Source organism: Nocardiopsis sp. NPDC101807, assembly GCF_044766605.1.
GTDB lineage: Bacteria > Actinomycetota > Actinomycetes > Streptosporangiales > Streptosporangiaceae > Nocardiopsis > Nocardiopsis tropica.
Genome location: NZ_JBIWMK010000001.1, coordinates 758,336 through 815,433, shown reverse-complemented (window position 1 = coordinate 815,433; position 57,098 = coordinate 758,336). Strand labels below are relative to the sequence as shown.

General features: G+C 74.6%; 52 protein-coding genes and 1 riboswitch (1 of these 53 cut by a window edge). Of the genes, 37 read left to right on the top strand and 15 right to left on the bottom strand.

Annotated features, from left to right (window positions below; genetic code table 11):
- The 6 genes from ACIRPH_RS03575 to ACIRPH_RS03550 form a co-directional block, all read left to right on the top strand.
- Positions 1–524 carry the 3' portion of a methionine ABC transporter permease gene (locus tag ACIRPH_RS03575; RefSeq protein ID WP_402908734.1) on the top strand. The gene continues 217 nt to the left of window position 1, outside the view, so 524 of the gene's 741 nt are visible here — the last part of the coding sequence; the start codon falls outside the window, past its left edge; its stop codon occupies positions 522–524.
- Between the two features lie 113 nt (positions 525–637).
- Positions 638–1,507: a MetQ/NlpA family ABC transporter substrate-binding protein gene (locus tag ACIRPH_RS03570; protein WP_402908732.1), complete on the top strand. Its 870-nt coding sequence runs from the start codon at positions 638–640 to the stop codon at positions 1,505–1,507.
- 159 nt (positions 1,508–1,666) lie between these two features.
- Positions 1,667–3,067 (top strand): GH1 family beta-glucosidase, encoded by a 1,401-nt coding sequence (locus ACIRPH_RS03565; protein WP_402908730.1) that lies wholly within the window; start codon positions 1,667–1,669, stop codon positions 3,065–3,067.
- Between the two features lie 178 nt (positions 3,068–3,245).
- The gene (locus ACIRPH_RS03560) at positions 3,246–4,280 is read left to right on the top strand and encodes a LacI family DNA-binding transcriptional regulator (protein WP_402908728.1); all 1,035 of its coding nucleotides are present in this window, start codon (positions 3,246–3,248) and stop codon (positions 4,278–4,280) included.
- Positions 4,281–4,400: 120 nt separating this feature from the next.
- Positions 4,401–4,625: a hypothetical protein gene (locus ACIRPH_RS03555; protein WP_402908726.1), complete on the top strand. Its 225-nt coding sequence runs from the start codon at positions 4,401–4,403 to the stop codon at positions 4,623–4,625.
- A gap of 35 nt (positions 4,626–4,660) precedes the next feature.
- Positions 4,661–5,335, top strand: coding sequence for a hypothetical protein (locus tag ACIRPH_RS03550; protein WP_402908724.1), 675 nt, complete (start codon positions 4,661–4,663; stop codon positions 5,333–5,335).
- A gap of 24 nt (positions 5,336–5,359) precedes the next feature.
- Here the strand turns inward: ACIRPH_RS03550 and ACIRPH_RS03545 are convergent, their stop codons facing one another.
- Positions 5,360–6,415 carry a D-alanyl-D-alanine carboxypeptidase family protein gene (locus ACIRPH_RS03545; RefSeq protein ID WP_402908722.1) on the bottom strand — a complete coding sequence of 352 codons (1,056 nt, stop codon included), beginning with the start codon at positions 6,413–6,415 and terminating at the stop codon, positions 5,360–5,362.
- Between the two features lie 798 nt (positions 6,416–7,213).
- Here ACIRPH_RS03545 and ACIRPH_RS03540 point away from each other — a divergent pair.
- The 13 genes from ACIRPH_RS03540 (at position 7,214) to ACIRPH_RS03480 (ending at position 20,982) form a co-directional block, all read left to right on the top strand.
- Entirely contained in the window at positions 7,214–10,477 is a 3,264-nt protein-coding gene (locus ACIRPH_RS03540; protein WP_402909513.1) for a nitrate- and nitrite sensing domain-containing protein, read from the top strand.
- A 232-nt stretch (positions 10,478–10,709) separates the two neighbouring features.
- On the top strand, positions 10,710–11,111 hold the full coding sequence (locus ACIRPH_RS03535; protein ID WP_014909276.1) for a roadblock/LC7 domain-containing protein: 402 nt from the start codon (positions 10,710–10,712) through the stop codon (positions 11,109–11,111).
- Between the two features lie 107 nt (positions 11,112–11,218).
- Entirely contained in the window at positions 11,219–11,626 is a 408-nt protein-coding gene (locus ACIRPH_RS03530) for a DUF742 domain-containing protein (protein ID WP_402909511.1), read from the top strand.
- A 34-nt stretch (positions 11,627–11,660) separates the two neighbouring features.
- Positions 11,661–12,254: an ATP/GTP-binding protein gene (locus ACIRPH_RS03525; RefSeq protein WP_017565656.1), complete on the top strand. Its 594-nt coding sequence runs from the start codon at positions 11,661–11,663 to the stop codon at positions 12,252–12,254.
- Between the two features lie 100 nt (positions 12,255–12,354).
- Positions 12,355–14,094: a DUF885 domain-containing protein gene (locus ACIRPH_RS03520; RefSeq protein WP_402908719.1), complete on the top strand. Its 1,740-nt coding sequence runs from the start codon at positions 12,355–12,357 to the stop codon at positions 14,092–14,094.
- A 176-nt stretch (positions 14,095–14,270) separates the two neighbouring features.
- The gene (locus ACIRPH_RS03515; protein ID WP_402908717.1) at positions 14,271–14,843 is read left to right on the top strand and encodes an HIT family protein; all 573 of its coding nucleotides are present in this window, start codon (positions 14,271–14,273) and stop codon (positions 14,841–14,843) included.
- 182 nt (positions 14,844–15,025) lie between these two features.
- On the top strand, positions 15,026–15,676 hold the full coding sequence (gene pgsA, locus ACIRPH_RS03510) for a phosphatidylinositol phosphate synthase (RefSeq protein ID WP_402909509.1): 651 nt from the start codon (positions 15,026–15,028) through the stop codon (positions 15,674–15,676).
- A 21-nt stretch (positions 15,677–15,697) separates the two neighbouring features.
- Positions 15,698–16,648 (top strand): phosphatidylinositol mannoside acyltransferase, encoded by a 951-nt coding sequence (locus tag ACIRPH_RS03505; RefSeq protein WP_402908715.1) that lies wholly within the window; start codon positions 15,698–15,700, stop codon positions 16,646–16,648.
- Between the two features lie 7 nt (positions 16,649–16,655).
- Positions 16,656–17,849, top strand: coding sequence for a glycosyltransferase family 4 protein (locus ACIRPH_RS03500; protein WP_402908713.1), 1,194 nt, complete (start codon positions 16,656–16,658; stop codon positions 17,847–17,849).
- 61 nt (positions 17,850–17,910) lie between these two features.
- Positions 17,911–18,444, top strand: coding sequence for a hypothetical protein (locus tag ACIRPH_RS03495; RefSeq protein WP_402908711.1), 534 nt, complete (start codon positions 17,911–17,913; stop codon positions 18,442–18,444).
- A 188-nt stretch (positions 18,445–18,632) separates the two neighbouring features.
- Positions 18,633–19,544 carry a pyridoxal 5'-phosphate synthase lyase subunit PdxS gene (gene pdxS, locus ACIRPH_RS03490; RefSeq protein WP_355011706.1) on the top strand — a complete coding sequence of 304 codons (912 nt, stop codon included), beginning with the start codon at positions 18,633–18,635 and terminating at the stop codon, positions 19,542–19,544.
- 83 nt (positions 19,545–19,627) lie between these two features.
- Positions 19,628–20,236, top strand: coding sequence for a pyridoxal 5'-phosphate synthase glutaminase subunit PdxT (gene pdxT / locus ACIRPH_RS03485; protein WP_402908709.1), 609 nt, complete (start codon positions 19,628–19,630; stop codon positions 20,234–20,236).
- A complete protein-coding gene (locus ACIRPH_RS03480; RefSeq protein ID WP_267945886.1) occupies positions 20,233–20,982 on the top strand; it encodes a YebC/PmpR family DNA-binding transcriptional regulator in 750 nt (249 codons plus the stop codon). Before pdxT ends, ACIRPH_RS03480 begins: the two co-directional genes overlap by 4 nt.
- A gap of 275 nt (positions 20,983–21,257) precedes the next feature.
- Here the strand turns inward: ACIRPH_RS03480 and ACIRPH_RS03475 are convergent, their stop codons facing one another.
- Together ACIRPH_RS03475 and ACIRPH_RS03470 are read right to left on the bottom strand one after the other, a co-directional pair.
- Positions 21,258–22,127 carry an alpha/beta fold hydrolase gene (locus tag ACIRPH_RS03475; protein WP_402908706.1) on the bottom strand — a complete coding sequence of 290 codons (870 nt, stop codon included), beginning with the start codon at positions 22,125–22,127 and terminating at the stop codon, positions 21,258–21,260.
- Between the two features lie 179 nt (positions 22,128–22,306).
- Complete coding sequence (locus tag ACIRPH_RS03470) at positions 22,307–23,584, bottom strand: NAD(P)/FAD-dependent oxidoreductase (RefSeq protein WP_402908704.1); 1,278 nt, start codon at positions 23,582–23,584, stop codon at positions 22,307–22,309.
- 452 nt (positions 23,585–24,036) lie between these two features.
- Between ACIRPH_RS03470 and ACIRPH_RS03465 the strand changes: the two genes are divergently transcribed.
- Positions 24,037–25,602, top strand: coding sequence for an MFS transporter (locus ACIRPH_RS03465; protein WP_402908702.1), 1,566 nt, complete (start codon positions 24,037–24,039; stop codon positions 25,600–25,602).
- Positions 25,592–26,188 (top strand): TetR/AcrR family transcriptional regulator, encoded by a 597-nt coding sequence (locus ACIRPH_RS03460; protein WP_402908700.1) that lies wholly within the window; start codon positions 25,592–25,594, stop codon positions 26,186–26,188. The genes ACIRPH_RS03465 and ACIRPH_RS03460 overlap by 11 nt, the downstream gene beginning before the upstream one ends.
- A 183-nt stretch (positions 26,189–26,371) precedes the next feature.
- Here the strand turns inward: ACIRPH_RS03460 and ACIRPH_RS03455 are convergent, their stop codons facing one another.
- Complete coding sequence (locus ACIRPH_RS03455) at positions 26,372–27,430, bottom strand: tartrate dehydrogenase (protein ID WP_402908698.1); 1,059 nt, start codon at positions 27,428–27,430, stop codon at positions 26,372–26,374.
- A 223-nt stretch (positions 27,431–27,653) separates the two neighbouring features.
- Between ACIRPH_RS03455 and ACIRPH_RS03450 the strand changes: the two genes are divergently transcribed.
- Positions 27,654–28,526: a LysR family transcriptional regulator gene (locus ACIRPH_RS03450; protein WP_402908696.1), complete on the top strand. Its 873-nt coding sequence runs from the start codon at positions 27,654–27,656 to the stop codon at positions 28,524–28,526.
- A 13-nt stretch (positions 28,527–28,539) separates the two neighbouring features.
- Here the strand turns inward: ACIRPH_RS03450 and ACIRPH_RS03445 are convergent, their stop codons facing one another.
- Positions 28,540–28,965 carry a PPOX class F420-dependent oxidoreductase gene (locus tag ACIRPH_RS03445; RefSeq protein ID WP_402908694.1) on the bottom strand — a complete coding sequence of 142 codons (426 nt, stop codon included), beginning with the start codon at positions 28,963–28,965 and terminating at the stop codon, positions 28,540–28,542.
- Between the two features lie 147 nt (positions 28,966–29,112).
- Between ACIRPH_RS03445 and ACIRPH_RS03440 the strand changes: the two genes are divergently transcribed.
- The gene (locus tag ACIRPH_RS03440) at positions 29,113–29,622 is read left to right on the top strand and encodes a hypothetical protein (protein ID WP_402908692.1); all 510 of its coding nucleotides are present in this window, start codon (positions 29,113–29,115) and stop codon (positions 29,620–29,622) included.
- Between the two features lie 136 nt (positions 29,623–29,758).
- On the opposite strand, the gene ACIRPH_RS03435 is transcribed toward ACIRPH_RS03440, so the two are convergent.
- The 5 genes from ACIRPH_RS03435 to ACIRPH_RS03415 all read right to left on the bottom strand — a co-directional run bounded on the left by ACIRPH_RS03435 (position 29,759) and on the right by ACIRPH_RS03415 (position 34,601).
- Entirely contained in the window at positions 29,759–31,156 is a 1,398-nt protein-coding gene (locus ACIRPH_RS03435) for an adenylosuccinate synthetase (protein ID WP_402908690.1), read from the bottom strand.
- Entirely contained in the window at positions 31,153–32,148 is a 996-nt protein-coding gene (locus ACIRPH_RS03430; RefSeq protein ID WP_402908688.1) for a hypothetical protein, read from the bottom strand. The genes ACIRPH_RS03435 and ACIRPH_RS03430 overlap by 4 nt, the downstream gene beginning before the upstream one ends.
- A 64-nt stretch (positions 32,149–32,212) precedes the next feature.
- A complete protein-coding gene (locus ACIRPH_RS03425; protein ID WP_402908686.1) occupies positions 32,213–33,334 on the bottom strand; it encodes a molecular chaperone DnaJ in 1,122 nt (373 codons plus the stop codon).
- Positions 33,335–33,422: 88 nt separating this feature from the next.
- Positions 33,423–34,244, bottom strand: coding sequence for an NUDIX hydrolase (locus ACIRPH_RS03420; RefSeq protein ID WP_402908684.1), 822 nt, complete (start codon positions 34,242–34,244; stop codon positions 33,423–33,425).
- Positions 34,245–34,295: 51 nt separating this feature from the next.
- Positions 34,296–34,601 (bottom strand): hypothetical protein, encoded by a 306-nt coding sequence (locus ACIRPH_RS03415; protein ID WP_402908682.1) that lies wholly within the window; start codon positions 34,599–34,601, stop codon positions 34,296–34,298.
- Position 34,602: 1 nt separating this feature from the next.
- Here ACIRPH_RS03415 and ACIRPH_RS03410 point away from each other — a divergent pair, with 1 nt between their 5' ends.
- The 7 genes from ACIRPH_RS03410 (at position 34,603) to ACIRPH_RS03380 (ending at position 41,341) form a co-directional block, all read left to right on the top strand.
- On the top strand, positions 34,603–34,746 hold the full coding sequence (locus tag ACIRPH_RS03410) for a hypothetical protein (RefSeq protein WP_402908680.1): 144 nt from the start codon (positions 34,603–34,605) through the stop codon (positions 34,744–34,746).
- A gap of 145 nt (positions 34,747–34,891) precedes the next feature.
- On the top strand, positions 34,892–35,440 hold the full coding sequence (gene ruvC / locus ACIRPH_RS03405; RefSeq protein WP_267950462.1) for a crossover junction endodeoxyribonuclease RuvC: 549 nt from the start codon (positions 34,892–34,894) through the stop codon (positions 35,438–35,440).
- Between the two features lie 50 nt (positions 35,441–35,490).
- Positions 35,491–36,105, top strand: coding sequence for a Holliday junction branch migration protein RuvA (ruvA, locus tag ACIRPH_RS03400; RefSeq protein WP_402908677.1), 615 nt, complete (start codon positions 35,491–35,493; stop codon positions 36,103–36,105).
- A 14-nt stretch (positions 36,106–36,119) separates the two neighbouring features.
- Positions 36,120–37,235 carry a Holliday junction branch migration DNA helicase RuvB gene (gene ruvB / locus ACIRPH_RS03395; RefSeq protein ID WP_402908675.1) on the top strand — a complete coding sequence of 372 codons (1,116 nt, stop codon included), beginning with the start codon at positions 36,120–36,122 and terminating at the stop codon, positions 37,233–37,235.
- Positions 37,236–37,583: 348 nt separating this feature from the next.
- Complete coding sequence (yajC, locus tag ACIRPH_RS03390; protein ID WP_402908673.1) at positions 37,584–37,949, top strand: preprotein translocase subunit YajC; 366 nt, start codon at positions 37,584–37,586, stop codon at positions 37,947–37,949.
- Positions 37,950–38,068: 119 nt separating this feature from the next.
- On the top strand, positions 38,069–38,626 hold the full coding sequence (locus ACIRPH_RS03385) for an adenine phosphoribosyltransferase (RefSeq protein WP_402908671.1): 558 nt from the start codon (positions 38,069–38,071) through the stop codon (positions 38,624–38,626).
- A gap of 540 nt (positions 38,627–39,166) precedes the next feature.
- Entirely contained in the window at positions 39,167–41,341 is a 2,175-nt protein-coding gene (locus ACIRPH_RS03380) for a RelA/SpoT family protein (RefSeq protein WP_402908669.1), read from the top strand.
- Positions 41,342–41,457: 116 nt separating this feature from the next.
- On the opposite strand, the gene ACIRPH_RS03375 is transcribed toward ACIRPH_RS03380, so the two are convergent.
- From ACIRPH_RS03375 to ACIRPH_RS03360, 4 genes are all read right to left on the bottom strand, one after another.
- Positions 41,458–41,925 carry a nitroreductase/quinone reductase family protein gene (locus tag ACIRPH_RS03375; protein ID WP_402908667.1) on the bottom strand — a complete coding sequence of 156 codons (468 nt, stop codon included), beginning with the start codon at positions 41,923–41,925 and terminating at the stop codon, positions 41,458–41,460.
- Between the two features lie 153 nt (positions 41,926–42,078).
- Positions 42,079–43,269, bottom strand: coding sequence for an acyl-CoA dehydrogenase family protein (locus ACIRPH_RS03370; protein ID WP_402908665.1), 1,191 nt, complete (start codon positions 43,267–43,269; stop codon positions 42,079–42,081).
- Positions 43,266–44,627 carry a CaiB/BaiF CoA transferase family protein gene (locus ACIRPH_RS03365; RefSeq protein WP_402908663.1) on the bottom strand — a complete coding sequence of 454 codons (1,362 nt, stop codon included), beginning with the start codon at positions 44,625–44,627 and terminating at the stop codon, positions 43,266–43,268. Before ACIRPH_RS03365 ends, ACIRPH_RS03370 begins: the two co-directional genes overlap by 4 nt.
- Positions 44,628–44,634: 7 nt before the next feature.
- Positions 44,635–45,018 (bottom strand): DUF3870 domain-containing protein, encoded by a 384-nt coding sequence (locus ACIRPH_RS03360; RefSeq protein WP_355011719.1) that lies wholly within the window; start codon positions 45,016–45,018, stop codon positions 44,635–44,637.
- Positions 45,019–45,376: 358 nt separating this feature from the next.
- Positions 45,377–45,491: riboswitch (SAM riboswitch) on the top strand.
- A gap of 59 nt (positions 45,492–45,550) precedes the next feature.
- On the opposite strand from ACIRPH_RS03360, the gene ACIRPH_RS03355 reads away from it, so the two are divergent.
- The 5 genes from ACIRPH_RS03355 (at position 45,551) to ACIRPH_RS03335 (ending at position 52,098) form a co-directional block, all read left to right on the top strand.
- Positions 45,551–46,921 (top strand): aminotransferase class V-fold PLP-dependent enzyme, encoded by a 1,371-nt coding sequence (locus ACIRPH_RS03355; RefSeq protein WP_402908661.1) that lies wholly within the window; start codon positions 45,551–45,553, stop codon positions 46,919–46,921.
- A 236-nt stretch (positions 46,922–47,157) separates the two neighbouring features.
- Positions 47,158–47,967 (top strand): ABC transporter ATP-binding protein, encoded by an 810-nt coding sequence (locus ACIRPH_RS03350; protein ID WP_402908659.1) that lies wholly within the window; start codon positions 47,158–47,160, stop codon positions 47,965–47,967.
- Positions 47,964–50,555, top strand: a complete 2,592-nt coding sequence (locus ACIRPH_RS03345; RefSeq protein ID WP_402908657.1) for an FtsX-like permease family protein — start codon at positions 47,964–47,966, stop codon at positions 50,553–50,555. Before ACIRPH_RS03350 ends, ACIRPH_RS03345 begins: the two co-directional genes overlap by 4 nt.
- A gap of 302 nt (positions 50,556–50,857) precedes the next feature.
- Positions 50,858–51,565, top strand: a complete 708-nt coding sequence (locus tag ACIRPH_RS03340; protein WP_402908655.1) for an SAM-dependent methyltransferase — start codon at positions 50,858–50,860, stop codon at positions 51,563–51,565.
- Complete coding sequence (locus ACIRPH_RS03335; RefSeq protein ID WP_402908653.1) at positions 51,556–52,098, top strand: DinB family protein; 543 nt, start codon at positions 51,556–51,558, stop codon at positions 52,096–52,098. Before ACIRPH_RS03340 ends, ACIRPH_RS03335 begins: the two co-directional genes overlap by 10 nt.
- A 39-nt stretch (positions 52,099–52,137) precedes the next feature.
- Here the strand turns inward: ACIRPH_RS03335 and ACIRPH_RS03330 are convergent, their stop codons facing one another.
- On the bottom strand, positions 52,138–54,327 hold the full coding sequence (locus tag ACIRPH_RS03330; RefSeq protein ID WP_402908651.1) for a primosomal protein N': 2,190 nt from the start codon (positions 54,325–54,327) through the stop codon (positions 52,138–52,140).
- Between the two features lie 109 nt (positions 54,328–54,436).
- On the opposite strand from ACIRPH_RS03330, the gene fmt reads away from it, so the two are divergent.
- Both fmt and ACIRPH_RS03320 read left to right on the top strand, forming a co-directional pair.
- Complete coding sequence (fmt, locus tag ACIRPH_RS03325; RefSeq protein ID WP_402908649.1) at positions 54,437–55,372, top strand: methionyl-tRNA formyltransferase; 936 nt, start codon at positions 54,437–54,439, stop codon at positions 55,370–55,372.
- Positions 55,373–55,447: 75 nt separating this feature from the next.
- The gene (locus ACIRPH_RS03320) at positions 55,448–56,917 is read left to right on the top strand and encodes an RsmB/NOP family class I SAM-dependent RNA methyltransferase (RefSeq protein WP_402908647.1); all 1,470 of its coding nucleotides are present in this window, start codon (positions 55,448–55,450) and stop codon (positions 56,915–56,917) included.
- The last annotated feature ends 181 nt before the right edge of the window (positions 56,918–57,098 follow it).

Below are 57,098 nucleotides of genomic sequence, written 5' to 3'. Positions count from 1 at the left end.
GAGGGCTGACCCCGGCGCCGGCCGTGCGCGCCGTCCTCAGCGCGGTCGTCAACGTCGGACGCTCGCTCCCGTTCATCGTCCTGATGGTGGCGGTGCTCTCCCTGACCCGCTTCCTGGTGGGCACCACCCTGGGCCCGACCGCGGCGATCGTGCCCCTGAGCATCGGCGCCATCCCGTTCTTCGCCCGCCTGGTGGAGACCTCCCTGAGGGAGGTCGACCGCGGCGTCGTCGAGGCCGCGCACGCGATGGGCACCCGCCGCTTCACGATCGTGGGCAAGGTGATGCTGCCCGAGGCCCTGCCCGGCCTGATCGCGGGCCTGGTGATGACCGTGGTCGCCCTCATCTCCTACTCCGCCATGGCGGGCGCCATCGGCGGCGGGGGACTGGGCGACCTGGCCATCCGGGAGGGCTACCAGCGGTTCAACGACCACTACCTGTGGGCCACCGTCATCCTGCTGATCGTGATCGTCCAGATCGCCCAGAGCATCGGCGACCTGTTGGTGCGCCGCCTGTCACGGCGCTGACCGGCCCCGCCCGACGGCCGGGAGCCCCGGGGACGGGCCACGAGCCCGCCCCCGGCCCGCACGCCCCCCACCCCACCCCCCGATTTTTCTGTCCGACGAGGAAGGAGACAGCGATGACCGGGAGTACCAGGGCACGAGTGGCGCGGGGGGCCGTCGCCGCGGGGGTGGCCGCGGCCGTGCTGGCGGCCTGCGGCAGCCCAAGCGAGCGGGCCCAGGAGGGCACCGACGCCGAGGGGCTGACGACGCTGAGGATCGGCGCCACGCCGATGCCGCACGCGGAGATCCTGGAGTTCGTCGACGAGAACCTGGCGGCGGACGCGGGCCTGAGCCTGGACGTGGTGGTGTACACCGACTACAACCAGCCCAACGCCGCCCTGTCGGAGGGCGAGCTGGACGTGAACTACTACCAGACGGCGCCCTTCCTGGACGAGTACCTGGAGGGCAACCCCGACGCGGACCTGAGCTACGTGTCGGACGTGCACCTGGAGGCGTTCGGCGTCTACTCGCAGGAGCTCACGGACCTGGCCGACCTGCCCGAGGGCGGAGAGGTGGGCGTCCCCAACGACACCTCGAACATGGGGCGCGCCCTGGAGCTCCTGGCCGCCGAGGACGTGATCACGCTCGCCGACACCGGCGGGCGCGCCCCCTCGGTCGACGACATCGAGGAGAACCCCCTCGACCTCACCGTCACCCCGGTGGAGGCCGCCCAGCTGCCGCGCTCGCTCCAGGACCTGGACGCGGCCGTCGTGAACGGCAACTACGCCCTGGAGGCGGACCTGCCCGCGACGGCCAACGCCCTCGCCTGGGAGGGCACCGAGGACAACCAGTACGCCAACGGCCTGGTCGTACGGTCCGAGGACGCCGGCGCCGAGGACGTGGTCAGGCTCGACGAGCTGCTGCACAGCGACGAGGTGCGCCAGTTCATGGAGGAGCGCTGGGAGGGCATCGTGCTCCCCGTCGGCGGCGGGGCCTCCGAGGACTGAGCCCTGCGGGGGCGCCCGCGCAGCGGCGCCGGCGCCCCCGCGTAACGGTTGGGTTTCGGCCTGTATCCCGTCGATTGACATCGGGGTACTACTCTGTTTGTTTTATGGGAGCGCTCCCACAACGATGTCCCCTCGTCACGGAAGGTGCGTACCGAAGAAGTGAGCAACCGCAAGGATTTCCCCGAGGGCTTCCTCTGGGGGGCGGCGACCGCCTCGTTCCAGATCGAAGGCGCCACCACCGAGGACGGCCGGGGCCGCAGCATCTGGGACACCTTCGCCGAGACACCCGGCAAGGTCCTGGGCGGCGACACCGGTGAACCCGCCGACGACCACTACCACCGCTACGCCGAAGACGTCGCGCTCATGAAGGAGATGAACCTCGGGGCGTACCGCTTCTCCGTGGCCTGGCCGCGGATCGTCCCCGAGGGCTCCGGCGCCGTCAACCAGGCCGGGATCGACTTCTACGACCGCCTCGTCGACTCCCTCCTCGAGGCCGGGGTCCAGCCCTGGGCGACCCTGTACCACTGGGACCTGCCCCAGCCGCTGGAGGACGCCGGCGGCTGGCCCGTGCGCGACACCGCCTACCGCTTCCGCGACTACGCCCAGATCGTCGCCGAGGCCCTCGGCGACCGCGTCGGCCACTGGATGACCATCAACGAGCCCTGGTGCTCGGCCTTCCTCGGCTACCACAACGGCCACCACGCGCCCGGCCACAAGGACGCGGCCCAGGCCGTGGCCGCCACCCACCACCTGCTGCTCGGCCACGGCCTGGCGGTGGAGGCCATCCGCTCCACGGGGCACCCGGCCAAGGTCGGTCTGGCCCACAACCAGGCCGTCATCCGCCCCCACGGTCCCACCGCGGCCGACGCCCGCGCCGCGCGCCGCGCGGACGGGGTGCGCAACCGGATCTTCACCGACCCGCTCTTCAAGGGGCGCTACCCGGCGGACGTCCTGGAGGACCTCGCCGAGATCAGCGACTTCTCCTTCGTCTCCGACGGGGACCTGGAGACCATCTCCGCGCCGCTGGACTTCCTCGGCGTGAACTACTACTCGCCGGAGTTCGTCGCCGCCTCCGCCAAGGGGCTGGACCCCGAGCTGGTCAGCGGCGAGGGCGGGAACGCCTGGCTGGCCTCGGACCCGGAGGAGGTGCACGTCTCCCAGGGGCTCCCCGTCACCCACATGGGATGGGAGATCGACCCCACCGGGCTGTACGACGTGCTCCAGCGCCTGGCCGGGGAGAGCGGCGGCATCGACCTCTACGTCACCGAGAACGGCTGTGCCTTCGAGGACACCGTGACCGAGGACGGGCGGGTCCACGACACCGACCGCACCGACTACTACGAGGGCCACCTGAGGGCCGCGGGGGAGGCCGTCCGCGCCGGGATCCCCCTGCGCGGGTACTTCGCGTGGTCGCTCCTGGACAACTTCGAGTGGGCGTGGGGGTACTCCCGCCGGTTCGGGATCGTGCACGTCGACTACGAGACCCAGCGCAGGACCGTCAAGGACAGCGGGCTCTGGTACGCCACACTTGCTGGGACGGGCCGGTTCCCCGAACGGTAGACGCGGGCGTACAGGCGCCGGCGGCCCGGTGGGCCGCGGACGGCGGTGGGGTGTCCTCCGGGGCGCCCCACACCGTCGTTCCCGGCGGGACGACACCATGAGAGCGTCCGTCTAACACACCGCCGTCCCGGGGCCCGTCCCGGGACGGCGGAACACGAACCCCAGAGGGAGCCTCGAAGTGGCCAAGAGCGGTGGCGGTCGGCAGCGTCCGACCCTGGAGATGGTGGCGGAGCGGGCCGGCGTCGGCCGCGGTACCGTCTCCCGTGTGATCAACGGCTCCGCCCAGGTGAGCCCGCACACCCGGGAGGCCGTGCACAACGCGATCGCCGAACTGGGCTACAGCCCGAACCAGGCCGCGCGCACCCTGGTCACCCGGCGCACGGACACGATCGCGCTGGTCGTCTCCGAACCGCGCGACCGGCTGTTCGCCGACCCCTTCTTCGCCGACATCATCCGCGGCGTCAGCTCGGTCCTGCACGAGCGCGACCTCCAGCTGATGCTGACCACGGCCCGTACCGAGGCCGAGCACAAGCGCGTGGGCGACTACCTCAGCGGGTTCCACGTGGACGGGGCGCTCCTGGTGTCCCAGCACCGCGACGACCCGCTCTCCACGCGCCTGGCCGAGGCGGGCGTGCCGGTCGTGCACGGCGGCCGTCCCCACTCCCCGGACCAGCCCGCCCCGTACTGCGTGGACATCGACAACTACGGCGGCGCCCGCGCGGCCACCCGGTACCTGCTGGACCGCGGTCACCGCAGGGTGGCCACCATCACCGGGTCGCTGGACATGAACGCCGGCCAGGAGCGCCTCCGCGGCTACCACGACGTCATGGCCGAGGCCGGGATCGAGGTGGACGAGCGCCTCGTGGTCCACGGGGACTTCAGCGTGGAGGGGGGAGCCGAGTCCATGGCACGCCTCCTGGACACCGGTCCGGCGCCGGACGCCGTGTTCGCGGGCTCCGACATGATGGCCATCGGCGGCCTGCGCGTGCTGCGCGAGCGCGGGCTGCGGGTGCCCGACGACGTGGCCCTGGTGGGCTACGACGACACGGTCATGGCCCAGCACAGCGACCCGCCGCTCAGCACCATCCACCAGCCCACGGTCCAGATGGGCCGGGAGATGGCGCGACTGCTCGTCGACGTGGCGATCCCCCGCACGGTCGAGGCCGAGACGGTCACCCTCGACACCCACCTGGTGGTGCGCGAGTCCGGCTGACCCGGCGCCGCGACGCCCCGCGAAGCGCCTCTGACCCGGCGGTTCGCCCCCGCCCGGCTGGACTCCCGTACCACCGCTGTGCAAGGCTGGTCGCGATTTCGCTGGAGACGGTGGGAGCGCATGGAGCCGATGCGGGGACCGACACACACCCGGTGCGCGATTTCGTCGTGCGGGTGGTGCGACCAGGACGGCGTCGAGTGCCGGTTCTGTTCCGGAACGGGGTGGTGGCGGCCCGAGCGGCCGCACCGGGACGGGAACGGCGTGATCGTCTGGCACAGGGTCGACGAGCCGTGCCGTGGGTGCGCCGGGACGGGCAAGGAGCACAGCCCTACCGCTGTCCTCTGAGGCGCTTCCGCTCCCGTGTGGAAAAGGAGAGGCGCATGCGCTGGGTGACCTATCTCTCGCCGAGTGGCGGGGGCGAGCGCGTCGGGGTCCTGGAGGACGGGGACGTGCTGGGCAGCCCCGACCCCGGCGGCCTGGCGGAGCTGCTGGCGGCGGGCGGCGACGCCCTGGCCGCGGCCGGCGGGCGGGCCGCCGCCGCGCCGGTCGAGATCATCGTCGAACCGGAGGCGCGCATGTGCGCGCCGGTGACCCCCACGGCCCTGGTGCCCGCCATGGTCGGCGGCGAGGTGTGGGAGATCCACCCGGAGCTCGTACGGGGCTCGGACGACGCGGTCCTGCCCGCCGCGCGGACGGCGCTGGTGGGCGTGGCGGCCGTCGCCGGCGGCGACGGCCCGGCGAGCGCCTACACGCCCGCCTGCCTGTGGCTGGACGAGCGGGGAGCCGCGGTGCAGCTGAGCCTGGGGCCCGTCCTGACCACCGCCGACGAGGTGCCGGGGGCGCCGCTGGAGCTGAGCGCCTCGGTGGACGACAGGGAGGTCGGCCGGGGGATCGCGGACCCGGCCGACGCCTGGCTGGTGTCGGGCCCCTCCGGCGCGGGCCGGATGCGCGTCCTCCTGCCCGTCTCCACCCCGCGCCTGGAGGAGGACGACGAGCTGTTCGTGGACGCGGGCGTCCTGGGGACCTTCGAGGTCCGGGTCGGCTCCCAGGTCTGAGCGGCGCCGGGGAGGGGGCCGCCGTCAGGGGGTGAACTCCCAGTGCCAGGGCTCGAACCCGCCGCGCGCCCAGGGCGGGTTGTCCCAGCCGTACCCGGGGGCGCGGGCCAGCATCCACTCGTGTTCGGGGGACCCCTCCTCGTGCACGCCCCCGCACAGGTCCACGGCCACCCCCAGCCCGTGCCGGCTGGTCCCCGGGCGCGCGGCCATGCCGGGCAGCATCTCGCGGAACAGGCTCACCTGCTCGTGGTAGGGGCGGTAGGAGTCGGTCACGCACATGGGGCGGCCGAACGCCTCGCGGTAGGCGCCGTCGAGCTCGATGAAGGCCTCGGCGGCGTCGGCCCGCAGCCTCTCGCCGGGCTGGGGGAGGGGGCACAGCAACGACTCCGGCATGCGGCCGTTGGCGTGGGCCGCGGCCTCCCCCCGAGCGCACCCCGTGTCCGCGGAGGGCGTTCGCCCCGCTTCCCGGCCGCGGCCGCCGTCCCTGTCGGTCGACGACAGCGCCGCGCGCGCGTCGTGCAGGGCCTCCTCCCGGCGCCGCTCCCGGTCCCCCGGGTCGCCGACCTCCGCGAGCCGGGCCTCCAGGCGGGTCTGCTCCTCCAGGAGCCATACCGTCCGCTCCTCCTGGGCCGTGACGGCCTCCACGGCCTCCTCGCGGGCCGCCGCCGCTGCCTCCACCGCCTCCGCCTGCTCCCGCTCGGCGGCCTCGGCCAGGCCGTCGACGGTCTCGGCCACGACCCGCGCCGCCCCCGCGCGGTCCAGTTCGGCGGCCCTGTGCTCCCCCAGCACGTGCAGGAGGGCTCCGCGCTCGAGCATGCCCGAGGGGCCCTCGGGCCCGCCCCACGCGTGCACCGGCCCCACGTCGGCGCCCATGTAGACGGCCGCCGCCTGGCGGGCGGCGGCGATCCTGGCCTCCTCGCCGCGCTCGCCGGCGGCGCCCGCGCGCTCGGCCGCCTCGGCGCTCCGTTCGGCCAGCTCCTCCAGGCGCCCGCTCTCCTCCTCGTAGCGCTCGATCCTGCCGAGGGCCTCCTGTCGTAGGACCTCCGTGCCCGCGCGCAGTTCGGCCAGCTCGACGCGCACGTCCCCGAGGGTGGCCGCCCCGGTGGTGTCGTCGGCCGCGGCCCCCGGGGCCGCGGCCAGGGAGAGGAGGGTCAGGAGGCCCAGCGGAAGTGCGGCGGTGACCGAAATGGATCGGTTCCGGAAGGCGGGATCCCTTCCGGGGGGCGGACCGTCCGAATGCGTTTTGCTACGCACGGTAGTCGCACGGGGGCAAGGCGATGCACGCATCTCCGCTTCCTCCTCAGGACCTGCGTATACGTCTTGTCACGATGTCATGTCGGGGGAGTCTTGGTGGGGAAGCTGGTGGTGTGTCCAAAAAGTTACCTGGCCACTTGAGTGGGTTTCGGTCGCTATGTCTGACCTGGGGGATTAGCCATAATGCCGACATCGAGGGCATTGTGCTGCTAGGTGGACGAAGATGATCTTGTCGATCGCCGTCAAACGGCGGAAGCGATACCTTCGCACGCATTGGTACGCTATCCACCGCACGCGCACTTCCTGAAGCTTTTGGGTGCGCGTAGCCTCTCCTCCCAGGCGAGTCCGGCGGACAGTCTTCACATCTCCCCACATTCCCCACCGCTCCTGGTTCGGTGGCCCACGTGGTCCCCACCGTTTTTCCCCGAAGAGTCTTCGGCCGGAGTGGTCGGCCCCTGGGGTCCAACCAACCGCTCGAGGCGGTGACACGAAAGGTTGCGAGGGTCCGTGTCGACACGAGCGACAAAAGACGGGGCCAGCGCTCAGAGCGCGGCGGCGCAGGCCGAAAACGCCGACGCCGCGCCCCAGCGCAGAGCCAAACGGTGGCAGCCACGCAACTGGCGGGTGCGCTCCCGGCTGGTGGCCCTCATCGTCATCCCCACCGCCGTGGCGCTCGCGCTCGGCGGGCTGAGGGTCTACGAGGCCGCGGTCTCCACCGTCACCCACGCGCACATCGAGGACCGCGCCGAGATCGGCGTCCTCATCGTGCAGCTGGCCAACCAGCTGGGCCGCGAGCGCACCGCGAGCGCGGTGTACATCTCCGACAACGCCGACCCCGCGCGGCGGTCGGACGACCTCCGGCAGGAGATGGAGGACCAGCGCAACGCGACCCGCGACCTCCAGCAGAGCCTCACTGCCCGGCTCGACGACATCGGCGAGGTCGAGGGCTCCATCGCCAACAACCGGCTCACCGGGATGCGGAGCCAGATCGCGACCCTGGACGCCCTGCGCACCGAGGTCGACGAGACCCGCATCACGGTCCTCCCCGTCGTCACCAAGTACCGCACCGTCTCCCGCGCGCTGACCGAGTTCAACCAGACGATCGCGGACGACACCGGCGACACCGACCTGCGTGAGAGCGTCCGGACGCTCACCGCGCTCTCCAACGCGCGCGACCAGCTCTCGTACGAGACGGCGCTGATGAGCCACTCGCTGGCCCGCGACTCGATGACCGGCGGCATCTCCGAGGCCATCGACTCCAGCCGCGCCCGCTACGAGAACGAGATCTCGAACTTCGTCCAGGCCGCCTCCACCGAGCAGCGCGCCGTCTTCGACGAGCACTTCACCGGCCTGGAGGTCAGCCAGGTCTCCACCATGCGCATGCGCGTCATGTACCGCGCCGAGCGCGACGACCCGCTGACCGGTGTGACCGCCAACGACGGTCCCGAGGCGTACAAGGACATCGCCGACGTCGCCCTGGAGCGCCTCCAGACGGTCGAGGAGGAGATCGCCGAGGGCATCGCCGCCGAGGCCAACGACCTGCGGGCCGGCGCCATGATGCGCGCCCTCACCGACCTCCTCGTCGTCGCCCTGGTGCTTCTCGCCGTCTTCGTCCTCACCTCCCTGGTGGTCCGCTCCCTGGTGCGCCCGCTGCGCACCCTGGAGGACGGCGCGCGCCGCGTCGCCGAGCGCGACCTGCCCGACGCGATCAACCGGATGCAGGAGGCCGGCTCGGTCCCCGAGGCGGTCAAGGTCACCCCGATCGAGGTCGAGAGCAACGACGAGATCGGCGAGGTCGCCCGCGCCTTCGACGACGTCCACCGCGTGGCCCTGACCCTGGCCTCCGACGAGGCGGCCCTGCGCAGCAACGTCAACGCGATGTTCGTCAACCTGTCCCGCCGGAGCCAGACCCTGGTGGAGCGGCAGCTGCGCCTGATCGACGGCCTGGAGCAGTCCGAGCAGGACTCCGACCGGCTCTCCGACCTGTTCCAGCTGGACCACCTCGCCACGCGCATGCGCCGCAACAACGAGAACCTGCTGGTCCTCTCCGGTCAGGACAACACCCGCAAGTGGGCCCAGCCCGTCCCGCTGGTCGACGTCCTGCGCGGCGCGGTCTCCGAGGTCGAGCAGTACGAGCGCGTCAACGTGCGCGCCCCCTCCCACATCTCGGTGCTCGGCCGCCCGGTCAACGACGTCATCCACCTCGTCGCCGAGCTGGTGGAGAACGCCACCTCGTTCTCCCCGCACGACACCGAGGTCCTGGTCAGCGCCAAGACCCTCGACAACGGCGGCGTGCAGGTCGACGTCACCGACAGCGGCATCGGCATGGCCCCCGAGGACCTGGCGGCGATCAACGCCCGTCTGGCCGCCCCGCCGGTCATCGACGTCGCCGTCTCGCGCCGCATGGGCCTGTTCGTGGTCTCCCGCCTGGCCCACCGCCACGGCGTCAAGCTCCGACTCCAGGAGGCGCACGGCGGCGGCACCACCGCCCACGTCACCTTCCCGCCGGACCTGCTGATCACCCCCGTCGAGGGGCAGCACGCCCTGGGCGTGGCCGACAGCCGTCCCGAGCTCACCTCCGGGGCCCCGGACACCTTCGCCGAGGCCCAGGCGGCCTTCGCCTCCAGCCCGGCGGCGAGCGAGCCCGGCGACCCCTGGCAGACCCACGAGGCCGACTCCGGCGCGGGCGACTTCGGCGGACTGCCCAAGCGCCAGCCCGGCAACGTCCGCTCCGACGAGCACCCGCCCAGCGGCCAGGACCTCTGGCAGAGCAGCGGCTCCGACGTCTGGGGCACCGCCAAGGGCTCCGGGGCCACCGGGGCGGGCGCCGCCTCCAACGGCCGGCCGGTCGTGGACCCCTACGACACGCCCGAGGACGACGACCGGAACCCGAAGCCGGAGACCGGCGGACGCAGCCTCTTCGACCCGGCCCCCCGCTCCGACGCGGGGAGCGACTCGCCCTTCCGCGACAACGGGTCCGCCGACCGCTCCTCCGACACCGGATCGTTCGGCCGTCCCGCCGACACCGGGTCCTTCCGCCGCCCCGTCACCGACACCAGCGCCTTCCGGCGCCCGGCCGGGGCCGCCGACTCCTACGACGCCTTCGGCAACACCGGGTCGGCGTCCCAGAGCGGCGGACAGCCCGACCGGGGCGCCTTCGGCAGGGACGAGGGCGCGGGCCGCGACGCGGGGGCCCACGAGCGCCCCGCGGCCCCGGCGCGAGGGGACGACACCGAGACCTTCCCGGCCGTCGCCTCCGACTGGAACACCGGAACCCAGCAGCCCCAGGCCCCCTCGTCCAACGAGACCGGGAACTGGCGCTCGGGGGGCGGCGACACGCGCGAGGGCTACGGCTCCACCGCCTACCTCTCCCGCCGCTACGGGGGGACACAGGGGCCGAACAACACCGTCGTGCCGCCGAGCCCCTCGGGCGAGGACAACGACTCGCTGCCGATCTTCGACGCGATCGAGTCCAACTGGTTCAAGCGCCGCACCGGCGGGCCCACCGTCGACACGACCGAGACCGGTCCGATCCAGCAGGTCGACCCGAACCAGGACCGCCAGGCGCAGCCGACCCGGTCGGCCCAGCGCCCCCAGCCCGCGGCGAACGGCCAGGACACCCGTTCCGAGCAGGAGTGGAACTCCGCGGCCGACCGCGGCTGGAAGGCCGCGCGCACCGCCGCCGAGCCGCTCGCGGGCGGCCTCACCACGTCGGGCTTGCCAAAACGGGTTCCCAAGGCAAACCTTGTCCCAGGAACAGCCCCCAAGCCGGAGAACTTCAAGCAGATGCCCACTCGTAGTGCGGACCGTGTCCGAAACCGCTTCTCTGGTTTCCAGAAGGGTGTCCGCGACGGCCGGAACCAGCTCGGCGAAGGTACGGAGGAGTGACCCCAGTGCAACCTGGTGGGACGGGGTCCCCCTTATTCGGGGAAGCAGGATGCAATAGCATCTACCGAGCTTCTCGGACGCGCCGCACCCACGGCTTGACCAGAGCAGAACACCAGACTCCCGGCCACCCCCACGGGAGGGGCCGGGCAGTTCCTAGAGGCAGTGCTGTCACATGCCGTGCCGGCGGTAGCAGTGCCGAGAGACCAAGCCGGCGAATTGGACAGGAGATCAGATGAGTCGACAGGTGAATGAACTCAACTGGTTGATCACTGACTTTGCCGACCGGGTCCCTGACGTCGCCCACGCGATCGTCGTCTCCTCAGACGGCCTTCCGTTGGCCTCGTCGGCGGGGTTCCCGGCTGACAGGGCCGACCAGCTGGCGGCGATCGCCTCCGGCCTGTCGAGCCTCACGCAGGGCGCGGCCCGGGTGTTCGAAGGTGGGGCGGTCGCCCAGACCGTGGTGGAGATGGAGCGGGGGCTGATGCTCATCATGGCCATCAGCGACGGCTCCTGCCTCGCGGTCCTGGCGGCGGCGGAGAGCGACCTCGGCCTGGTCGCGTACGAGATGACCCTGCTCGTCGAGCGGGCGGGGCGGGCGCTGACACCAACGGCGCGCACCTCGGGAATCCACTGATCCACCACCGACAGGAGGAAGTGGTGGCACCTCACAGTAGAGATGCCGGGAGCGCCTCGTGGTTCGGACAACAGCCGGGCGGACCCCCCACCGGGGGGACGCCGGCCGTGCCGGGCGGCGGAGATGTTCCTCGACCAATCCAACAACAGTACGAACAACGATCCGCGGCGGGGAGCGCGCCCAGTTCGCTGGTCCGCCCCTACGCGGTCACCAAGGGACGCACCAAGCCGAAGTCGCAGCTTCCCCTGGAAGCTCTGATCTCGGCGACCGCCGCGGCCCGTAACGAGTCTGGGACGCTGACGCCCGAATGGCAGGCGATCAGCGACCTGTGCCGGGAATGGCGTTCCGTGGCGGAGATCTCCGCGCTGTTGCGGATGCCGCTCGGCGTGGCGCGGGTGCTTGTGGCGGACATGTCCGAGCAGGGACTGGTCCAGATCAGGTCCTCGCTCAACAACGAAGCCCGTCCCAACACCAACCTGCTTGAAAGGGTGCTCAGTGGACTTCGCAAGCTCTAGCCCAGCCGAGGAAGGCGGTGCTGGGGGGAACGCGATGACGTCGGTCAAGATCGTCGTCGCCGGGGGCTTCGGTGTCGGGAAGACGACATTCGTTGGCTCCGTCTCCGAGATCGTGCCGCTGACCACCGAGGCGGTCATGACCAGCGCCAGCGTCGGGGTGGACGACCTCGCCAAGACGCCGGACAAGCAGACCACCACCGTGGCGATGGACTTCGGCCGCGTCTCCCTCGACTCCGACCTGATCCTGTACCTGTTCGGCACACCCGGACAGCACCGGTTCTGGTTCATGTGGGACGACCTGGTCAAGGGCGCGATCGGCGCCGTCGTGCTGGTGGACACCCGCCGCCTGGCGGACTGCTTCCCGGCGATCGACTACTTCGAGGAGGCGCGCCTGCCGTTCATCGTGGGGATCAACGGCTTCGACGGCTACTACCCCCACGCCGCGGACGAGGTCCGGGACGCTCTGACGCTCAGCCCGGAGATCCCCATCGTCCAGGTGGACGCCCGTGACAAGGCCTCCACCAAGTCGACGCTCATCACCCTCGTCGAGCACGCCATCACGGTGGGGGACCCCGAGGGCGCCGCAGGACAGCCCACTTCCACGGGCGGTCAGAACTCCTGGCGTTAGCCCCCAGGCTTCTGGGCCAACCCGGGCCGGGGTCCCGCACAGAGCACGGCCCGGTTCCCGCGACGCGGGAACCGGGCGTCCGTGCTGGCATCATGGCGGGATGAGCTCTTCCTCCCAGCCCGACGCAGAGGCGATGACACGGCGGTTCCGCGAGGTGGCCGAGCGGGTGCTCGACTTCCTTCTCGACGACGCCCCCGAGTGGGCGCTCGACCTGGGCGACGCCCGGGGCGCGGCCCGCCTCTCCGACCTGTCGGCGCAGGCCGACGCGCACCGCGTCGAGGTGCTCACCGACGCCCTCGGCTCCCTGGACGAGATCGACGGCGACCTGATCCCCGCGGGCGACCTGGTCGACCTGGAGGTCCTGCGGTCGAGGATCAGCGCGGACCTGTGGCACACCACCGAGCTGAGGCCCCGCACGTGGGACCCGCTCCTGTACTCGCCGGGAGAGGCCCTCTACGCCCTCCTGGAGCGCGACACCCTCCCCCTCCCCGAGCGGCTGGCGGCCCTGGCCTCGCGCTGCGCCGCACTGCCCGACTACCTCTCCACCGCGCGCGCCCGACTGTCCGAGGGGCCGGGCATGCCCCGTGTGCACGTCGAGACGGCCCTGGCGCAGCTCGACGGGGCCAGGGCCATGCTCGCCTCGGGCGTGCCCGCGCTGGCCGCGCAGGAGCCGTCCGCGCCCTCCCGGCTCGAACAGGAGCGCCTGACCGCCCTGGCCGCGGTGGAGGAGTACGCCGACTGGCTCCGCGGCCGGGTGGAGGGGGCCGCCGCGGACCCGCGGCTGGGCGCCCGGGACTTCGCCGCCCAGCTCTGGTACACGCTCGACTCCGAGCTGTCGCCCGACGCGCTCCTGGTGCGCGCCGAGAGCGACCTGCTGGCCACGGAGGAGGCGATCGCCGAGGTGGCCGCCGAGTACGAGGGCCGGCCCCGCCGCGAGGGCCAGGTGGCGGACGTGCTGGCGGCGCTCGCCGCGGAGAACGCCACGGACGCCGACACCGTGCGCCCGGCCTGCGCCGACGCGCTCATGCACCTCGACGGGCGTGTGCGCGGACTCGACCTGGTGACGGTGTACGACGACCCCGTCCGGATCATCCCGATGCCCGAGTCGCGCAGGGGCGTGGCCGTGGCCTACTGCGACCCGCCCGCCCGGCTCCCCGCGCCCCCGGCCAGGGACGCCTTCGGCGCGGTCGTCCCCTCCCCGCTGGACCCCGCGGTCCTGGAGCGGCCGACGCTGGTGGCGGTCGCCCCGCCGCCCGCCGACTGGCCGGCCGAGCGCCGGGAGTCCTTCTTCCGCGAGTACAACGCGAGCATGCTGCGCAACCTCATGGTCCACGAGGCGGTGCCGGGGCACGCGCTCCAGCTCGCCCACGCGGCGCGCCACACCGGCGGCACCCGGGTCGGCAACGTCCTGTGGAGCGGAACCTTCATCGAGGGGTGGGCGGTCTACGCGGAGGAGCTCATGGCCCGGCACGGCTGGGCCGAGGACCCCCGGGAGAACCTGGCGCTGCGCCTGGTACAGCTCAAGATGCGCCTGCGGATGATCCTCAACGCGATCCTGGACGTGCGCCTGCACACGGGCGACCTGGCCGAGTCCGAGGCGATCTCCCTGCTGACGCGGCGCGGCCACCAGGAGGAGGGCGAGGCGGTGGGCAAGTGGCGCCGGGCCCAGCTCACCAGCGCGCAGCTGTCCACCTACTACGTGGGCTACGCGGAGGTGTCCGACATCGCCCGGGACCTCGCCGCCTCGCGCCCCTCGCTCAGCGAGCGCGAGCGGCACGACGCGATGCTCGCCCACGGCTCCCCGCCCCCGCGCCACCTGCGCACGCTGCTCGGGCTGTAGGGGCGCGGGCGGGGGAGGACGCGCAGGACACGGCCCGCCGGTCCGGCGGCGCGACCGGGGCCGGGAGGCGGGCGGGCCGTGGGCGCCCCCCGGCGGTACGGCGGCACGCCCGCGCGCGGGCCCTCCTATGCTGGGGAACGCGGAGAGCACGGGCAGGCGACGGAAACGGACGACCCATGAACGGTGCCGAGAACGGACTGGACGACCAGCGGGGCGCCCCCGGAGCGGGGACCGGCTCCCCCGACGGCTGGGACCGCCTGTGGACCCCGCACCGGATGGCCTACATCAAGGGCGAGGGCAAGCCGACCGGCTCCCGCCCCGAGGACGGCTGCCCCTTCTGCCGCGCTCCCGGTCTCCCCGACCCCGAGGGACTCGTGGTCGCCCGCGGCAAGAGCGCCTACGTGGTCCTCAACCTCTACCCGTACAACAGCGGCCACCTGCTGGTGTGCCCCTACCGCCACGTCTCGGACTACACCGGCCTGGACGAGGACGAGACCGCGGACGTCGCCGCCCTCACCCGCGCCGGCATCCGCGCCCTCACCGGGGCCTACGGGCCGCAGGGCTTCAACGTCGGCATGAACCTCGGCGCCGCGGCGGGCGCGGGCATCGCCGCCCACCTGCACCAGCACATCGTTCCGCGCTGGGGCGGCGACGCCAACTTCATGCCCGTCGTCGGCCACACCAAGGTGCTGCCCGAGATGCTGGAGCAGACCCGGGAGAAGCTGGCCGACCACTGGCCCCGCGACTAGACGGCCCACGAGCACCGACCGCGCGGCGGCCCCAGGGCCGCGACACCGCACGGACGCGGCGCCGCCCCCGGCCCGGCACCGGGCGGTCCGGTGGCGCGCCACCCCCACCGGACGCGGTTCCCACCCCCGGGGCCGTTCCCGCCCTACGATCACAAGAAGCCATGCTGAGAATCCTTCGCCCCATCACTTCCCGGGTCACCGCTCCGCTCGGACGGAGCCTCGCCCGGATCGGCCTCACACCGAACCTCGTGACCATCATCGGCGCCACCGGCGTCGTCATCAGCGCGCTCTACTTCTACCCCCGCGGCCAGCTGTACGCGGGCTCGGTCGTCATCACCGTGTTCGCGCTCTTCGACATGCTCGACGGCGCGGTGGCGCGCGCCAACGACAGCAGCAGCGCGTTCGGAGCCTTCCTGGACTCCACCCTCGACCGCGTGGCCGACGCCTCCATCCTCGCCGGGCTGCTCTGGTGGTTCATCGGCGACGGCGACGACCCGCTGCTCGCCGGACTGACGCTCTTCTGCCTGATCAGCGGTTTCATGGTGTCCTACATCAAGGCGCGGGCCGAGGGGCTGGGCGTCAACTGCGACGTCGGCGTCGCCGAGCGCACCGAACGCCTGGTGATCATCCTGGTGGCCGTGGGGCTCAGCGAGCTCGGCGTGCCCTACGTCCTGGCCGGCGGCCTGTGGCTGCTCGCCGGGATGAGCCTGCTCACGGTCCTCCAGCGCCTGGTCGAGACCAGGGCCCGCCTCAACGACCCCTCCTACGTCGACGTCACCCGGAGCCCGGACGGCGCGGCGGAGGACACCGACGACACCGTCGGCGGGGCCTGAGGGAAGGACGGGGAGCACGACGTGGACGAACGCTGGGCCGACCTGGCCTACTCCGCCGGCTGGGAGCTGGTCCGACGCGCACCCGAGGGGGTGGGCCGGGCGGCCTTCCGGCACCTGGCCGACCGCTCCTGGCGCGCCCACGACGGCGGGACGCGCGGCCTGGAGCGCAACCTGCGCCGCCTGCTCGGCCCGGGGGCCACCGACGCCCGGCTGCGCGCGCTGTCCCGGGCGGGCATGCGCTCCTACATGCGCTACTACTACGAGATGTTCCGGCTGCCGGCGATGGACGAGCGGTACATCCTCGGCCACACCCGGGCCACCGGCATCGAGGTCCTGGAGAAGCACGTCGGGTCGGGCCGGGGCGTGGTCGCCGCCCTTCCCCACATGGGCAACTGGGACCACGCCGGGGCCTGGATCACCCTCCGGGGCACCCCCCTGACCACCGTCGCCCAGCGGCTGAGGCCGGAGAGCCTGTTCGAGCGGTTCACGGCCTACCGCGAGTCCCTGGGGATGGAGGTGCTCCCGCTGACCGGCGGGGGCAACACGGTCGCGACCCTGGCACGGCGGCTGCGCGACGGCGGGCTGGTCTGCCTGCTCGCCGACCGCGACATCCACGGCACGGGCCTGGAGGTGGACTTCTTCGGGGAGCGCGCCCGCGTGCCCTCGGGGCCCGCCGCGCTCGCCCTCAACACCGGGGCCGCCCTCATGCCGGTCTCGCTCTGGTACGACGGCCCGTACTGGAACATCCGCGTCCACGACGAGATCCCCGTCGCGGAGGGGCCCACGCGCTCCGCGCGGATCCAGGCCACCGCGCAGGAGCTGGCCCGGGTCTTCGAGGGCGCCATCGCCGAGCACCCCGAGGACTGGCACATGCTCCAGCCGGTGTTCAGCCTCGACCACGAGCAGGACCGCCTGCGGCGCCCGGGGGCCGGAGCCGCCGACCTCCGTCCCCCCGGGCACCGGGACAGGTGAGGCGCGCATGCGGATCGGCCTGGTCTGCCCCTACGCCTGGGACGTCCCGGGCGGGGTGCAGCAGCACGTCGGGGACCTCGCCGAGGCCCTGACCGGCATGGGGCACGAGGTGTCGGTGCTCGCCCCGGTGGGCGACGCCGGGACGGCCGTGCTCCCCGACCACCTCGTCCCCGCGGGGCGGCCGGTCCCGGTCCCCTACAACGGGTCGGTGGCCAGGCTCAGCTTCGGTCCGCGCACGGCGACACGGGTCCGCCGCTGGATCTCCGAGGGCGGGTTCGACGTGCTGCACGTCCACGAGCCGTCGGCTCCCAGCGTCTCCCTGCTGGCCTGCTGGGCGGCGGACGGCCCCCTGGTCGCCACGTTCCACACGTCCAACCCACGCTCGCGGGCGATGGCCGCGAGCTCCCGGGCCCTGCGCTCGGCGACGGAGAAGATCAACGGACGCATCGCCGTCTCCGAGGCCGCCCGGCGGACCCTGGTCGAGCACGTCGGCGGCGACGCCGTGCTCATCCCCAACGGCGTCGCGGTGCGGGCCTTCGAGCACGCCGACCCCCTGCCGGGCTGGCCCGGGGAGGGCGGCTCCCTCGGTTTCCTCGGCAGGCTGGACGAACCGCGCAAGGGCCTGTCCGTGCTGCTGGACGCCTTCGCCCTGATGGCGCCCGCGCGCCCGGGCCTGCGGCTGCTGGTCGCGGGCCCCGGGGACCAGGAGGCGGCGCTGGCCAGCGTCCCCGCCGGGATCCGGGCGCGCGTCGTCCCGCTCGGCCGCCTGGACGACGCCGACAAGGCGCGCGCGTACCGCTCCGCGGACGTCTTCTGCGCCCCCAACCTGGGAGGGGAGAGCTTCGGCATCGTCCTGACCGAGGCGATGGCGTCCGGAGCGGCGATCGTCGCCAGTGACATCCCCGCCTTCTCCGCGGTGCTGGAGGGGGGCGGCGCCGGAGACCTGTTCTCCGCCGGCGACCCCGCCGACCTGGCGGAGCGGGCGGGAGCCCTCCTGGACGACCCGGAACGGCGCCGCGCCCTCTCGGCGGCCGCCCGCAGGGCGGTGCGCGCCTACGACTGGGAGACCGTCGCCGCCGACGTCGTCCACGTGTACGAGACGGTGCTCGCCGGGGCGGGGGCCGGCGACGGGCGCCGCCCGGGGGTGCGCCTGGACACCGGGCCCCGCGCCACGGCGCTGCTGCGGAGGGGGTCGGTGTGAGCGGGACCGGAGTCGCGGAACGGGGTGACCGGCCCTGATCGAGGACGTCCTCTTCGCCGCGGTGGTCGCCTGGGCGGTCCTGGCCCTGGCGCTGTTCGGGTTCTACCTGTCCTGGAGGGCCACGCGCCTGCACCGCCTGCACCACCGGGTCGACGTGGCCCGCGCGGGGCTGGAGGGCGCCCTGGCGCGCCGCCGGTCCGCCGCGCTCGCCCTGGCGGGGGCCGGGTGTGTCCCGCGGGCGGGGGCCCGCGCGCTGGAGGAGGCGGTCGCGGCGGCCCGCGAGGCGGGGGAGCGGCACATCGACCTCGCGGAGAGCAGGCTCTCCCGGGTCCTGCGGGAGGTCGTCGAGGGCACGGGGGACGGGGACGCGGCGTCGGCGCCCGCCGTGCCGGCCGAGGTGGAGGCGGCGGCCAAGGGCGTCCACATCGCCCGCACCTTCTACAACGACGCCGTCTCCGACACCCGCCGGGCGCGACGCTCCAGGATCGTCCGCGTGTTCCGCCTCGCGGGCGCCGCGCCCCTGCCGGACTACTTCGAGATCGACGACCGACCGCCCCGGACCGCGCCCCCGACCGTCCGCCCCGACACCCTGTAGAACCCCGGTCCGGGAAACCACCTATCTGGCCAAAGCCCCCGAAAGGGGGTGGAACTAGGATGGGGGGCTGGTCGACCCAGGGTGCGCGGCACCGACGGTGCCCGCGTGCCACCGCGCGCGGCCGCCGACTCCGCTGCCCCGCGACCGCAGGCCCCCAGCGGCAACTCGACGAACGGGAGTCCACAACCGTGGCCAACAACGCATCGAACAGCACCGAGGCAGTGGTCGGTACCCAGCGCGTCAAGCGAGGCATGGCCGAGCAGCTCAAGAACGGCGTCATCATGGACGTCGTCACGCCCGAGCAGGCCAAGATCGCCGAGGACGCCGGCGCCGTCGCCGTCATGGCCCTGGAGCGCGTCCCCGCCGACATCCGCAAGGACGGCGGCGTCGCCCGCATGTCCGACCCGGACATGATCGACGGCATCACCGCCGCCGTCTCCATCCCGGTCATGGCCAAGGTCCGCATCGGGCACTTCGTCGAGGCGCAGGTCCTGGAGTCCCTCGGCGTCGACTTCGTCGACGAGTCCGAGGTGCTCACCCCCGCCGACGAGGCGTACCACATCGACAAGTGGGCGTTCACCGTCCCCTTCGTGTGCGGAGCGACCAACCTCGGCGAGGCGCTGCGCCGCATCGCCGAGGGCGCGGCCATGATCCGCTCCAAGGGGGAGGCCGGGACCGGCAACGTGGTCGAGGCGACCCGGCACATGCGGTCCATCCGCTCCGAGATCAAGCGCCTGGGCACGCTGGACGAGGCGGAGCTCTTCGGCGCCGCCAAGGAGCTGCGCGCCCCGTTCGAGATCGTCAAGGAGGTCGCCGGCCTGGGCAGGCTCCCCGTTCCGCTGTTCTCCGCGGGCGGTGTGGCCACCCCGGCCGACGCCGCCCTCATGCGCCAGCTCGGGGCGGAGAGCGTGTTCGTGGGCTCGGGCATCTTCAAGTCCGGCGACCCGGCCCGGCGCGCCGACGCCATCGTGCAGGCGACCCTGCACTACGAGGACCCCGCCGTGATCGCCCGCGTCTCCCGCGGTCTGGGCGAGGCCATGGTCGGCATCAACCTCGACGAGCTCTCCGACGCCCAGCGCTACGCCGGACGCGGCTGGTAGCCCCCGACGGGAGGCGGTCCCGCGCCGGCACCGCCTCCCGCCCCCCGCCCCCGCTCCACCTCAGCCGACGAGTGAGGCCGTTCGTGACCAGCAGACCCACCATCGGAGTCCTCGCCCTCCAGGGCGACGTCGCCGAGCACCTGCGCGTCCTCGACACGCTGGACGTGCACACCGCCAAGGTGCTCTCCCCCGACCAGCTCGACACCGTGGACGGCCTGGTCCTCCCCGGCGGTGAGTCCACCACGATGTCCAAGCTGGCCGTCAGGTACGGTCTGCTGGAACCGCTGCGCAAGAGGGTCCGGGCGGGGATGCCCGCCTACGGCACGTGCGCCGGCATGATCATGCTGGCGGACCGCGTCGAGGGCGCCGTCGAGGGCCAGGAGACCGTCGGGGGGATCGACATGACGGTCCGCCGCAACGCGTTCGGGCGCCAGACCGAGTCCTTCGAGGCGCCCGTGGAGGTCGACGGGCTGGACGGCGCGCCGTTCGACGCGCTGTTCATCCGTGCGCCCTGGGTGGAGCGGACGGGCCCCGAGGTCACGGTGCTCGGCAGCGTACCGGGCCCCGACGGGGCCGGTAGGATCGTCGCCGTACGACAGGGCGGCCTGATGGCCACGTCCTTCCATCCCGAACTGACCGGCGACGCGCGCATCCACCGCCTCTTCGTCGACCTCGTGAAAGGACATGCATGAGCGGCCACTCCAAGTGGGCCACCACCAAGCACAAGAAAGCCGTCATCGATGCCAAGCGCGGCAAACTCTTCGCCAAGCTGATCAAGAACATCGAGGTGGCCGCGCGTACCGGTGGTGGGGACCCCGACGGGAACCCGACGCTCTACGACGCCATCCAGAAGGCGCGCAAGAACTCGGTGCCGCTCGACAACATCGAGCGCGCCCGCAAGCGGGGCTCCGGTGAGGAGGCCGGCGGCGCCGAGTGGCAGACCATCATGTACGAGGGCTACGCCCCCGGCGGCGTGGCGCTGCTCGTGGAGTGCCTGACCGACAACCGCAACCGCGCCGCGTCCGAGGTGCGCGTGGCGGTCACCCGCAACGGCGGGAACATGGCCGACGCCGGATCGGTGTCGTACATGTTCAACCGCAAGGGCGTCGTGATCGTCCCCAAGGAGGGGACGACCGAGGACGACGTCACCCTCGCCGTGCTGGACGCCGGGGCCGAGGAGGTCGAGGACCTGGGCGAGGCGTTCGAGATCGTCTGCGAGGCCACCGACCTGGTGCAGGTGCGCACCGCGCTCCAGGAGGCCGGCATCGACTACGAGTCCGCCGACTCCAGCTTCCTGCCGACCATGGAGGTCCCGGTCGACGCCGAGACCGCCAAGAAGGTCATGCGGTGCGTGGACGCGCTGGAGGACTCCGACGACGTGCAGAACGTCTTCACCAACGCGGACATCCCCGACGAGGTCATGGCCGAACTCGGCTAGTGCGCCGGCCCCGATGATCCCGTGCCCGTGGCCGGTCCCGGCGGCCGACCCGCCACGGGCACGGGACCACGGCGGCGGGGGCGGGTACCCGGACCGTCGCACCGGGGCCCCGGGCGGGTCTCGTGGCGGTGGCCGCCCGTACCCCGCCGCCCTGCCGGCCCCGGGCCGCTCCCCGCCGCACGTGACCCGTCGCGCGCGGCGCGCCCGTCGCGCAGGGGCACGGGGCCGGGCACGGGCGCCGTGGCCGTGCCGCTCCGCGCGGTCGCGCCGCGGGTTCAGCCGCCGCCCCTCCGGAGCAGTTCGCGGACCTGCTCCGGCGCCTCGTGGAGCACCAGGTGTCCCGCGTCCGCGACCTCGTGGACGCCGGTGTCCAGGAGCCGCCGGGCCGCTCCGCGCAGGAGCGCGGGGGAGACGACGCGGTCGCGCGCCCCCGTCGCCACGGTCACCGGCACCCCGCGCCAGTCGCGGAACTCCTCGCCGCGCAGCAGTCCGGGCACCGTGTCCGCCCGGCAGTGGCGGCCCACCAGCGTCATCCACTCGGCGAGCGGCCCCGGCCCGGCGGGCCCGCCCCACGCCCCGATCAGCCGGGCGCTGGTGTCCTCACCGGGGCGGAGCCGCCACGCGCACGTCGCGCGCAGGCGCGAGCGGTCCCTCACCGGGGCGGCCAGGCCGGCCGGGTTGACCAGCAGCAGGCGGTCCACCAGCGGCGAGGGCAGCGAGGACAGCACGGCGGCGGCCCCCAGGGCGTGTCCGAGGAGGACCACCGGACGGTCCGTGACCTGGGGCAGCAGGGCGTCCAGCCACGCGCCGTAGGCGGCGGCCCGGCCTCCGAGGGGGCGCAGGGGCGAGCTCAGCCCCGGCTGCCCCGGCAGGTCGGCGATGATCACGGTGCGGTCCGGGGCCAGGAGCCGCGCGGTGCCGGTGAGGGTCGCCGCGCCCAGACCCGCACCGGGCAGGACCAGGACGGGGACCCCGTCCCCGCCGCCGAGCACGTGGACCCGGGTGCCGCGGCCGTCCGCCACGATCCGGGGCAGCGGGCGCATCCCCGGGCAGGCGGCCAGCTCCCTCTCGCACCACGAGCGCACGGCGGCCTCGCCGGATCTGGAACGGTACACGCGCACGTGTGCCGGGAACGGGGTCGACATCTCTCACCTTCGGACGGCAGGCCGCGGCGCGCACGGGACCCGGAGCGGCGGGAGCCGTCCGGGGCGCGCCGGGACACGGGAAGCGGCCCGGCCCCGGGACGGGGCGCGGGCCGGACAGGAGGGGGCGGGACGGGAGGGGCGGTACAGCGGCGGCGCCCACACGCGCCGCGGGCCGGGGGTCAGCGCAGCGGATCGAGGAGGCGCAGCTCCTCGGGGCGCTTCCCGGTGGCGACCTGCTCGGCGAGCAGCCGCCCCGTGACGGGACCGTGGGTGAGCCCCCACATCCCGTGGCCCCCCGCCACGTACACGCCGGGCGTGCGGGTCGCCCCGACCAGGGGCGCGCCGTCCGGGGTGACCGGACGCGGGCCGACCCACTCGTCGGTACGGCCCTCCCAGTCCACCCCGGCCAGGTGGGTGCGGGCCGAGGCGACGATCGCCTTGACGCGCCGCCCCTCCATGGCCGCGTCCGGCGGGCGGAACTCCATCGTCCCCGCCACACGCATCGCGCCCCGGTAGGGCGTGCACGCCACCCGTGCCTCGGGGAGGTAGACGGGGCCGGGGACCGGGACGTCGGTGGGGACGGTGAACGAGTAGCCGCGGCCGGCGCGGACCCCGACCCGGACACCGTGGGCGCGGACGAGGCGGTCGAACCACGCCCCCGTCGCCACGACCGCGGCGTCGGCGGTCAGCCCCTCCCCGCCGGAGGCGGCCCGGGAACCGGCGAGGTCCGCGACGACCCCGCCTCCGTCGGGGCGGACGCCGACGGCCTCCACGCCGCCCCGGACCTCGCCCCCGCGCTCGCGCACGGACGCGGCCAGGGCCCGGACCAGGGCGCCCGGGTCCACGTGGCGCTGCCCCTCCAGGCGCACCGCCGCGGCCACACGGCCGGAGACCTGGGGGACCGCCTCGCGCGCCTGGTCCCCGGTGAGCACGGAGCGGTCCACGGACAGTCCCGAACGGGCCACGCGGTCGAGCTCGCGCAGCAGTGCCACGGCGGCGCCGGGCGAACGGAACACCGCCGTGACGGGCGAGCGGACCTCGGTCGTCCCGACGCCCCCCTCGGCCAGGTGGTCGAAGGCCTCCAGGCACGCGGAGTTCAGGGGCAGGTTGGCGCGGACCGCGCGCTCCCACGCGCTCCAGCGGCAGTGCGCGGCGAAGCGGACGAGGAAGGACCACAGGCCGGGGTCGGGGGAGAGGGGGACCGACAGCGGCGCGGACGGGTCCAGGAGGGCGCGTGCGCCGTAGCGGAGGACGCCGGGCTCGTTCAGGGGCAGCGCGAGAGCGGGCGAGAGCCATCCGGCGTTGCCCCAGGACGCGCCGGAGCCGACGTCGCCGCGGTCGATGACGACGACACGGGCGCCGTGCTCCTGGAGGAACCAGGCCGTGGACAGCCCGACGACCCCCGCGCCGACGACCAGCACCCTCCGTGCCCTGCCGCCGAGACCCCTGCCCGCCATGTCCGCGTCCTCCTTCGTCCGTGTACCCGCTCCCCACACTGGGGCCTCGCCCGCACCCGGGTGTTGTCCCCAGAGCACAACACAGGGGGCTTGCGATGTCACGGCGGCACAAGGGCCGAGGCCGTGACGGCGGAGTTCCGGTGTCACCCGGTGCCGTCCGCGCTGTGCCCGGAGGCGTCGCGGGCGCGGCGAGCGGGGAACCGGTCCCGACGGCCCCGTGCCTACGGCGGGACCGGGCCCCCGGCCCCGGTGCGGGCCCCGGTGCTCCCGGCGCGCCGGCCGGACCGGTGCCGGCGCCGGTCGGGTCCCGTGCCCCTCCGGCGGTCGCCGCGGCCCTGTGCCCCGGGGGGCGGGTCCCCGTGGGGCCCGCCCCGGCGCCTCTCGCCACAACATGTTGAACCATGGTACAAGTAGTACGTTAGTTCAACTACTTGTAGGGGGGTGTGGCGAGCATGGGACAGCCAGAGCGCGCCGGGCGGCGCGAGTGGATCGGTCTCGCGCTGTTGGCGCTGCCGACCATGCTGCTGGGGCTCGACGTGACGGCGCTCTACCTCGTCGTTCCGAGCCTGGCCGCGGACCTCGACCCGACCGCGGCGGAGACACTGTGGATCATGGACGCCTACGGCTTCCTCATCGCGGGCTTCCTGATCACGATGGGGACGCTGGGCGACCGGATCGGGCGGCGCCGACTGCTGATGATCGGGGCGGCGGCGTTCGGCGCGGCCTCGGTCCTCGCGGCGTTCGCCCCCAGCGCCCTGTGGCTGATCGTGGCGCGGGCACTGCTCGGAGTGGCCGGCGCGACGCTCATGCCCTCGACGCTCTCGCTGGTCAGCACGATGTTCACCGACGTCCGGCAACGGGCGCTGGCGATCGGCGTGTGGGCGACGATGTTCGCCCTGGGGATGGCGGCGGGCCCGGTCGCGGGCGGGGCGCTGGTCGCCGACTTCTGGTGGGGCGCGGTCTTCCTCATCGCCGTGCCGGTCGCCGCGCTGGTGCTGGTCGCCGCGCCGGCGCTCCTGCCGGAGCACCGGACCTCCGCGGGCCCCCTCGACCTGCTGAGCGTCGGGCTGTCCCTCGCGGCGATACTGCCGCTCGTCTACGCGGTCAAGCACGCGGCCGCCCACGGCGTCGACGCCCGAGCGGCGGTCGCGGTCCTCGTCGGCGGTGGCGCCGCGGTCGCGTTCGTCCGTCGCCAGCTGCGCCTGAGCGAGCCGCTGCTGGACATGAAGCTCTTCACCGGCCGGGCCTTCTCCGCCGCCCTGGCCGTCCTGTTGGTCGGCCTGGCCGGCTTCGGCGGAGCGATGTACCTCGTCACCCAGTACCTGCAGCTCGTCGCGGGCCTCTCGCCGGCGACGGCCGGGCTGTGGATGGGGCCGCCCGCGCTGGCCATGCTCGTCGGCGCCATCGGCGCCCCGCTCGTGGCCGTTCGCGTGTCACCCGGCGTCGTCATGTCGGCCACCCTGGCGCTGTCGCTGACCGGATACGCCCTGCTCGCGGTCGCGGGGACCGACAGCGCACCGGGCGTGATCACCGGATTCGCGTTCGTCTACCTCGGCCTCGGGGTCATCGCCGCGCTCGGCACCGACATCGTCGTGGGCGCGGCGCCGCCGGAGAGGTCCGGATCGGCGGCCGCGCTCTCCGAGACCGTCCAGGAACTCGGCATCGCGGCGGGGGTCGCGCTCCTGGGAAGCCTCTCCACCGTGGTCTACCGGAGCCGGGTCGAGGCCCCGGCCGGGCTGTCCCCCTCCGAGGCCGACGCCTACGGTGACAGCCTCTTCGGAGCCTCCTCCCTCGCGGACCGGTTGCCGGCCTGGGCCCTCGACCCTGCACGAACCGCGTTCACCGGCGGGCTCAACACCGCCGCCGCGGTGGTCGGCCTCGCCGTGGCGGCCGCCGCGCTGGTCTGCTTCACGATGCTGCGCCACCTCCGGCCCCTGGGCGACACCGCCCGTGGGGCGGAGCCGATAGCCTCGTCGGCAGGAACGGCGACGACCGATGAGCGGGAAGATGGCGGCTGAAGGAAAACCTGTCGACGGGCGCAGGCTGCGCGGTGAACGCCGCCGGGCCCAGATCATCGAGGCGACGCTCGCGATCGTCCGCCGCGACGGTGCCTCCGGTGTCACCCACCGCACCGTGGCCAAGGAGGCGGGCATCACCACCAGCCTGACCCTCTACTACTTCGCGACCCTGGACGACCTGTTGGTGGCCGCCCTGACCAGCGTCACGGACGAGTACACCCGCCGCATCCGCCGGCTCATCGGGTCCGAGGACGACCCGCTCACCGGCCTCGCCCACCTCATCGCCGAATCCGCCGGCCCCGGCCGGGAACGCGCGCTCGCCGAACGGGAGCTGTCGACCCTGGCGGCCCGCCGCCCCGCCCTGCGGCCGGCGGCACGGCACTGGCGCGACAACGTCGCGGAGCTCGCCCGGACACAGACCGACGACCCCGACGCGGTCGAAGCCGTCGTCGCGCTGTCCGACGGCCTGTGCGCGGCCATCCTCCTCGACGACCGCGAGGCCGACCCGGACCACATCCGGGGCGTCCTCCGCAAGGCGCTGGGGCCGACCCGCCCAGGGGCCGCCGACGGCATCGGCGGGTCCTGACCGGGGTCGCGGCCGCCCCGCCGCGTGACGTCCGGGGTCGCGGCCGCACCCGCCCTCCGCCCCGTGGGGGGCGGGGCCCGGTGACCGGCGTCGCGCGTCCCTCCGCACCGCGGACCCGTGCCCCGCGACGGGTCCGCCACGGGGACCGGACCGGTGGGGGAGGGGCGCCGGTCCCGGGCGGGCTCAGGGCAGGCGGCTGAGCACCTCGCCCGTGAACTCGTCCGTGCCCGCGGTCCCGCCCAGGTCGGCCGTGCGCACCGGCGAGGACGCCAGGACGTCCCGGACCGCGTCCATCACCTGCGCGCCCGCCTCCGGGTGGCCCAGGTGGTCGAGCATCATCGACGCCGACCAGATCGCGCCGAGCGGGTTGGCCAGCCCCCGGCCCGCGATGTCGGGGGCCGACCCGTGCACCGGCTCGAACATCGACGGGAACTCGCGCTCCGGGTTGAGGTTCGCGGACGGGGCCACCCCGATACCGCCCGCGACCGCGGCGGCGAGGTCGCTGAGGATGTCCCCGAACAGGTTGGAGCCGACGATCACGTCGAACCGGGCCGGGTCCAGGACGATCTTGGCGGCCAGGGCGTCGATGTGCTCCTGGTCCCACGACACGTCCGGGTGCCCGGCCGCGCGCTCCGCCACCAGCTCGTCCCAGAACGGCATGGTGTGCACGATCCCGTTGGACTTGGTGGCGGAGGTCAGCCGTCCGCCGCGCCGGCCGGCCAGGTCGAAGGCGTACTCCAGCACCCGTTCGACGCCCCTGCGGGTGAACACCGACTCCTGGACGGCCGCCTCCTCCGGGGTCCCCTCGAAGAGGCGCCCGCCGACCTGCGAGTACTCGCCCTCGTTGTTCTCGCGCACGACCACGAAGTCGACCTCTCCGGGGAGCGCCCGGGAGATCGGGCTCGGCACCCCCTCCAGGACGGTGATCGGGCGCAGGTTGACGTACTGCCGGAACCCCCGGCGGATGGGGATGAGCAGTCCCCACAGCGAGACGTGGTCGGGCACCCCGGGCCGGCCCACGGCGCCCAGCAGCACGGAGTCGTGGTGCCTGATCCGGTCGAGGCCGTCCTCGGGCATCATCGAGCCCTCGGCCAGGTAGCGCTCGCAGGACCAGTCGAACTCGTCGTAGGCCAGCGAGAGGCCGTGGTGGACGCCGATCCGGTCCAGGACGGCGCGGGCGGCGGGCAGGACCTCCTTGCCGATCCCGTCGCCGGGGATCGTGGCGATGCGGTAGTGCTTCATGTCGTCTCCCGTGGGTGAGGGCCGGTGTGTCCGGCGGGGATGCCGGGCGCCCGGCGGAGGGGGAGCCGTGGGCCCGGGGGCACGCGGGCCCCGCGGCGCGCGCGGGAGCCCGGCGGGCGGCGGCTCTCTCCTGCACCGATCCCAGCAGCCGCAGGGGCGCGCGTCCAAGACCGTCTGCCGATACCTTTGATAGGCCAGGCCTATAAGGGGACGGGAGTTCGCGGTGGACGTCCGGCAGTTGGAGTACTTCCTGGCCGTGGTCGACCACGGCGGCGTGAACCGCGCGGCCACCGCCCTCCACCTGGCCCAGCCCTCGCTCTCCCAGGCGCTCCGGTCGCTGGAGCGGGACCTGGGCAGCGACCTCTTCCACCGGATCGGCCGCAGGGTCGTCCTGACCGGGGCCGGGCACGCGCTGGTCGGACCGGCCCGCGAGGCCGTGCGCGGCCTGGACCTGGCCCGCTCCGCCGTCGAGGCGGCCCAGGGGCTGAGGCGCGGCAGGGTGGACGTGGCGACCCTGCCCACCCAGGCGATCCAGCCGCTGACCGACCTGGTCTCGGGGTTCACGGCGCTGCACCCGGAGATGTCGGTGTCGGTCAGGGTGGCGCTGACCGCGCGCGACGCGGTCGACATGGTCCGGACCGGGGCGTGCGAGCTCGGCGTGGTGGCCACGGCGGGGCCGCTTCCCGAGGCCGGGGTCCGCGTGCGTCCGCTGGTCCGGCAGGCCTTCGTGCTCCTGGCCCCGCGGGACGGCCCCTTCCGCGAGGGGGAGCCCGTGCCCGTCGAGCGGCTGGCGGGCCGGAGGCTGATCGTGGGCCAGCAGGGGTCGGGCATGCGCCGGTTCGTCGACGACCTGGTCGCCGGCGGGCTGGAGGCCCACATCGCCGTGGAGACGGAGGACCGCCTCTCCGTCCTGCCGCTGGTGCTGGCCGGCTCGGGGCTGGCCGTGGTGACCGACGCCTGGCGCGACCTCGCCGAGAGGGCGGGCGCGCTGGTCCTGGACCTGGTCCCCACCGGTCACCTGGACGTGGCGCTGATCAGCAGGCGCGGACCCCTCACCGCGGGGGCGGAGGCCTTCGTCGCCCACGCGGTCGGCTGAAGGCCCCGGGACCTCAGCCGGTCATGTCGAAGGCGGCGAGCACCTTCGTGGGGCGCACGCGCACCACGAGTTCGCCCGGGGCCCCGTTGCGCCGGCCGAACTCCTCCGCCTTGTCGGGCCCCATGTAGCGCCGTGCGATCACCGTCGCGGTCCGGACGAGTTCGCCGGGGTCCTCGGACACGGTGGCCTCGCCCTGGACCTGGACGAAGCCGAACGGCGCCTCCTCCAGGTCCACGACCAGCGTCACCCGCGGGTCGCGGGCGATGGCCCGCCCCTTCGCGGTCTCCTTGCCGGTGTTGAGGACGAGCTCGTCGCCCTCGACGGTGAACCACACCGGCGCCGCCAGGGGGCGGCCGTCGGCGGCGACGTAGGCGAGCTTGCCCGTGCGGGTGCCTTCGAGCAGGAAGTCGCGGACCCGGGGATCGGAGATGGAAGTCACGGCGCAACGCTAACCCCGGCCCGTCCTGGACCGTGGTCGCGACACGTCCACGGGTGTGCCCGCGTGCTGACGCCATCACCGATATCTGTACGATCCACGCGAAGAGGGCGCCCGCGGTGGGCGGTCGGGCAGCGGAGAGAGGTCGTCATGAGCGAGGTCGTGCCGGACGGCGGGGCGTGGCGGATCGGGGCCCGCGAGGGCGTCGCGCTCTCGGCCCGCTGGTGGAAGTGGGTGTGGTCCGCGCCGGAGGGGTGCGATCCCGTCAGGGACGCCACCGGCAGGCACGCCGCGCTCAACCAGCCGGAGGACCTGTGGTTCCTCGCCGGCACCTACGGGGGCAGGGTCGTGCGCCGGTGCGAGGTGCCCTCGGGCCGCCCCCTGTTCTTCCCGGTGCTCAACCGGCAGCACACCTTCGAGTACTCCCCGGAGCCGGCGGCCATGCCGGTCGCCCGGGCCGAGGCGCACCTCAACGGCGTGCCGCTGCCGCTGGAGGAGTTCCAGGGGGTGTTCCGCAGCCCGCTGTGGGTCCGCAGGCACTGCTGGGGGCTGTGGGGCGCGGTCGCCCCCCTGAGCCCCGGAGGGTACGTGCTGGAGATCAGGGCGGACACCGGCCAGGGCTTCCGGGTGGACACCACCTACCACCTGACCGTCGTCTGAGGCGCGGCGGCCGGCGGGTTCCGTTCCGCCCAGGGGCCGCCGGGCCCCGCCCCGCCCCGGCCGGCGCCGCGGTCCGGGCGGGGGTCCGCCGGCGTCCTCCGGACGCCGGTCCGCCCCGGCCCCGTCGGGAGGCCGGTCAGACGCCCGACGGGACGAGGGCGTCGGTCCGGGTGGGGCCGGAGAACACCGCCTCCAGCGGAGGGCCCAGCGCCTCGGCGAGCGCCTCCGGTGCGGCGGGCGCGGCGGAGAGGACCGGGGCGGCGGACTCCAGGGCCAGGGTGAGACGCTCCTGCCGGGCCAGGCGCTCCGCGGCGCGGGCGGCGTCCGAGGGACCCGCGCGGTGGTCGCCGGGCCCCCGGGGGGCGGGGCGGGCCGGCTCGGGCGCGTCGCCCGGGGCGATCTCCAGCGGGGCCCCGTCCGGGCCCGTGTAGGCGGTGCACCAGCGCAGCCGGCCACCGGCACGGGCGGGGGCGTCGGCGTGCGTGACCACCAGCGAGTCCACCCCGCCGGTGGCCGCGAGCGCGTACCGGTGCGCCACGAGGTCGAGGTGGCCCACCCGGAACGGCCCCTGCCAGGGGTGTGTGCCGTTGTGCCGCTCCACGAGCCGCTCGCCCAGCGCGGGGTCCTCCGCCACCAGCGGTCCGGCGCCGTGCCGGGTGGTGAAGGTGCGCACCACGCCGATCCGGCGGGCGTCACCCGGCCGCCCGGCCTCGGCCAGCAGCGCGAGCGGGTTCGCGGTGGTCGTGGTCGACCAGGTGGTGTAGGGGTGGAACCCGTGCCACTCGTCGAGGAGCACGCCCTGGGCCCCCTCGAACACCACGGGGGAGCGGGCCAGCAGACCGGGCAGGTACGCCTCGTCCACCAGCCGCACCCGCCGCGCGAACGCCAGGTACGCGGACACGCACTCCTCGACGTCCGGTACCGGCCCGGCCTCCTGCGGGTCGCCGCCCGAGCGGGCGGCCTCCCTCCGCACCGCGTCGAGGTGGTCGGCCAGGCGCCGCAGCTTGCGGCGCAGCCGCTCGGGGCGGTCGCAGTCGCCGGCGGTCGGCGCGTCCTCGGGGCGGGCCAGGGCGTAGGCCATGGCCTCGCCCACGCCCATCCCGCAGGAGCCGTGGCGGCCGGCGCCGCGCGCCCGCTCCCGCACCCGGTTGGCCTCCTGGTGCCAGGGGGTGCTGACCAGAGCCCGGCGGTCCACCGTGACCAGCGAGAACGGATCGGGGACCCCGAGCTCCGCGAGGTGCCGGGCCTCGGCGGCCAGCGCGAAGGGGTCCACGACCACGAACCGCGACAGGTGGGTGGGGACCGGCCCGTCCGGGGCGAGGGTCCCCGCCCCGAACTGCGCGAACGTGTGGTGCCGGCCGTCGGGGGCGACGACGTTGTGCGCCGCCTGCGCGCCCCCGTTGGCGCGCACGACGGCGCCGAAGCGCCGCCGCGCGCACAGCAGGTCCACCGTCACGCCCTTGCCCGCGTCACCGAACCCCAGGTCGACGACGACCGCGTTCCCGTCGGACCACCGCGGAGGGTTTCCCGTCACAGCCGACCGACCCCGGCCTCGCCGGCCCCCGTGGTCAGGCCGCCCGGGGCCGGTGCGACCACCACCGAGCCGCGTGCGAAGGAGAGGGGGCTCAGCGCCTTGCCGACCGCCTCCCCGGCGTCCGACCCGGCCTCGGCCAGGTCCGACAGCCCCTCCTCCAGGTCGATGGCCTCCTCGGCCAGCCCGACGGTGACCGCGATGGTCTCCGACACCGCCTCGAGGTCGTCCAGGTAGATGACGTTCTGGCCCAGGTGGGTGTCCCAGAACCCCCTGACCTTCGGGTCGCCGTAGTAGTGGCTGCCCGTGGGCATGATGAAGAAGACCTCGAAGCTGCGCCGCAGCTCGGCGAGGATCTGCGGGAACGGGATGTTCTCGGTGACGTCGTCGCCGATCACCTCGCGCACCTCGCGCGCCTTGACCGCCCCGTAGGCCATCTCGTCGCCGATGACGAACAGGTAGCCGCGCCGTCCGCGCTTCTCCAGGCAGTCCATCGCGGTGTGCCGCGCCATGAAGTACATGGCCAGCTCGTAGGACTCGGTGGCCTGGCCGCCCCCTCCGCCCTCCAGCAGGATGTTGCCCAGGTCGTCCTCCAGCTCGTTCCCCGACTCGAACTGGCCGACCTGGAGCGGCGCCCGGTCGCAGGTGGCGTCGCCGATCCCGCCGAACAGGATCTGCGGGTCCTCCACGTACCCCTTGCGCAGCAGGAGTCCGAACAGGTCGGGCAGCTTGGTCTGGAGGACGCGGGGCACGGTGCCCATGGAGCCGGTGACGTCGAACAGCACGGAGATGGCGAGCGAGTTGGGGTGTTCGTCGGAGTCGCGGCTCTCCCGGACGACGACGCCCCGGGGGTCCAGGCTCGGGTGGGTCTTCCACTTGCTGCGGGGGGTGGAGGCGAGCACGTCGTCGGTGTAGCCGAAGCTGCTGGACCCGACGGAGGAGTTGTACGCCTGGCGCGCGTGGTAGGCGTCGGTGGACCAGTTGCTGCTTCCCATGGGTGGGTCTCCTTCTGAGGGGAACGGTGCGGCCGCCGGGGAGGGGCCGCGGGGACGGGGCGCCCTAACGGGCGGGGGAGGTGGGGGAGGAGGGTTCCGGCATGTGGAACGGACGGAACCGGCGCGGGCCGAAGATCCGCTCCAGCACGTCGTCGAGTTCGCAGAGCAGGGCGAACCCGTCGCGGGGACGCCGCTCGGGCGCCGGCAGGGTGCATCCGCGCGCGAAGGAGCGCAGTTCCCGGGGCAGGCGCCCCCCGGTGACGAACTCGACGCACCGGGTGGCCATGTGGATGTCGGTCTGGGGCAGGGCGGGGCGGCGCGCGGCCACCTCGGGCGGGTAGAAGTCCTCGCGGCCCGGCACCATGGCCGGGACGTGCGGTGCGGTGCGCGACGCGTGCGAGGTCACCGAGTAGCACCAGTCGACCAGCACGAGCCCGTGGTCGGCGGGGTGGACCAGCACGTGCTCCGGCACGACCGCGCCGTGCACGACCCCCGCCCCCGCCGCGTTGCCGACGGCCACCAGCAGGCGGCGCCACATCCACGCCGCGTCGCGGGGGTCGACGCCGTCGGGGTGGGCGCGGCGCACGTCGGCGAGGGTGTGGAAGCCGTGCAGCCGTCCCAGCACGTTCGCGCGCCGCTCCACCCCGGTCGCGGCGTCGCGGTGCTTGAACGACTCCACCAGTTCGGGGACGAACGCCCGGTAGCGCTCGTGGCCCTTCTCGCGTATGCGGCGCAGGGCGGTCGCCTCGGCCTCCATCAGGTCGTTGTCGCGGGGGGACCGGGGGAGCTTGAGCACGGCGTCGTGCCAGTCCCCGTCGCGGTAGCGGACCGGGTGCAGGTCGGCGACGTCGCCCCGGGCCATGCGCCCCGCCGCGACGCGGTAGGCGCGCGTCCGGGTGGCGATGGTGAGGTCGTCGAAGCGCAGGTTCCCGGCGGCCGTCTCCCGGTACAGGGCCCACAGCCGGGTGAGCCGGGTGAAGGCCTCCGACGCCTCCGCGCGACGGCTCCCGGGCGCCGGGTCGGGGTGGACCAGGCGGGCCAGGCGGCGGTACTCGGCGGTGGCGGCCGGGGGGACGGCGCCGCCGCCGACCGGCACGGGGCCGAACAGCGCGGCGGGGTCCTCGGCCAGGGAGACGGCGCGCAGGGCCGCGTCGAACGCCGCGGTGTCGTGCTGTTCCGTGCTCATCGGTCCCTCCCTTCTCGTGTGTGGCGTGCGGTCCCCTGAGCGGGGGCGGTGCGGCGGGGACGGTCCCGGCGCGGTCGGAGCGCCCCGGTCACTGGGCGCTCCTCAGCAGGGGCGGGTGCAGGAGCGCGGCGCCGCCGGCCCGGTACAGGCGGGCACGGCGCCCGCCGCCGGAGCCGCCGTGCTCGGCGAGTTCCCCGGTGTCCTCCACGAACCCGGGGGTGGCGAGGATCTTGCGGTGGAAGTTGGCGGCGTGCAGGGTGCGCCCCCACACCGCCTGGTACACCTCGCGCAGCGCCGTGATGGTGAAGGCGGACGGCAGGAACGCGGTGGCCAGGGCGGTGTACTCCAGCTTGGAACGGGCCCGCTCGACCGCGTCGGCGAGGATCCGCCCGTGGTCGAAGGCGAGGTCGCGGCCGGCCCGGGAGCCCTCGCCGTGCCCCAGTTCGCTCCACGGGACCCAGGCGGCCTCCTCGGTGTCCCTGCCGCGGTGGGGGTCGGGCAGGTCGGGGGCCAGGAGCATGTGGGCGACGGAGAACACGCGCATGCGGGGGTCGCGCCCCCGAGCCCCGTAGGTGCCCAGCTGCTCCAGGTGCAGTTCGGTGGGCAGCCGGGTCTTCTCCGACAGCACGCGCAGGGCCGCGTCGGGCAGGTCGGGGTCGGCGGGGCCGTCCGGCCCGTCCTCCGCGCGGACGAACCCGCCGGGCAGCGCCCACCGGCCGCGCTGCGGGTGTGCGGCGCGCCGTGTGAGCAGGACGTGGGGGGTCCCCGACCGCCGGGCCCCGGCCTCCGGGCGGATCGTGAGGGCGACGACGTCTACGGTGACCGCGGCGGGGGCGAAGGCGTGGGGGTCGTAGCCGGAGAGGAACCTGCTCTCCGGATCGTCGTGCTGTGGCGTCCTGTCGTCGGTCACGTGCGGGTCCTCGTTATTCTCAACCTGAGTTTTTCTCTTTCTGAGAGGAACTTAGCACGCGGTTCCCGCCCCGTCCACCCCTCTTCCGTCCCCCGCTCCCGGGCCCTTCCGCGCGGTCGGGTGCAGGAGCAGCCATGCCGCGGCCGCGAACCAGGTCAGCCCGACCGTCAGGACGATCCTCTGTCCCAGGCCGTGGAAGCCGTGCTCCGCGGACGCCATGAAGGCCGCGAAGAGCGGGGGGACGAGCGCGCCAGTGACGCAGCAGTACGCCACCCGCGCCCGCCGTCCCGGCCCGGCGGCCAGGCGCCACGCCATCGCCAGGGGCGCCGCGGTGAGGGCGGCGTGGAAGGGCAGCACGTTGAGGGCGTGGACCGTCCCGGCCGGGGTGGCCGCGGCGCTCGCCGGAGGAGGGGACCCCGGTGGCGACGAGGCATTCGAGGACGGCCTGCTCATGATCGTCGACGGCATCGCGGCCGGCCTCGAACGGGACCGGACCGCCTGATCCGCAAGGCGGGCGCGCGGGGAGCGCCGGTCCGGCGGGGAGGCGACACGCCCGGGCGGGCGGACGGCGGGGGTCGGCGCCCACCGCTAGCATGGTGCGAACGGACGTTCGAGGGCATGCGCGAAGACGAGCGAGGGTGGGCGGAGTGCGAGTGTTGGGGATCGACCCCGGGCTGACCCGGTGCGGTGTCGGTGTCGTCGAGGGGGCCATCGGCAAGCCGCTCACCCTCCTCGGGGCCGACGCCGTCCGCACCAGCCCCGACACCGAACTGCCCCAGAGGCTCGTCGGCATCGAGCGCGGGATCGAGGAGTGGCTGGACCGGTTCCGGCCCGACGCGGTCGCCGTCGAACGGGTCTTCGCCCAGCACAACCTCAGCACGGTCATGGGCACGGCCCAGGCCAGCGGCATCGCCCTGGTGTGCGCCGCGCGCCGGGGCCTGCCCGTCGCCCTGCACACACCGAGCGAGGCCAAGGCCGCCATCACCGGCAGCGGCCGCGCGGACAAGGCGCAGGTCGGCACCATGGTGGCGCGTATCCTCGGACTCGACGGTCCTCCCAGGCCCGCGGACGCGGCGGACGCCGTCGCCCTCGCCATCTGCCACATCTGGCGCGGCGGGGCGCAGGCCCGGGTCGCCCAGGCCGCACAGGACTTCGCCCGCAAGGTGGAACTCGCCCGCCGCACCCGCGGCCGCTAGCTCCCCGCCCCCAGGAAGGAGAAGGGCGCCGCCCCCGGCGCCCGCACGAGATGATCGCGTTCCTCACCGGCCGGGTGGCCGCACGCGGCGCCGGCAGCGCCGTGATCGACGTCGGCGGGGTCGGCATGACCGTCCAGTGCACCCCCTCCGCCCTGTCCCGGCTCCACGTCGGCGAGACCGGCACCGTGGCCACCAGCCTCATCGTCCGCGAGGACTCCCTGACCCTGTTCGGGTTCGCCGACGACGACGAGAGGCACCTGTTCGAGCAGTTGCAGACCGCGTCAGGGGTCGGACCGCGACTGGCCCTGGCGATCCTCTCCGTCCACAACCCGGCCGGCCTGCGCCAGGCCGTGGCGACCGAGGACACCGCGGCCCTGACCCGGGTGCCGGGCATCGGGAGGAAGGGCGCGCAGCGCATCGTCCTGGAGCTGGCGGGCAAGCTGGAGTCGCCCGTCCTCACCGACGGCACGCTTCCCCCCGCGGAGGGGGCCGCGGCGGGGGCGTCCGACGCCGCCCGGCGCGCGCAGGTCGTCTCCGGCCTCGTCAACCTCGGCTGGTCGGCCAAGGACGCCGAGGCCGCCGCGGCCGCCGTCACCGCCGAGTCCCAGAGCACCGACGTCGCCGTCCTGCTGCGCACCGCCCTGCGCAGGCTCAGCCGCGCCTAGGAGGAAGGCACCCCATGCACGAACCGTACGAGCCCGGTGAGGCCCACGGGGCCGCCCCGTACGAGCGCGAGGCGGTCTCCTCCGACGCCAGCCTCGACGACCGCCAGGTCGAGGGTGCCCTGCGCCCGCGCGCCCTGGACGAGTTCGTCGGGCAGGAGCGGGTGCGCGAGCAGCTCTCCCTGGTGCTCGACAGCGCCCGGAGGCGCAACCGGGCCCCGGACCACATCCTCATGTCCGGCGGCCCCGGCCTGGGCAAGACCACCCTGGCCATGATCATCGCCGCCGAGATGGGCGCCCCGCTGCGCATCACGTCGGGCCCGGCCATCGAGCGCTCCGGCGACCTGGCGGCCGTCCTCTCCACCCTCCAGGAGGGCGAGGTGCTGTTCCTGGACGAGATCCACCGGATGGCCCGGCCCGCCGAGGAGATGCTCTACGTCGCGATGGAGGACTACCGGGTCGACGTCGTGGTCGGCAAGGGTCCCGGCGCGACCGCCATCCCCCTGGAGATCGCCCCGTTCACCCTGGTCGGGGCCACGACCAGGGCGGGCATGCTGCCCGCCCCGCTGCGCGACCGGTTCGGTTTCACCGCGCACATGGACTTCTACTCCCCGGACGAGCTGGAGCTGATCCTGCACCGCTCGGCGGGCCTGCTCGGGGCGCCCCTCGCCGAGGACGCGGCCCGGGAGATCGCGGGCCGCTCGCGCGGGACGCCCCGTATCGCCAACCGGCTGCTGCGCCGGGTGCGCGACTACGCCGAGGTCCGGGGCGACGGGAGCCTGTCGCTGCGGACCGCCCGTGCCGCGCTCGAACTGTACGAGGTCGACGGCCTCGGCCTGGACCGGCTGGACCGCGCCATCCTCGACGTCCTCATGCACCGCTTCCGCGGGGGCCCCGTGGGCCTGTCCACGCTCGCGGTGTCGGTGGGGGAGGAGGCGGAGACCGTGGAGGTCGTCGCCGAGCCGTTCCTCGTCCGGTCCGGGTTCCTGGCGCGCACCCCGCGCGGCCGGGTGGCCACGCCGCAGGCCTGGGCGCACATGGGCCTCACCCCGCCGCCGGACGCCGCGTTCGGCGCGGCGTCCGCCGCCCCGGGCACCGCCGCGGGAGCCGGCGCCTCCGGGACCACACCCTGACCGGGCGGTCCGCGGCGCCTCCTGACCGGGCGGGCTGACAGAGGGCGTCGCACCGGGCACAATGGGTTCCGCGTGTGTGAAACGGGGCTGAACCGTTAACACTCCGATCTCCGGCGGTGGGGGATCGGTGACCGGCGCCACGTAAACTTTGGACGGATCAGCCGATACGGGGCAGGGCTCCGTACGTGTTGTTCGACACCGGCGGAACGAGTCGGCCGCCCCGCGCGTTGTACGTGCCGGATGTGGTCCGGATCGTTCCGGGTCCGGGCGACACGAAGAAGGTGGCCGCCGGGGTGCCCCCACCGGCACCCGCGGACCACATGACGAAACGTCAGGAAGGACGCCCCCGTGCAGGGCCTTTACCATCTCGCCGACGCAGCAGAGCCCACGGGCGGGCTTCTCGGCATGCTCTTCCCGTTCCTGATGATCATCCTGGTCTTCTGGCTGCTGTTCTGGCGCCCGAACCAGAAGCGCCGCCAGCAGGAGGCGCAGATGCACAGCGCGCTGGCCCCGGGCGTCGAGGTGATGACCAAGGCGGGCATCTTCGCGACCATCGTCGAGATCCACGAGCAGGACGTCCTACTGGAGATCGCCCCCGGCACGCGGATCCGCATGCTCAAGGCCGGTGTGGGCGAGGTCATCACCCCCGCCGCGGACGACACCCCGGTCGAGGACCGTCCCGACTTCGGCGACGACGACAAGCCCAAGGGCTGACGGCCCCAGGCCCCGGCGGGGTCCACAGACTCCGGTACCGGCCCCCCTCCGGGGCCGGTACCGCCGTGTCCGGCCCGGACGCGACCGCCCCGACACCACAGCAGAAGGTTTCACCGCACATGCCCCACGACACCGCGACCGCGGACGGCGCCCCGACGAGCACGGAGCTCATCGAGGCGCAGATCCGCGACATCCCGGACTTCCCGCACGCCGGCATCCTGTTCAAGGACATCACGCCGCTGCTCAACCACCGGGAGGCCTTCGCGGCAGCCGTGGACGGCCTCTGCTCGCCCTACCGCGGGCTCGGGGTGGACCACGTGGTCGGACTGGAGGCGCGCGGCTTCATCTTCGGGGCTCCGGTCGCCATGGAACTGGGCGCGGGCTTCGTCCCCGCCCGCAAAGCGGGGAAACTGCCCGCGCAGACCATCGACCAGTCCTATGATCTGGAGTACGGGACCGCGACCGTGGAGATCCACGCCGACGCGATCGTCCCCGGCAGCCGCGTGCTCATCGTCGACGACGTCCTCGCCACCGGGGGGACCGGCAGGGCCGCGGTGGACCTGGTCCGCAAGGCGGGTGGTACGGTCGTGGGATTCTCCGTCCTGATGGAGCTCTCAGCGCTCCACGGCCGCGAGAAGTTGCCCGACGTGGAGCTGCACGCCCTCCTCTCGGTCTGACCCCGACCCGCGCCGAGCCCGGCGCCGCCGCCGCGGGAATGCGCGGCGGTTCGTCATCGTTGACGTACTCCACCACGGGGTGTGACGCGCTTGGTGACCCGGGTCACCCGTCGTCGTACCTGGTGGGGTGGGGTCGAGGGGCCGAACACTAGACTGGTGGGAGAGGTACCGCGGCGACCATGTCACGACTGGCCCTGATGACACGCACGTGCACCGGTGGAGCCGGGCGGCGCTGACGGCGCCCGCCCCCGGGCGGATCCGCGGGAGGTAGGCATGCCAAACGAAGTGGTTTCGACCGGGACGGTATCCGCGAGCGAGCCGCGGCGGCCCACTGCGCCGGGAGGGCACGCGGACGGCACCGGTGTGCCGTCCGCGGACGCAGGACCACAGGAGGACCGCCCGGAGGGCGCCGCGACCGGAGCGGCGCCCTCCGAGGTCTTCGGGGAGGGGGCGCCGAGGCATCCGGCACCCTCCGCGACGCCCTCCACCGTGCGAGTACGCAGAAGGCTCGCCCGACTCGGCGCCCAGCGGGGAGTGACGATGAACCCGGTGCTCGAACCACTGATCAAGACCGTGCGGGCCACCCATCCCAAGGTGGACGTGCGGCTGATCGAGCGCGCCTACGAGGTGGCGGCCCACCACCACCGCGAACAGAAGCGCAAGAGCGGCGACCCCTACATCACCCACCCGCTCGCGGTCGCCACGATCCTCGCCGAGCTGGGGATGCAGGAGGCCACCCTCGCCGCCGCGCTGCTGCACGACACCGTCGAGGACACCGACTACTCGCTGGACGAGCTGCGCGCCGACTTCGGCGACGAGATCGCCGAGCTCGTCGACGGCGTCACCAAGCTCGACAAGGTCAAGTACGGCGAGGCCACCCAGGCCGAGACGGTGCGCAAGATGGTCGTGGCGATGGCCCGAGACATCCGCGTCCTGGTCATCAAGCTGTGCGACCGGCTCCACAACATGCGCACCCTGCGCTACCTGCCGTCCAAGGCGAAGAGGGAGAAGAAGGCCCGCGAGACCCTGGAGATCTTCGCCCCGCTGGCCCACCGGCTGGGCATGAACACCATCAAGTGGGAGCTGGAGGACCTGGCGTTCGCCACCCTCTACCCCAAGCGCTTCGACGAGATCGCCCGGCTGGTGTCCGAGCGCGCCCCCCGGCGCGACGTCTACCTCCAGGAGGTCATCGAGGCGGTCTCGGGCGACCTGCGCGAGTCCAAGCTCAAGGCGACCGTGCGCGGGCGCCCCAAGCACTACTACTCGATCTACCAGAAGATGATCGCCCGCAACTGCGGCTTCGACGAGATCTACGACCTCATCGCCGTGCGGGTCCTGGTGGACAGCGTCCGCGACTGCTACGCGGCCCTCGGGACCATCCACGCGCGGTGGAACCCCGTGCCCGGGCGGTTCAAGGACTACATCGCGATGCCCAAGTTCAACATGTACCAGTCGCTGCACACGACGGTGATAGGGCCCTCGGGCAACCCGGTCGAGCTCCAGATCCGCACCAGGGCGATGCACCGCCGGGCCGAGTACGGCATCGCCGCGCACTGGAAGTACAAGGAGGACCGCAACAGCGGCCCCGAGGCCCGGCCCAAGGGCAGCACGGACATGCAGTGGCTGCGCCAGCTCATCGACTGGCAGCAGGAGACCAAGGACCCGGGCGAGTTCCTGGAGTCGCTGCGGTTCGACCTGTCGGTGCAGGAGGTGTTCGTCTTCACCCCCGACGGCGACGTCATCCCTCTGCCGCAGGGCGCCACCGCCGTCGACTTCGCCTACGCGGTCCACACCGAGGTCGGCCACCGCACGGTCGGGGCCAGGATCAACGGCCGGCTCGTCCCGCTGGAGAACGAGCTGCACAACGGCGAGACCGTGGAGATCCTCACCTCCAAGACGCCCGACGCCGGCCCCAGCCGGGACTGGCTGAACTTCGTCAAGAGCGCGCGCGCCCGCAACAAGATCCGGCACTGGTTCACGAAGGAGCGCCGCGAGGCGGCGATCGACCAGGGCAAGGACGAGATCGCCAAGGTGATGCGCAAGCAGGAGCTCCCGGTCAAGCGCCTGTTCAGCGGCGAGGCGCTCATCGCCCTGGCCGGCGACCTGCGCTATCCGGACGTGGACTCCCTCTACGCGGCCGTGGGCGAGCACCAGGTCAGCGCGCAGAGCGTGGTGGCCAAGCTCGTCGACTCGATGGGCGGGCTGGAGAGCCACACCGAGGACATCGCGGAGTCGTCCCTGCCCACCAAGGCGCCGCGCCAGCGCCAGGCGGGCAACCCCGGCGTGGTCGTGGAGGGCGACGCCGACGTGTGGGCGCGCCTGTCCAAGTGCTGTACGCCGGTCCCCGGCGACGAGATCATCGGTTTCGTCACCCGGGGGAACGGCGTGTCCGTGCACCGCGAGGACTGCGTGAACGCCGCGACCCTGGACACCGAGCGCATGGTCAAGGTGGACTGGTCGCCCACCGAGGACTCGATGTTCCTGGTGGCGTTGCAGGTGGAGGCGCTGGACCGGTCCCGCCTGCTCTCCGACATCACCCGGGTGCTGTCCGACCAGCACGTCAACATCCTGTCCGCGACCGTCCAGACGAGTCGCGACCGGGTCGCCCAGAGCCGGTTCACGTTCGAGATGGCCGACCCCGCCCACCTGGGCAGCGTGCTCCGCGCCGTCCGCGGCGTGGACGGCGTCTACGACGTCTACCGGGTCCGCAACTAGGGCCGCCGGGGCAGACGGCCCGCGGGTCCCCGTGGGCCGAGGCGGTCCCGGACGGGGGGAGGCCCCGGACGTGCCCGCGAGGGCACGGCCGGGGCCCCGTGTTCCCGCGCCCGGTGTCAGATCCGGATCGTCGTGGAACGCACGATCTCGAAGACCGGGTGCCGGTCGGCCTCCTCCGCGAACGCCTCGTCCGGGGCGTCCGGCGGCGCGTCGAAGTACGGTCCCACGACGGCGGCCCGCGGGTGGTTGACGTACTCCTTGAGCAGGGGGCCCGCCTCCTCGTGCCCGATTTCGCGCACGCTCACCAGCTCGATCCAGCCGCCCTGGCGCAGGGTCGCGAACCCGTCCTTGCGGATGTTGCGCACCCAGTCGACCTCGCCGTACGGGGAGACCAGGAACCTGCCCCGGTCGCTGTCCAGCACGTCGAGCGGGACGGTCCGCAGGAAGCCCGACTTGCGCCCGCGCGTGGTGAGCAGGTGGGTCGCGGGCGTCCCCAGGCCGTACTTGACCAAGCCGCTGACGAAGGCGTTGGCGACCCGCCGTACCCGCGTCATCTCGAACCGCTTCGTCGGTTCGTTCACCATCTCGGCAACTCCCTCGATCGGATGCTCCCCATTGTGGTGGTTCCGGGCGGCCGACGACACCGGCCGGGGGCCGGGATCCCGCCTCCGGGCCGCTCCGCCCGTGCTGCGGGCGCCCGCTCCGACCCCTGTCCCGGGGCGCCGGAGGTCCGGTTGTCAGCGGAACGCGGAGACCCCGGTCACCGCCTGGCCGATGCTGAGCGCGTGGATCTCCTCGGTGCCCTCGTAGGTGGCGACCGTCTCCAGGTTCACCATGTGGCGCATCACCGGGTACTCCAGGGTGATGCCGTTCGCGCCGTGGACCCCGCGCGCGGTGCGCGCGACCCGCTGGGCAGCGGCCACGTTCGCGAACTTGCCGAAGCTCACGTGGTTGTGGTGGCAGTTCCCCCCGTCCTTGAGGCGGCCGATCCGCAGCGCCGTCATGCCCGCGTGGTTGACGTCCACGACCATGTCGGCGAGCTTGCGCTGGGTGAGCTGGAACCCGCCGATCGGCTGCCCGAACTGCTCGCGTGTCGCCGCGTACTCCAGGGCCGCCTCGTAGCAGGCGCGCGCGGCGCCGACGGCGCCCCACACGATGCCGTAGCGGGCCTCGTTCAGGCACGACAGGGGCGCCCCCAGGCCCTTCGAGGCGGGCAGCACCGCGTCGGCGGGCAGGCGCACCCCCTCCAGGACGAGTTCGGAGGTGATGGACGCGCGCAGCGACAGCTTCCTGTGGATGACGTTGGCGGAGAACCCGGGGGTGTCGGTGGGCACCACGAACCCGCGGATGCCGTCCCCGGTGGCCGCCCACACCACGGCCACGTCGGCGACGGACCCGTTGGTGATCCACATCTTGGTGCCGTCGAGCACCCAGTCTGTGCCGTCCCTGCGGGCGCGGGTGCGCATGGAGCCCGGGTCGGAGCCGGAGTCGGGCTCGGTCAGCCCGAAGCAGCCGACGGCCTCGCCCGCCGCCATCCTCGGCAGCCACGCGTCCTTCTGCTCCTCGGAGCCGAACTTGTGGATGGCGGCCATGGCCAGCGAGCCCTGCACGGACACGAAACTGCGCAGACCCGAGTCGACGGCCTCCAGCTCGCGGCAGGCCAGCCCGTAGGCCACGGCGCTGGAGCCGCCGCAGCCGTACCCCTCCAGGTGCATGCCCAGGAGCCCGAGGTCCCCGAAGGCCTTGGCGAGCCCGCGCGGGTCGGGCAGGGTGCCGGCGTCGAACCACTCGGCCACGTTCGGCAGCAGTTCGCGCGAGGCGAAGCCGCGCACGGCGTCGCGGACGTCCCGCTCGGTGTCGGACAGCTCGGCGTCCAGGGCCAGGAAGTCGTGCGGGTCCGGTGCGGCGGGCCTGCGGGAGTCGCTCATGGGTGGGTGTCCCTTCGTGGTGCGTCGGCCGGTGCGGCCTGGGGCGGGGTCGCGGGGGCGGTTCGGCGGTCGGACGCCGGTGCGGGTTCGGGCTCCTGGACGGCCCCGCGCCCGACCATCGCGTCCACGCGCGCCGCGTCCACGCCGAGTTCGGCGAGGATCCGGCGGGAGTGCTGTCCGAGGAGCGGCGGGGCCGTGAGCGGCGGCGGGGCGCCCTCCAGCCGGAACCCCGCCCGGACCTGCTCGATCAGCCCCGCCGTGGGGTGCTCCACGGTGCGCAGGACGTCGTCGCCGGCGGCGTCGGACGTGCGCAGCGCGTCCAGCACCCCGCGCACCCGCCCCACCGGGACCCCGGCCCCGACCAGCAGGTCCATCCAGTGGTCGGCCGGCTCGGCGCGCAGGACGGCCGACAGCTCACCCACCAGTGCGTCGCGGTGGGCCACGCGCCCCGGGTTGGTGGCGTAGCGCGGGTCCTCGGCCAGGTCGGGGCGGTCCAGGGCCCGGCACAGCCGCTGGTACAGGGCGTCGTTGCCGGCGGCGACCACGATCTCGGCGTCGGAGGCCGAGAAGACCTGGTAGGGCACGATCGTGGTGTGGGCGTTGCCGACACGGGCCGGCTCCGCCCCCGTCACGAGCGCCTGCTGTGTGAGGTTGACCAGGCCGGACAGCGTGGAGTTGATCAGCGACGCGCTGACGTTCTCGCCGCGGCCGGTCGCGCGGGCCCTCATCAGCGCCCCGAGGATGCCGACGGCGGCGTTGAGCCCGGTCAGCACGTCGGTGAGGGCGACCCCCACCTTGCTCGCCGGTCCGTCGGCCGGGCCGGTGGTCGCCATCAGGCCGCTCTCGGCCTGCACGACGATGTCGAACCCGGGGCGGGTGGCCGGCTCGTGCTCCGGGCCGAAGCCGCTCACGGAGCAGTAGACGACGGCGGGGTTGCGCGCGCTCACCGCCTCGTAGCCGAGCCCGAGCCGGTCGATCACGCCGGGGCGGAAGTTCTGGACGACCACGTCGGAGGACGCGCACAGGTCCTGGACGGCGGCCAGGCCCTCGGGGTCCTTCAGGTCCACGGCCAGGCTGCGCTTGTTGCGGTTCACCGACAGGAAGTAGGCGGCCTCTCCGGGGCCTCCGCCCCCGTCGGCGGGACCCGCCCAGGGCGGGCCCCACGCCCGGGTGTCGTCGCCGCGACCGGGCTGTTCGACCTTGACCACCTCCGCGCCCATGTCGGCGAGGAGCATGGTGGCGTACGGGCCCGCCAGGACGCGGGAGAGGTCGGCCACGCGCACCCCCGCCAGGGGCAGAGGGGCGGCCGGGCCGGCGGAGTCGGGCGCGGGGCCCGCGCCGGATCGGGTGTCTGTCACGGGTGCGTCACTCCTCGGCGTCGGCGCCGCCGGGCAGCTGGTCGCCCTCCCGCAGCTGGTGGTAGGACTCCAGGCAGCGGCGCAGGGCGGTGGTCAGAGCGGCGCCGGACTGGCCGGCGTACCGCGTCTGCACCCGGCTGACCAGCTCGGCGATGTCCTCGGTGACCGAGGCCCCCTCGACCAGGGCGCGGAAGAAGTCCTTGCCCAGGTCGGTGAGCAGGGTGGTGTCCGCGGCGACGATGCGGCCGTCCGCGGTGTCCACGGCGAGGACGACGCCGAGCCGCTGGTACTGGGAATGGCTGGCCACGGAGTCGGGAAGCCGGGCGTAGCCGGAGATGAGGACAACCCTGGGGTTGCGGAGGACCTGCTGGATACGGTCGTCGCCGTGCAACGGACACACCTCTCGCTCGCGGGCATGCGAAAACTCCAACGCTCTGGAGTCTCGCGCCTGGAGGGCGGCCGGGGAAAACCGGGCGCCCGCGGCGTGAGGGCAGGCACCCCAAGTATGTCCTGACCGGTTCGGCGGCTGTCAAGCGGGGCGCGGCCCGTCCGGCGGACCGCCCGGGCCGCGCCGCCCGCCCCTGCCTCCCCGCGCCCTCCGACGCGGCCGCGTGCCCCGCGCGCGGCCCCCGCCGTCCGTGCGGATGGGCCCGCCGGGTCTTCCGCGCCCCGGGCCCGTCGGTGCGTGGCCCGGGCCACAGGGGGGACTCCTGGTCCCCCCTGGGACGTGTGTGCTAGCCTGCCTCGCAGGTCACGAGTACCAGCGCTAAGCCCCGGCTTGCTGGTCGGCAACCCTCCTTCCGCGGTGGGGTGCCCCGGGTGAGGACCAGGTCCCGACACGACCGTGTCGGACAAGCGCGGACCCCTGTGGTGCAGCCGTGACGGCGCCCCGCGGGTCCCACGACCCGCAGAAGAGGTGCCCCATGACCGTCGTCAGCCCCATCCACACCGCGCGCTCGTTCCGTTCCGCCGCCCCGTCCGGACACCCTTCGGGCGGCACCGCCGAGTGCACGGTCGTCGCCTCGGACGAGGGCGTCCCCCTGGTCACCGGCGGGCGCGTGGAGTACGCGAACTTCGACTACGCCGCCAGCGCCCCCTGCCTGACCCCCGTCGCGGACGCCCTGGCCGACGCGCTGCCCTACTACGCGAGCGTGCACCGGGGCGCGGGCCACCACTCCCAGGTGAGCACCGACGCCTACGAGCGTGCCCGCCGCAGCGTCGCCCGCTTCCTCGGGGCCCGCTCGGAACCCGCCGACGCGGTCGTGTTCGTGCGGGGCACCACCGACGCCCTCAACCTCCTGGCCCGGTCCGTGCCGGAGGGATGCACGGTCGTGGTGTTCGAGACCGAGCACCACGCCGCCCTCCTGCCCTGGGAGCACCCCGCCGCGCGGGCCGGGAGAGTGGTCCGCCTGCCGCTGCCCGCCACCCCCGAGGCGGCCGTCGAGGCGGCCCGCACCGCGCTGCGGGAGTCCCCCGAGGGCCCCAGGCTCCTGTGCGTGACCGCCGCCTCCAACGTCACGGGCGAGATCTGGCCGGTCGGGGAGCTGGTCGCGGCCGCGCACGCCGAGGACGCCCGCGTGGTCGTGGACGCCGCCCAGTACGTGCCGCACCTGCCGTTCAGCCTGGAGGAGACCGGCGCCGACTACGTGGCGCTGTCCGCGCACAAGCTCTACGCGCCCTTCGGCTCCGGGGTGCTGGCCGGACGCGCCGACTGGCTGCGCGAGGCCGTCCCGTACCTGTCCGGGGGCGGCGCCACGCGACTGGTCACCGAGCACGACGTGGTGTGGAACGACCTCCCCGCGCGCCACGAGGCGGGCAGCCCCAACGTGCTCGGCGCCGTGGCCCTGGCCGCCGCCTGCGACGCCCTCACCCCCGACGCGCAGGGACTCCTGCACATCCGCGAGTCCGCCCTGCTGGAGCGGCTGCGCTCCGGACTCGCCGACGTGGAGGGCGTCACCGAGCTGACCCTGTGGGGCGACGAGCACCCGAGGGTCGGCATCGTCTCGTTCACGGTGGACGGGCTGCCCGCCGACCTGCTGGCCGCGGCGCTCTCCGCCGAGCACGGCATCGGGGTGCGGGACGGGCTCTTCTGCGCCCACCCGCTCACCCGGCACCTGCTGCCCGAGGGCCACTCCCAGGCGGTCCGGGCGAGCCTGGGGGTCGGGACGACCCCGGAGCACGTGGACCGGCTCGTCGGAGCGATCGCCGCCCTGGTCGCCCACGGGCCGGTCTGGGAGTACGCCGACCGCGACGGCCGCCTGGTCCCGGTTCCGGACCCGCGCGACGTGTTCTGACGCGGGAGCGGCGCCCGGCAGGAGGCGCCCCGGCGGCGGACAGGCCGCCGGGGCGCGCCCGTACCCGGCCCCGCAGGCGCGGGGCACGCGGGGCCGCGATGGTGGTGCTGACTGTAGCTCGCATCGGACAGCGCGCGGCATGGTTCGCCGGCGCCGGGCTCCGTAGCGTCGTCAGGGACGTGGACGGCCCTTGCCGAGTCACGTCCTTCCCCGACGCCGACCCGCGAGGATCCGCCATGCCCGCACCGTTTCGCACCCCCACGAGCACAGCTCCGGGCAGCCGGCCCCCCGCACCGGGCGCCGTGAGCGGCCCCGCCGGGGCCGCGGTCGCCCTCACGGCGGTCCACCGCTCCTACACCGACGGCGACGGCCGCGTGTCCGCCCTGGACGGGGTCACCCTCAGGGTCCCCCGGGGGACCTTCCTCGCCGTCATGGGGCCCTCCGGCTCCGGCAAGAGCACCCTGCTCAACTGCGCCTCCGGCCTGGACCGCGTCACCTCCGGCACGGTCGAGATCGGGGGGAGGGACATCGGCGGACTGCGGGAACCGGACCTCACCGTCTTCCGCCGCGACCACGTGGGGTTCGTCTTCCAGTCCTACAACCTGGTCCCCACCCTCACGGCGGAGGACAACATCACCCTCCCCCTGCGCCTGGCCGGGGTGCGGCCGGACACCGCGTGGATCGACGAGCTCGTCCGCAGGGTGGGTGTGGCGGACCGGTTGGGGCACCGGCCCCCGGAGCTGTCCGGCGGCCAGCAGCAGCGGGTCGCCATCGTGCGCGCACTCGCCGCCCGGCCCGACATCGTCTTCGCGGACGAGCCCACCGGCGCCCTCGACGGCGCCACCGCAGACCGGACGCTGTCCCTGCTCAGGGGGATCGTGGACGACCTCGGCCAGACCGTCGTCATGGTCACCCACGACCCCGCCGCCGCGGCCCGCGCCCACGACACCGCCGTGATGGCCTCGGGGCGGGTCGTGGACCTCCTCCACGCGCCCGCCGCCGCGGACCTCGCCGGACGCCTCGCCTCCCTGGGGGCGGACCGATGACCGGGACGCCCGACGCGCGCGCCGTCCCCGGCCGCCGGGGCCGCGTGCCCCTGGCACTGGAGCTGGCCAGGGGCCGCGCCGCGTCCCTGGCAGCCGTCGCCGTCGCGGTCCTCGGCGGGTCCGCCCTCATCACGGTCGGCGGGGTCGTCGCCGACACCGGTGTCCGCTCCGCCCTCCCGGCGGGCCGCCTCGCGGGCGCCGACGTCGTCGTCACGGCGCCCCAGAGCGTGGAGGTGCCCGAGGACCTCGACATCGCCCTTCCCGAACGGGCGACCGTCCCCGGGACCGTGGTGGACGCACTGGCCGAGCTGCCCGAGGTCGGCCTGGCCGTCGGCGACGTGGGTTTCCAGGCCGCGGTCCTGGGCGGGGACGGGCCCGTGGCAGGCGCCGATCCGCGCACCGCCGGGCACGGATGGGCCTCGGCCTCCCTGGCGGGAGGGGGCGCCCTGACCGGCGAGCCGCCGCGCGGCCCCGGCGAGGTGGTCCTGGACCGCGCCTCGGCGGAGGCGTCGGGCGCGGAGGTCGGCGGGGACGTCCGCCTCGTGGCGGGAGGCCGGACGGGCGCGTACCGGCTGACCGGGGTCCTGGACACCCCGGCGCCCCTGATCCTCGTGGAGGACTCCACCGCCGCGGACCTGGCCGGACGCTCCGAAGGCCCCCGCGAGGGCACCGTCGACCTGGTCGGCCTGCACGCCGCGGAGGGCGTCACCGACGCCGAGCTCCGCTCCGCGGTGGAGGCGAGCGCCGTGTTCGCCGAACACGGCCTCGTCGCCCTCAGCGGCGACCGGCGCGGCGACGCCGAGTCGCCGGGGGCGGCGTCCGCACGGTCGGTGCTGGTCGCGATCGCCGCCTCGCTCGGCGGCACCGTCCTGATCGTCGTCGGTTCCACGGTCGCCGGCGCCCTCTCGGTGTCCGTCGCGGCCCAGCGCCGGGACCTCGCCCTCCTGCGGGCGGTCGGCGCCACCCCGCGCCAGATCCGCCGCCTCTTCGCCGTTCCCCACCTGCTCGCCGCCGCCCTGGCCCTGCCCTTCGGGATCGCCGCGGGCTACCTGCTGGGGGAGGGCGCGCTCCGGGGCCTCGCCGCGCTGGGGACGGCGCCCGCGGGCCTGCCCGCCGTCCTCGGGCCCGTGCCCGGCCCGGCCGCGGCGGCCCTGACCCTCCTCGCGGTGTGGGCGGCCTGCGCGGGAGCGACCCGCCGCACGGCGAGGGCCGCCCCCGTCGACGCCCTCGCTGAGTCCGTCGCCGAACCGCGTGCCCCGGGCCGTGCCCGCACCTGGGCGGGGGCCGTCCTGCTGGCGGTCTCGGTGGCCGTCTCGGCTCCCGCGCTGGTCCTGGACGCCACGGAGGCGGCGGCCGGCGCTGCAGTGGCGTCACTGGTCGCGGCGGTCGGCCTGGCCCTGGCAGGACCGGCCCTGGTCCGCCGGGTGAGCGGGGTGGCCGCCCGTCTGCTGCCCTCCCGGGTCTCGCCGCTGACCTGGCTCGCCGTGCAGAACCTGCACGGGCACTCCGTCCGGGTGGCCGGCGCGGCGAGCGCCCTGGCCATGACGGTGGCCTTCACCCTGGGGCAGACCTACGCGCAGACCTCGCTGTCCGCCGCGGGCGACGCCCAGCGCGCGGCGGGGGAGAGGGCCGACCTCGTGGTGACCGCACCCGGCCTGGGCGGGGTCCCCGCGGACTTCGCGGAGGAGGTCCGCCGGTCGCCCGCGGTGGAGGAGGCCGTCGCGGTCACACCGACCGCGGTGGTGGGCGCCGACCGCTTCGCCCTGCCCGGGGAGGAGCCCGGGACGGCGTACCTGGAGGCGGCCGCCCAGGTCGTCGGCCCGGGGGCGCAGCGGGTCCTGGACCTGGACGTGGTCGAGGGGGACCTGGGCCGTCTGTCCGGGGAGACGGTCGCGGTGAGCGCCTCGGCGGCGCGCCGGTTCGGCACCGGCGCGGGGGAGACGTTCACGTTCCGGACCGGCGACGGCGCGCAGGTCGACGCGGAGGTGGTCGCCGTGTACCGCAGGGACCTGGGATACGGGTCGGTCACCCTGTCGGCGGACCTGGCGCGGGGCCACGTCACCGGCGACGTCGACGCGCGGCTCCTGGTCCTGGCGGCTCCGGGTCAGGAGGACGAGGCGCGCCGCGTGCTGGAGGCGGCGGCCGGGGGCCGTCCCGGGGTGGAGGTCGCGGAGGCGGGCGCCGCGGAGGAGGGCGGTCAGGGGCTGGCCGCCGACGCCGTCCTCAACCTGGTCGTCCTGCTGGCGCTGGTCGGCTACATGGTGCTGGCGGTCGCCAACCGGCTCTCCGCCCAGACCCTGCAGCGGCGGGGCGAGGCGGACGCCCTGCGGGCGATCGGGATGACGCCGGGGCAGACCCGGTCGGTGCTGCGCAGGGAGGCAGCGATGATCGCCCTCGGCGCCAACGCCGCCGGGCTCCTGGCCGTGCTGTTCCCGCTCCTCTGCGTGGGCGCGGCCCTGCTCGGGAGGCCCTTCCCCGCGGGTCCGCTCTGGCCGGTGCCCGTGGCGGTCCTGGGCGTGTCGGCCGTGGCCTGGCTGTGCGTGGCGGTGCCCGCCAGGAAGTTGACCGCCTCCCCGACGCGTCGTTGAGCGGCGGGGGCGGACGGGCGGTGGAGGGGCACGGCGGCGCCGGAAGAGCCGTCGCGCCCCTCCCGCTCGGGGCCACCGGCGGTGCCCGTCAGGGCTTCCGGCACGGATGTTCCGGAACCTTGCGTCGCACGAGGCAACAAACAGTACAACAGGGCATATTTCACTCCAGTGTGTGCCGGGGATCACTTTCCCAACCTGTAGCATCGGGCCCTGACGGCATGGCGCGACGCCGACGGGCCCGACCGGTCCGCTCCTCGGCGCGTCCTGCCTCCCGCGAGCGAACCGGCTGGGGGAGTGTGACCGTGACGGACGTCCGAGGACCCGAGGCAGGTCCGCTCGCGGCCGTGTCCAGGCAGCGGCAACCCGCGCAGGTCCCCGGACGGCGGTCGCGCGTGGTCAGCCTCGGCCCGCGCGGGGCCGAGCCCCCCGCCTCCCGCCAGGGCGAGGCCACCCGCCTGCACCAGGCCTTCCTCGGCAGGGTCATCGACTACCTGCGCGTCGACGCCGGTGTCCGCCAGTTCGTCGACTGGGGGTGTCCGGTGCCCGGCACGGCCGAGCGCGTGCACGCCGGCGACCCCGGGGCCACCGTCGTCCACCTGGTCCCGCACGGGGCGGCGGGCATGCTCCCCACCGCGGGTGCGGCCGTGCTCTCCGGGGACGGTTCCGGCCCCGACGGCCTCCTGCGCCGCCTGGGCGCCTCCGGGCTCGTCGACTTCGACGAGCCCGTCGCCGTCCTGATGACCCGCCCCTTCACCGCCGACGACCCGCCCGGGGGCGTCGCGGGCCTCCACGCCCTCATGCGCGGCGGCGGCTACCTCGCGCTCGCGTCCCCCGCGCCCCGGGCCGTGGTCGAACGCGCCTTCGCCCCCTTCCACCCTGTTGAACCGGGGGTGGCCGACCTGCGATGGTGGCCCTATCCGGACGAGGACGTCTCCGACAGGGGGACCGGGACCCTGGCGGGGCTCGGCCGCGCGCCGGGCAGCGGAAGGGGGGACCGCCGATGGCGGTGAACTGGACGGGTGAGGTCCTGGCACAGCTCCAGTTCTACTGGGAGTACTCGCTGTGGCCGCGGCTGGAGGGGCTGACCGACGCCGAGTACCACTGGCTCCCGGCGCCCGGGGCCTGGACCGTGCGGGAGGGGGAGGACGGGCGGTACCGGCCGGACTCCGCGTTCCCCGAGCCCGAGCCCCCGCCCGTGACCACCCTCGCCTGGCGGCTCGGACACCTCGTCGTGGACGTCCTGGAGACCCGCGTCAACTGGCACTTCGGCGACCGCACCTACACCCGGGAGAGCGTCAACTGGCCCGGTGACGCGGCCGAGGCCAAGCAGCGTCTGCGCCACGCCTACGAGACCTGGTCCGAGAACATCCAGGGCCTCGACGAGGACGGGCTCGCCGCGCAGGTGGGGGGCGCCGAGGCGCGGCAGTGGGAGGACTTCCCGATGGTCGCCCTCGTGCTGCACGTCAACCGGGAGATCATCCACCACGGGGCGGAGGTCGCTCTGCTGCGCGACCTCTACCGCGCCGGGCCCGCCCGGGGCTGAGCCGCGGGCAGGGCCGCCCTCCGGCGTTCCGTCGACGGGTCAGAGCACCTGCAGCGGGTCCACCCGCACCTGGGCCAGGTGCTCGTCCCCGCGGGCGCTGCGCGCCGACGCGGCGGCCTTCAGCGAGCGGGCCAGGGCGCCCACCCCCTCGCGGGGCACCCGGAGCAGCGCGCGCTCCGTGGGCGGCGCGCCCTCGGCGACGGGGCCGCGCTCCGAGGCCACCGGCACGGGCCCGAGCACCTCGGCGCCCTCGGGCAGCTCCACCTGGGCGAGCAGTTCGCGCACGTGGTCCGCGGCACCGGTGATCGACGCCATCGTCACGGCGGGGGGGAAACCCAGCTCCCTGCGCTCGGCCAGCTCCCGTCCGGCGAAACCGCCCGGGTCCCAGCGCACCAGGGCCTGCACCACCGGCAGCGACGCCTCCGCGGACACCACCACGGTGCCGCCCGGCCGCACCAGCGCGGCGGCGTTGAACCAGCGGCGCAGCGTCTCCTCCGAGGCGCGGAGGTCGGCCCTGTTCAGCAGGGCCCAGCCGTCCAGGAGCACCGCCGCCGCGTACCCGCCGTCCCGGACCACCGGTTCGGCCCCGGGGGTGGCCACCACCAGGGACGGCTTGTCCGGGACCTCCGGCAGCACCTCGTCGCGCCCGGACGTGCGCACGGTCAGGGAGGGGAAGGCCCGGCCCAGCTCCTCGGCGGTGCGGCGGGCCCCCACCACCACCGCGCGCATCCGGGCGGCCCCGCAGTCGGGGCACGTCCACTGCCCGGCCACCCGCCCGCACCAGCCGCAGGAGGGCAGGGCGTTCGCCTCGCGGATCGCGAGCGGCCCGCGGCAGCCGTCGCAGCGCGCGGGTTCGCGGCAGCCCGCGCAGGCCAGGGTGTTGAGGTAGCCCCGGCGCGGCACCTGGAACAGCACCGGACCGGTCCTGGCCGCCTCCCGCGCCGACTTGAGGGCCAGGCTCGGCATGCGGGCGGTGCGGGCGGCCTCGTCCCGGGCGAGTTCGCGGTCGTCCCCCGCGGGCTTGACGAGCGGGGCCCGGCGGCGCAGCGTCGCGCGGTCCGCGACCAGCGGGTGCGCCCAGCCGGACTCGACCAAGAGCTGGGCGTCCGTGGTGCGTGTGTGCCCGCCGAACAGAGCCGCCGACCCCGTCTGGTGCGCCCGCATGGCCAGCACGGTGCGGGCGTGCGGATAGGGGGTGTGCGGGTCGGCGTGGACGTCGTCGCCGTCGTCCCAGAGCACGACCAGCCCGAGGTCGCGGACGGGGGCGAAGATCGCGGTGCGGGTCCCCACGACCACCCGGGCCCCTCCGCGCAGGACCGACAGCCAGCGCCGGTAGCGCGGGGTCGGGCCGAGGTCGGCGGGCAGCGCGACGTGTCGTCCCCCGCCCAGGCGCCGGACCATCGCGGCGTCCACCGCCTCGACGTCGCGGCTGTTGGGGAGCACCACCACCGTGCCGCGCCCCGCGGCGAGGGCGGCCCCGGCGGCCACCGCGATCGCGTCCGGCCAGTCGTTCCCGGGGAGGGCGTTCCACACCGCGCGGGCCGCGCGCCCCTCGCGCAGGGCCGCGACGAAGGCGGGCCCCTCGGGGTAGTCCGCCCAGGGGCCGGCGTCGGCCCCCGGGTCCTCGGCGGGGGGCTCCGCGCCCCCGGCCCCGGGCTCCGGCGTCCCGGTCCCGTCCGGGACCTCGGCGGAGGACGCCGCGGCCGGCTCCGCGGGACCGGCCCCGCCGTCCTCCGCCGGGGCGTCCGCGTCACGGACGGCCTCGCGCTCGACCCGCGCCCGGCGCGGCGGCACGGCCAGCTTGACCACGTCGTGCAGGTTGCCCGCGTACCGCCCGGCCACGGCCCGGGCCAGTTCGAGGATCTCCGGCGTGAGGACCGGCTCCGGGGAGACCACCTCGGACAGGTAGGCGAGCCGGCCGCCGAACTCCGAGCGCTCCACCCGCTCCGCGATGAACCCGCCGAGCAGCCGGTGGCGGAAGGCGACCTTCACCCTGCAACCGGGAACGGCGTCCTCGTCCAGGTCGGCGGGGACCCGGTAGTCGAAGAGGCGGTCCAGGTGGGGCAGGGGGGTGTCCACGATGACGCGCGCGACGGACAGCCGCCCGGCGGGTCTCCTCGGCGCCGGACGGGACGCCTCCTCGGCCCTGGCCCTGGCCGCGGCTCTGGGGTCCACCAGCTCCGACACGTCGAAGAGGGCGTCGCTGGGTGGGTCGGACTGCGCTGTCATCACCACTGGTCTACCAGAACGGTCCGACACCGCCGCTCCTCCGCGGCGGGAGCCCCCTCCGTGACTGGTAGAACAGTGTCCCGTACGCGCAGCGGAGGGGGATCCGAACATGAAGCTCGTCTTTGCCGGAACACCGGAGGTGGCCGTGCCCTCGCTCCGGGCGCTGATCGGCTCCGAACACGAGGTCGCGGCCGTGGTCACCCGGCCCGACGCCCGTTCCGGCCGGGGCCGCCGGATCTCCGCGAGCCCGGTGGGCGAGGTGGCCGAGGCCGAGGGCATCGAGGTCCTCAAACCCGCCAGGGCCGGCGATCCCGAGTTCCTCGCGCGGCTGGAGGAGATCGCCCCCGACTGCTGCCCCGTGGTCGCCTACGGCGCGCTGCTGCCGCAGCCGGCCCTGGACATCCCCCGCCACGGCTGGGTCAACCTGCACTTCTCCCTGCTGCCCGCCTGGCGCGGCGCCGCCCCCGTCCAGCACGCGGTGCTGCACGGCGACGACGTCACCGGGGCGTCCACCTTCCGCATCGTCAAGGAGCTCGACGCCGGGCCCGTCTACGGGACCCTGACCGAGGCCGTGCGCCCCACCGACACCAGCGGGGAGCTCCTCGAACGGCTGTCCGTCTCCGGGGCCGAACTCCTGAAGCGCACCGTCGACGGCATCGCGTCCGGTCAGCTCGAACCGGTGGAGCAGCCCGCCGACGGGCTGTCCTACGCCGCCAAGCTCACCCCCTCCGACGCCGAACTCGACTTCACGCTCCCGGCCCTGCGCGTGGACCGGACGGCCCGCGCCTGCACGCCCGCCCCCGGCGCCTGGACGACCTTCCGGGGCACCCGGCTCAAGCTCGGCCCCGTCACCCCCGTCACCGACGCGGACACCCCCGACCTCGCCCCCGGCCGGATCCACGCGGGCAAGAAGCACGTCCTGGTCGGCACCAGCACCCACCCCGTCGCCCTCGGCGAGGTGCAGCCGCAGGGCAAGCGGTCCATGGCCGCAGTGGACTGGGCGCGTGGCGTGCGTCCCACCGAAGATGACCGCCTGGGCGCGTGAGCTGCCGTAGTCTCGACCTGGCGGACCGAACGGACGTCCGCCAGGTCCCGTCCCCGGTTTGTTGAGGCAGCACAGTTGAGCGAGCAGTCCCGATCCCCGTACCGCCGGCCCCGCAGGGGCGCGAAGCCCGTACAGGGCGGTGGACAGGGCGCGTCTGGGCCGCCGGCGCCCCGTGACCCCGCCCGCCGGGTCGCCTACGACGTGCTGTGCGCCGTCGAGCAGCGCGACGCCTACGCCAACCTCCTCCTTCCCGCGCTGCTCACCGAGCGCGGCATCAGCGGGCGCGACGCGGCCCTGGCCACGGAGCTGACCTACGGCACGCTGCGGCTCCAGGGCACCTACGACGCGATCCTGGAGGCGTGCGTGGACCGCACGCTCGCCTCCGTGGACGCCGACGCGCTGCCGGTCCTGCGGCTGGGCGCCCACCAGCTGCTGTCCACGAAGATCCCGCCGCACGCCGCCGTCAGCGCCACCGTGGACCTGGCCCGCCGCGTGGTGGGCCACCACAGGGGCCGTTTCGTCAACGCCGTCCTGCGCAAGGTGTCGGCCCGGGACCTGGACGCGTGGACCGCCGTGGTCGCCCCCGACCGGGACCGCGACCCCAGCGGGTACCTGGCGGTCGTGCGGAGCCACCCGCGCTGGGTGGTCAAGGAGCTCGCCCGCGCACTGGGGGAGCGCTCCTCCACCGGCCTGGTCCGCACCGAGCGCCTGCTGGCCGCCCACAACGAGCGGCCCCGGGTGACCCTCGTGGCCAAGCCCGGCCGCTCGACCGTCGAGGACCTGGTGGCCGCGGGCGCGGAGGAGGGACGCTACTCGCCCTTCGCCGCCTACCTGCCCCAGGGGGATCCGGCGGGGATCCGCGAGGTCCGCCAGAACCGGGCCGCCGTGCAGGACGAGGCCAGCCAGCTGGTCGCCCTCGCCCTGAGCCGGGTCGACGCGCACGGGGACGACGCCCTGTGGCTCGACATGTGCGCGGGCCCCGGCGGCAAGGCCGGCCTGCTGGCCTCCCTCGCCGGGCAGCGCGGGGCCCGCCTGCTGGCGTCCGAGGTCCAGCCGGCCCGCGCGGGGCTGGTCGCCACGGCGGTGCGCCGTGCCCCCCGCGACGCCGGGCGCGTGATCGCCGCCGACGGTACCAGGCCCGCCTGGCGTCCGGGCGTGTTCGACCGGGTGCTGGTGGACGCGCCGTGCACGGGCCTGGGCGCGCTGAGGCGCCGCCCGGAGTCGCGCTGGCGCCGCACCGAGACCTCCGCGGCCGACCTGGCGCCCCTCCAGCACGACCTCCTGGCCCGTGCCGCGGACGCCGTGCGCCCCGGCGGCGTGGTGGCGTACGTGACGTGCTCCCCGCACCTGGACGAGACCGACGGCATCGTCCGCCGGGTCCTCGCGGAGCGGGACGACCTGGCGCTGCTGCGCGCGGCCGACTACCTGGACGGGGTGCCGGACCTGGCAGCTGGCCCGGACGGGAACTACGTCCAGTTCTGGCCGCACGTCCACGGCACGGACGCGATGTTCCTGGCCCTGTTCCGCAAGACGGCCCGGGACTGACCCCGGCCCGTCGCACGCACCCGGGACCCGTGCCCCCCGTGGTCCGCCGGTGAACGCGTGCGGCCGGGGGGGGGGGGGGGGGGGGGCCCCCGGGGGCCCCCCCCCCCCCGCCCGCCCCGCCGGGCGCCCGCCCCCCCCCCCCCCCCCCGCCGGTGACCCCCGCGAAGACCCCCCTGACCCC

Bases quoted from the DNA above. Each gene is read 5' to 3' on its own strand.
- ACIRPH_RS03440 (WP_402908692.1), top strand. From the start codon at position 29,113: ATGAGCGAGGTCGTGCCGGACGGCGGGGCGTGGCGGATCGGGGCCCGC.
- ruvB (WP_402908675.1), top strand. From the start codon at position 36,120: ATGCACGAACCGTACGAGCCCGGTGAGGCCCACGGGGCCGCCCCGTAC.
- ACIRPH_RS03550 (WP_402908724.1), top strand. From the start codon at position 4,661: ATGCGCTGGGTGACCTATCTCTCGCCGAGTGGCGGGGGCGAGCGCGTC.
- ACIRPH_RS03345 (WP_402908657.1), top strand. From the start codon at position 47,964: ATGACCGGGACGCCCGACGCGCGCGCCGTCCCCGGCCGCCGGGGCCGC.
- ruvA (WP_402908677.1), top strand. From the start codon at position 35,491: ATGATCGCGTTCCTCACCGGCCGGGTGGCCGCACGCGGCGCCGGCAGC.
- ACIRPH_RS03515 (WP_402908717.1), top strand. From the start codon at position 14,271: ATGAACGGTGCCGAGAACGGACTGGACGACCAGCGGGGCGCCCCCGGA.
- ACIRPH_RS03555 (WP_402908726.1), top strand. From the start codon at position 4,401: ATGGAGCCGATGCGGGGACCGACACACACCCGGTGCGCGATTTCGTCG.
- ACIRPH_RS03425 (WP_402908686.1), bottom strand. From the start codon at position 33,334: ATGAGCACGGAACAGCACGACACCGCGGCGTTCGACGCGGCCCTGCGC.
- ACIRPH_RS03385 (WP_402908671.1), top strand. From the start codon at position 38,069: ATGCCCCACGACACCGCGACCGCGGACGGCGCCCCGACGAGCACGGAG.
- ACIRPH_RS03470 (WP_402908704.1), bottom strand. From the start codon at position 23,584: ATGGCGGGCAGGGGTCTCGGCGGCAGGGCACGGAGGGTGCTGGTCGTC.
- ACIRPH_RS03355 (WP_402908661.1), top strand. From the start codon at position 45,551: ATGACCGTCGTCAGCCCCATCCACACCGCGCGCTCGTTCCGTTCCGCC.
- ACIRPH_RS03480 (WP_267945886.1), top strand. From the start codon at position 20,233: ATGAGCGGCCACTCCAAGTGGGCCACCACCAAGCACAAGAAAGCCGTC.
- ACIRPH_RS03500 (WP_402908713.1), top strand. From the start codon at position 16,656: ATGCGGATCGGCCTGGTCTGCCCCTACGCCTGGGACGTCCCGGGCGGG.
- ACIRPH_RS03455 (WP_402908698.1), bottom strand. From the start codon at position 27,430: ATGAAGCACTACCGCATCGCCACGATCCCCGGCGACGGGATCGGCAAG.
- ACIRPH_RS03375 (WP_402908667.1), bottom strand. From the start codon at position 41,925: ATGGTGAACGAACCGACGAAGCGGTTCGAGATGACGCGGGTACGGCGG.
- ACIRPH_RS03430 (WP_402908688.1), bottom strand. From the start codon at position 32,148: ATGGGAAGCAGCAACTGGTCCACCGACGCCTACCACGCGCGCCAGGCG.
- ACIRPH_RS03460 (WP_402908700.1), top strand. From the start codon at position 25,592: ATGGCGGCTGAAGGAAAACCTGTCGACGGGCGCAGGCTGCGCGGTGAA.
- fmt (WP_402908649.1), top strand. From the start codon at position 54,437: ATGAAGCTCGTCTTTGCCGGAACACCGGAGGTGGCCGTGCCCTCGCTC.
- ACIRPH_RS03335 (WP_402908653.1), top strand. From the start codon at position 51,556: ATGGCGGTGAACTGGACGGGTGAGGTCCTGGCACAGCTCCAGTTCTAC.
- ACIRPH_RS03475 (WP_402908706.1), bottom strand. From the start codon at position 22,127: ATGTCGACCCCGTTCCCGGCACACGTGCGCGTGTACCGTTCCAGATCC.
- ACIRPH_RS03330 (WP_402908651.1), bottom strand. From the start codon at position 54,327: ATGACAGCGCAGTCCGACCCACCCAGCGACGCCCTCTTCGACGTGTCG.
- ACIRPH_RS03570 (WP_402908732.1), top strand. From the start codon at position 638: ATGACCGGGAGTACCAGGGCACGAGTGGCGCGGGGGGCCGTCGCCGCG.
- ACIRPH_RS03465 (WP_402908702.1), top strand. From the start codon at position 24,037: ATGGGACAGCCAGAGCGCGCCGGGCGGCGCGAGTGGATCGGTCTCGCG.
- ACIRPH_RS03520 (WP_402908719.1), top strand. From the start codon at position 12,355: ATGAGCTCTTCCTCCCAGCCCGACGCAGAGGCGATGACACGGCGGTTC.
- ACIRPH_RS03370 (WP_402908665.1), bottom strand. From the start codon at position 43,269: ATGAGCGACTCCCGCAGGCCCGCCGCACCGGACCCGCACGACTTCCTG.
- ACIRPH_RS03525 (WP_017565656.1), top strand. From the start codon at position 11,661: ATGACGTCGGTCAAGATCGTCGTCGCCGGGGGCTTCGGTGTCGGGAAG.
- ACIRPH_RS03350 (WP_402908659.1), top strand. From the start codon at position 47,158: ATGCCCGCACCGTTTCGCACCCCCACGAGCACAGCTCCGGGCAGCCGG.
- ACIRPH_RS03535 (WP_014909276.1), top strand. From the start codon at position 10,710: ATGAGTCGACAGGTGAATGAACTCAACTGGTTGATCACTGACTTTGCC.
- ACIRPH_RS03380 (WP_402908669.1), top strand. From the start codon at position 39,167: ATGAACCCGGTGCTCGAACCACTGATCAAGACCGTGCGGGCCACCCAT.